The sequence below is a fragment of the Nocardia higoensis NBRC 100133 genome (genome assembly GCF_000308595.1).
Classification (GTDB): Bacteria; Actinomycetota; Actinomycetes; order Mycobacteriales; family Mycobacteriaceae; genus Nocardia; species Nocardia higoensis.
In genome coordinates, this window is record NZ_BAGA01000070.1 from 1 (window position 1) to 57061 (window position 57061).

The following is a 57061-nucleotide window of genomic DNA, read 5'->3' on the forward strand; positions in this document are numbered from 1 at the left end:
CCGCCCAGGGTGGATCCACCGCCGGGCGACCCAAGCCCGCCGGCCAGTTCAAGCCCGCTGCCGCAGCAGCCAAGCCCACCGGCAAGAAGGCGAAGAATCCCAAGCCGCAGCGCCAGACGGCCGCCGCCCCGCTGCTGAGCAATGCCAAACCGGCCCGTCGCCAGAACGTCGAGCCCGCCCACACCGAGGGCCCCGTCAAGCTGCCGTGGGGTGAGGGCGAGCGGCTGCAGAAGGTGCTGGCCAAGGCCGGTGTTGCCTCGCGGCGCGCGGCCGAGGAGATGATCGACCAGGGCCGGGTCGAGGTCGACGGCGTGATCGTGCGCGAGCAGGGCCTGCGGATCGACCCGCAGACCGCGGTGGTGCGTGTAGACGGCACCCGCGTGGTGGTGCGCGACGAACTGGTACACGTCGCGCTCAACAAGCCCAAGGGCTGGCAGTCGACCATGTCCGACGACCTGGGCCGCCCCTGCGTGGGTGACATCGTGGCCGAGCGGATCGCCGCCGGTCAGCGCCTGTTCCACGTCGGCCGCCTCGACGCCGACACCGAGGGTCTGCTGCTGCTCACCAACGACGGCGACCTCGCACACCGGCTCATGCACCCCTCCTACGAGGTCTCCAAGACCTACCTGGCGACCGTGCACGGCGAGGTGAACAACAAGCTCGTCGGCAAGCGCCTGCGCGAGGGCGTCGAACTCGACGACGGCCCGGCCAAGGTCGACCGCTTCCAGGTGCTCGAGGTCGGCGAGGGCCGTTCGCTGGTGAAGATCGTGCTGCACGAAGGCCGCAAGCACATCGTGCGCAGGCTGCTCGACGCGGTCGGCCATCCGGTGACCCGGCTGGTGCGCACCCATATCGGCCCGGTGGTGCTGGGCGATCAACGGCCCGGCACGTTGCGGGTGCTCGGCCGCGACGAAATCGGCAAACTCTACGAGGCGGTCCAGCTGTGAACGGTGTGCAGGTCCCGGCGGAACTCGACAACGCGGTGTCCGGCGACGGTCCGCTGACCGTCGCGATGGACGGTCCGTCGGGCACCGGCAAGTCCAGCGTCTCCCGCAAGCTCGCGCTGCGGCTCGGCGCCCGCTATCTGGACACCGGCGCCATGTACCGGGTGGCGACGCTGCGCGTGTTGCGCGCGGGCGCGGACCTCGATGATCCGGCGTCCATCATCGCCGCGGTGAAGGAACTGCCGCTGAGCATCGGCACCGACCCCACCCGCGAATTCGTCGAACTCGACGGCGAGGACGTCTCCGCGGAGATTCGCGGCGACGCCGTCACCAAGGCCGTCTCCGCCGTCTCGGCGGTGGGCGAGGTGCGTGAGGTGCTCGTCGCGACCCAGCGCGAGATCGCCGCGGAGGCGGGCCGCATCGTGGTCGAGGGCCGCGACATCGGCACCGTCGTGCTGCCCGGCGCGGACGCGAAGATCTACCTGACCGCCTCCGCGCAGGCCCGCGCGCAGCGGCGCAACGAACAGAACATCCGCGAGGGCCGTGGCGACGACTACGCGGCCGTGCTGGCCGACGTGCAGCGCCGTGACACCCTCGATTCCACCCGCGCGGTGTCCCCGCTGCGTCCCGCCGAGGACGCGGTGCTCGTGGACACCAGCGAGCTGACCATGGACGAGGTCATCGACGAGCTGTATCGCGTCGTGGCGCAGCGTATCGCGACAGGAAGTGCACAGTGAGCGAAGACGTACTGGCCGGAGACGGCATCTGGACCGACGAATCCGAATGGGAACTGGTCGATTTCGAGGGTGAGCACGAGGGCGAGGAACAACTCGCCATGCCGACGCTCGCCGTGGTCGGCCGGCCGAACGTCGGCAAGTCGACCCTGGTGAACCGGATTCTCGGCCGCCGCGAGGCGGTCGTCGAGGACATTCCCGGCGTCACCCGCGACCGCGTCTCCTACGAGGCGAACTGGGCCGGGCGGCGCTTCCTGGTACAGGACACCGGCGGCTGGGAGCCCGACGCCAAGGGCCTGCAGCAGGCCGTGGCCAGGCAGGCCGAGCTGGCGATGGCGACCGCGGACGCCATCCTGCTGGTGGTCGATGCCACCGTCGGCGCGACCGCGACCGACGAGGCGGCGGTGAAGAAGCTGCGCCGGTCGAAGATCCCGGTCGTCCTGGTCGCCAACAAGGTCGACGATCAGCGTGTGGAAGCCGAGGCCGCGGCACTGTGGTCGCTGGGGCTCGGTGAGCCGCGCATGGTCAGCGCCGCGCACGGCCGCGGCACCGGCGATCTCCTCGACGACGTGCTCTCGGTGCTGCCGGAGACCCCGCGCGAGGGCACCGGGGGCACCGGACCGCGCCGTGTCGCCCTGGTCGGCAAGCCGAACGTCGGCAAGTCGAGCCTGCTCAACAAGCTGGCCGGCGACGAGCGCTCGGTCGTCCACGATGTCGCGGGCACCACCGTCGATCCGGTGGACTCGCTGGTCGAACTCGGCGGCAAGATCTGGAAGTTCGTCGACACCGCGGGCCTGCGCCGCAAGGTCGGCAACGCCAGCGGCACCGAGTTCTACGCCTCGCTGCGCACCAAGTCGGCACTCGAGGCCTCGGAGGTCGCGATCATGCTGATCGACGCTTCCCAGCCGATCACCGAACAGGATCTGCGGGTGATCAGCCTGGTCGCCGATTCCGGCCGGGCGCTGGTGCTGGCGTTCAACAAGTGGGATCTCGTCGACGAGGACCGCAGGTTGCAGCTGGACAAGGAGGTCGACCGCGACCTGGTCCGGGTGCCGTGGGCGCAGCGGGTGAACATCTCCGCGCACACCGGCCGGGCCGTGCAGAAGCTGGTGCCGGCGATGGAGACCGCGCTCGAGTCCTGGGACAAGCGCATCTCCACCGGCCGGTTGAACAACTGGCTCAAGGAGGTCGTGGCCGCGACCCCGCCGCCGATGCGTGGCGGCAGGCTGCCGCGCGTGCTGTTCGCGACGCAGGCCTCGACCCGACCGCCGACGTTCGTGCTGTTCACCACCGGCTTCCTGGAGGCCGGTTACCGCCGGTTCCTGGAGCGGCGGCTGCGTGAAGAGTTCGGTTTCGACGGTTCGCCGGTGCGCATCTCGGTGCGCGTGCGCGAGAAGCGGGACCGCAACAAGAAGTGAGTTCGCCGCCGGGGTGCGCGGCAGCGCGCACCCCGGAGCGAATGTTATCGGGGATTCTTAGGTGGGCTAACGTATCGGGGGAGTTGTCCGCGTCACCCCCGAGAGGTCCACCGGTGGATCAGACCCGATCTTCGCGACTGCGTCAGCGCGTCGCCGAATTGCATGCCGCCGACACCGAGGTGCGCGGCGCCACCCCGGATCCCGCCGTCACCGAAGCGATCAACCAGCCTGGTCTGCGTCTGCGCGAGCTGATCGCCACGGTCTTCGAGGCCTACGCCGACCGGCCCGCCCTGGCCCGCCGCACGAGCGAACTCGTCGTCGACGAGGGGAGTGGCACACGGATCCGCCGCCTGCTGCCCTCCTTCGACAAGATCACCTATCGCGAACTCGGCGAGCGGATGCGCGCCGTGGCGAGCGCCTGGCGCCACGATGACCGCCTCGGGCTGCGTGCGGGCGATTTCGTCGCCACCCTGGGCTTCAACAGCGTCGACTACGCCGTCGTCGAGCTGGCCTGCGCCGAAGCCGGCGTGGTCACCGTGCCGCTGCAGGCGAGCGCCTCGGTGGAGCGGCTGTCGGCGATTCTGGCCGAGACCGAGCCGACGATCCTGGCCGTCGGCCTGGACTCGCTGCCGCACGCCGTGGACTGCGTCCGCACCGGCGTCGCGCCGCGCGCCGTCCACGTCTTCGACTACGACCCCGGCCTCGACGACCACCGCGCCGTCCTCGCCGCCGCCCGCGCCCGCCTCGCCGAGGCGGACAGCCCGATCCGGCTGGAGACCCTGTCCGAGATCGAGGAGCGCGGCCGCACCCTGCCGCCGGTGCCCGCCGACGACCGCACCGACGACGACCCGCTGGCGCTGCTCGTCTACACCTCCGGCAGTACCGGAACTCCCAAGGGCGCCATGTACACCGAGCGCCTGGTGAAGATCATGTGGCTGGGCCAGCTGCCGCTCGCCGCCGTGAACTTCAACTACATGCCGCTGAGCCACGTCGCCGGCCGGTTGAGCCTGTTCGGCCTGCTCGCCCGCGGTGGCGTCGCCTACTTCACCGCGAGCAGTGACATGTCCACCCTGTTCGAGGATCTCGCGCTGGCCCGCCCGACCGAGATGTTCGTGGTGCCGCGCGTCTGCGAGATGGTGTTCCAGCGCTTCCAGAGCGAGATGCAGCGTCGCACGGTCACCGAGGCCGACCGCGAGGACGTCGAGCGGGAAGTGAAAGCGCTGCTGCGCGAACAGCTCTTCGGCGACCGGCTGCTGTCGGTGGTGTGCGGCAGCGCACCGCTGGCACCGGAGCTCAAGGCGTTCATGGAATCGGTGCTCGACCTGGCCCTGCTCGACGGCTACGGTTCCACCGAAGCGGGCGCCAGCGTGGTCATCGAGTCGAAGGTGCGCCGCCCACCGGTGCTCGACTACCGCCTCGCCGACGTTCCCGAACTCGGCTACTTCCGCACGGACCAGCCGCATCCGCGCGGCGAACTGCTGCTGAAGACCGTCTCGATGATCCCGGGCTACTACAAGCGCCCCGAGCTCGATGCCCAGATCTTCGACGAGGACGGCTATTACCGCACCGGCGATATCGTCGCCGAGCTGGAGCCGGACCGCCTCGTCTACCTGGATCGCCGCAACAATGTGCTGAAGCTGGCCCAAGGCGAGTTCGTCACCATCGCGCGGCTCGAGGCCGTGTTCAACCACAGCCCGCTGGTGCACCAGATCCTGGTCTACGGCAACAGCGAACGCTCCTTCCTGCTGGCCGTCGTCGTCCCAGCCGACGAAGCGCGCGGCGGCGACCCGGCACAGGTGAAGGCCCGCATCATGGCCTCGCTGCGGGAGATCGCCAAGGACGCCGAGCTGGAGTCCTACGAGATCCCGCGCGACGTGATCGTCGAAACCGAGCCGTTCACGGTGGAATCCGGCTTGCTCTCCGGCATCGGCAAGATCCTGCGCCCCGCCGTGGAAGCGCGCTACCGCGATCGCCTCGAGCAGCTCTACAGCGATCTCGCCGCGGCCCGGAACGACGAACTGCTCGCCCTGCGCCGCGACGCCGCCGACCGCCCGGTTCTCGAGACCGTCACCCGTGCGGCCGCCGCGATCCTCGGCTCCGAGGAGAGCCTGCCCGCTGCCGCCCATTTCGGTGACCTCGGCGGCGACTCGCTGGCGGCCCTGTCGCTGTCGAACCTGCTGCGCGAGATCTTCGCCGTGGAGGTGCCCGTCGGCGTCATCACCGGCCCGGCCACCGACCTGCGCGCACTGGCCGAGCACATCCGCGCCGAACGCGAAACAGATTCCAGCCGAGCGGTTTTCGACCGCGTCCATGCCGACGAGGCACGGGTGACCGTCGCCGAACTCACCCTCGCCGCGTTCCTCGACGAGGCCACCCTCGCCGCGGCGCCCGGCCTGCCTCGGCCCGTGGAAACTCCGCGCACCGTGCTGCTCACCGGCGCCAACGGCTACCTGGGCCGGTTCCTGTGCCTGGAGTGGCTCGAGCGCCTGGACCGTATCGACGGACGGCTGATCTGCGTGGTCCGCGGCGCCGACCGCGCCGCCGCACTGGCCCGCCTCGAGGAGGCGTTCGACACCGGCGATGCCGAGCTGACCCGGCATTTCAAGGATCTGGCCGGCCGCAGGCTGGAAGTTCTCGCGGGCGATATCGGCGAACCCGGCCTCGGCCTCGACCCGGCGGTGTGGCAGCGTCTGGCCGCCGACATCGACCACATCGTGCACCCCGCCGCCCTGGTCAACCATGTGCTGCCGTACCGGCAGCTGTTCGGTCCCAATGTGGTCGGGACCGCCGAAATCCTGCGCCTGGCCCTGACCGAGCGGCTCAAGCCCGTCGACTTCCTGTCCACCGTCGCCGTCGCCGCACAGATCCCGCCCGGCCGCTTCACCGAGGACGGCGACATCCGGCTCATGAGCCCTGAGCGCGCCGTCGACCGCGGGTACGCCAACGGCTACGGCAACAGCAAGTGGGCGGGCGAGGTCCTGCTGCGCGAAGCCCACGACCTGTGCGGGCTGCCGGTCACCGTCTTCCGATCCGACATGATCCTGGCGCACAGCCGTTTCGCCGGGCAGCTCAACATCCCCGATGTCTTCACCCGGCTGCTGCTGAGCATCCTCGCCACCGGCGTCGCCCCCGTGTCCTTCTACGCGGACACCGTCGAAGGCCGGCGCCCCCGCGCCCACTACGACGGCCTGCCCGCCGACTTCACCGCCACCGCGATCACCGAACTCGGCGCCCGCACCGAAGGTTTCCGCACCTACAACGTGCTCAATCCGCACGACGACGGCATCAGCCTGGACACCTTCGTCGACTGGCTCGTCGACGCGGGCCATCCCATCGAACGCATCCCTGTCCACCGCGACTGGGTCACCCGCTTCGAAACCGCCCTGCACGCCCTGCCGGAACAGCAGCGCAAGCACTCCGTGCTGCCGCTCCTGCACGCCTACCGCCGCCCCTCCCCGGCGTCGGCGGGCTCGGCCCTGCCCGGCTCGGAGTTCCTGGCCGCCGTGCGTGCGGCGGGTCCGGCCACCGGCGGGGACGTGCCCCACCTGTCCGCCGAGCTGATCGGCAAATACGTCAGCGACCTGCGGTTGCACGGACTGATCTGACCGCGCGGCGTCGTCGCCCACCCGCGCGGGTGAGCGGTCGACGCGCCTGCGCAGTCCCGCTGTCGACGCCGGTCAGGTGCGGGCAGCGCACTCGCCGGAGATGTAATAGGCCTGGGCGTCGAGGATTTCCCCGGCCCGGTGGCGGAGGCGTTGCGCGAGCGGTCCCCGCTCGCGCAACCGACGGCAGGCCGGCGGATCCGCCCTGCTCATGCCGGGAGCAGTCCGCGCCGCTCCAGCAGCGGCTCGATATCGGGCCCCCGTCCGCGCACGGCGGCGAACGCCTCCATCGGATCGACCGACCCGCCGCGGGCGAGCAGTTCGCGGCGGAAGATCTCGCCCTTCTCGCGGATCGTGCCCGCGCCGTCGTCGAACCAGCGCACGGTGTCGGCGTCGAGCACCTCACTCCAGATGTAGGAGTAGTAGCCGGCCGAATATCCACCGGAGAAGATGTGGGCGAAGTAGCCGGTGCGGTAGCGCGGGGGGATGGCGTCGAGCGTCAGGCCCGCGGCGTGCAGGGCGCGATGCTCGAATTCCTCGGCATCGCCGGGATTCTCACCGGCTGGAAGCCGGTGCCAAGCCCAGTCCAGCCGGGTGGCGGCGAGGTATTCGACGGTGCGGAAGCCTTCGCCGAACCGGGAGGCCTCGCGCATGCGCTCGACGAGGTCGGCGGGCATCGGCTCGCCGGTGCCGACGTGGCGGGCGTAGCGGGACAGGATCTCCGGGCGATCCATCCACATCTCGTTGACCTGGGAGGGGAACTCCACGAAATCGCGGGGTACTTCGGTGCCGGAGAAGAAGGGATACCGCACGTCGGAGAACAAGCCGTGCAGGGCGTGGCCGAACTCGTGGAAGAGGGTGCGGACGTTGTCCCAGGTGAGCAGGACGGGCTCGCCCTCCGGAGGACGGGCGATATTGAGGTTGTTGACCACCACGGCGCGGGTGCCGAGCAGGTGCGACTGCGCGACGAGCTCGTTCATCCACGCCCCGCCGCGCTTGGACGGGCGGGCGAAGTAGTCGCCGAGGAACAGTCCCAGCGGTGAGCCGTCGGCGTCGAACACCTCGAAGACGCGGACATCCGGGTGGTAGCCGACGAGGTCGTCGCGTTCCCGCAGCGTGATGCCGTAGACCAGTTCGGCCGCGTGGAAGACGCCTTCCCGCAGCACCCGCTCCAGCTCCAGATAGGGGCGCAACGCCGAGCTGTCGAACGAGAAACGCTCGGCCCGAAGCTTTTCCGACCAGAACTGCCAGTCCCAGGGCTGTAGCTCGCCGTCGGCGCCCGCCGCGCGCATGGCCTCGGCGAGCTCGCCCGCCTCGCGTTCGGCATTGGCCACCGCGGGCGGCACGAGCCGGGCCAGCATCCGCTCCACCTCGTCGGCGGTCTTCGCGGTCTGATCGGCCACCGCGTAGCTCGCATGGTCCGGGTACCCGAGCAGGGCGGCGCGCTCGGCACGCAGTGCGGCGATGCGTGCGGCCAGGACGGCATTGACCGAATCGGCCGAGCGGTCGGCGTAGTCGGTCGTCGCGTCGTTCGCCGGGATGTCCGCGGCTGCGGCGCCTTCGAACCCGCGGGTCAGCGAGGCCTGCAGCACCCGCCGCCGCAGCTCCCGATCGGACAGTTCGGCCAGCACCGGTTGGTTCGACACGTTCTGCAGGCGCAGCGCCCACGCGTCGTCACGGCCGAGCGCGCGTGCGTTCTCGGCGGCGGTCGCGACCGCGCCCGGATCCAGCCCGGCCAGTTCCTGTTCGCGGGTCACCAGCACGGTCGCGGCATTGCTGGCGGCGAGCAGGTTCTGTCCGAATCGCGTTGCCGCCGTGGCCAGTTCGGTGTTCAGCTCGCGGAGGCGGCGCTGACCCGCCGCGTCGAGCCGGGCGCCCGCCCGCACGAACTTCAGGTGGTACTGCTCGAGCAGGCGCTCGTCCTGCGCGTCCAGCCCCAGTTCCCCGCGCCGCTCGTAGAGCGACTCGATTCGTGCGAACAGACCGGGATCCAACTGGATCGCGTCGCGGTGCGCGGCCAGGCGGGGCGACACCTCCGCCTCGATCGCGTCGATCCCCGGCGTGGTGTCCGAGGAGGATTCGTTGAAGAACACCGCGCTCACTCGCGTGAGCAATGATCCCGAACGCTCCAGCGCCACAATCGTGTTCTCGAAGGTGGGGGCCTCGCCGGACTCCGCGATGGCGGCGACCTCGGCCAGCTGCTCGGCCATGCCGCGCTCGAAGGCGGGCAGATAGTGCTCTTCCTCGATCTGCGCGAACGGCGGCAACTCGTAGGGCAGCGCACTGCGCTCGAAGAACGGATTGCTCGTCATGCCTCCGACCCTATGTCGACAACTGGTCAAACATTTTGTGAGCCATGTAACAGGCTGTCGGGGAGTCTCGATAGCGCTCTCGTCCGCCCGGATCCGGGCGACCAGTGCGCGGGCACGTTGCCGAACCGGCCGAGCCCGCATCGAAGCGAGCCGAATCGTCGAAGGGTGCACCACCGATGTCCACGATGCTTTCCAAGGGGCAGAACGTCCCGCTGCCCGACGATGTGGAACGTCTCGACGTCGTGCTCGCGTGGAGCGAGTCCGAGATCGAGGTCGACGCTTCGGCGCTGCTGCTCGGCGAGGACGGAAAGGTCGGCAGCGACGCCGATTTCGTGTTCTACAACCAGCCCGAGTCGGCCGACGGCGCGGTTCGGTTCCTCGGGGTGAGCACCACCGAGGAGGGTGCGCAGGCCCGCATCGCCGTCGACCTCACGGCCGTGCCCGAGCGCGTCCACAGCGTGGCCCTGGTGGGCAGCCTCGGTGCGGGCGCGTTCGGGGATCTGGGCAAGCTCTCGCTGCGGGTCGTCGACGCGGCCGGGCACTCGCTGGCGGAGTACCTGACCGCCGACGCCACCACCGAAACCGCCTTCGTCTTCGGAGAGATCTATCGCAGGGGCGGGGCATGGAAGGTCCGCGCCGTCGGCCAGGGCTGGGACTCCGGATTGGCCGGTGTCGCCACGAACTTCGGCGTCCAGATCGATGACGACGGCACAGATGACGACGGCGCCGATGACGGCGGTGCCGAGACCGAGGCGGGTCCGGCGGAAGCCGAGCCCGCGGCCGTTGCCGAGAGCGCGGGCAGTGCGCCGGCCGGGCGGGGGCGGATCGACGCCCAGCCCACCGAGCCGCGAACCGTCGCGGCGCCCGAGGCGGACCGCCCGGCCGGAACGGACCCCGCATCCGCCGCGCCCCGCAGGCGGGGCGTGCGCACCGTCAAGCGTGCCCCGAAGAAGGTGCAGCCGCTGCGATTCACCCTGGCCGAGCAGGACACCTGGCAACCCGCTCGCCTGTTCTCGGTGATCGGCGTCGGCGCGGGTGAGGAACAGGAGCGCCGCGCCACCGCCGCACTGATCGCCACCATGCAGTCCGTCCGCCCGTTCGCCCGCGCCATCTGCGCCCGTATCGGTGCACCCGCCGGCCTGTTCGAGGGCTTCATCGAAGTGCCCTACGAGCGAGGCGAATCCAAGGTGATTCCCGACGCCGTGCTCCGGGTCGCACGAGGCGGGCGCATATGGACGGCACTGCTCGAGGTGAAGACGGGCAACGGCAAACTCGACCGCACCCAGCTGGAGAACTATCTGGACGTGGCGCGCCGCAAGAAGTACGACGTGGTCGTCAGCCTCTCCAATGATGTGCCCGCGAGTCCGGGGGAACTGCCGGTCGAGGTGGATCGGCGCAAGCTCACCAAAGTCTCGCTGCGGCACCTGTCGTGGGCGGAGGTCGCGCACGAGGCCCGCATGCTCGTCGGCCACGGCGGCATCGACAACGAATTGCAGGCTTGGATTCTCACCGAATTCCTGCGCTATCTCGACCATCCGCGCTCGGGCGCCGCGGAGTTCACCGACATGGGCAGGCATTGGGTGGCCGTGCGCGACGCAGTGACCGCGGGCACGCTGCGGGCGGGTGACCGCAAGGCGCTGGCGGTGGCGGAGACCTGGTCGTCGCTGTCGCGTCATCTCGCCCTGCGGCTGACCGCCGAACTCGGCGTCACCGTCAAGCACGTGCTGCCGCGCAAGTTCCGCACCGATCCGGCCGCGCGCAGTGCCGCGGTCGCCGAGCGCCTGGCCGGCGACGGCACGTTCGAGGCGGTCCTGCGCATCCCCGACACGGCCGGGGACCTGGTGGTCGTCGCCGACGTCCGCACCAATCGAGTGCGCTGCCGCACCACCGTCGAGGCCCCGAACGAGGGCACCTCGGGCCGCCGGGTGAACTGGCTGCTGCGCCAGCTGGAGAAGGCGCCCGGCGACGTGCAGGTGGAGGCGGTGTTCTCCGAACGCGGCAACGAGGCATGCGAGCATCTGTCGACTGTGCGCGCGACACCGAAGGCGCTCACCGAGGGGCGATCGGGCTCGATCGTGTCGTTCACCGTCGAGCAGTCGTTCCCGCTGGGCAGCAGGCGCTCGGGAACATCGGCCAGTTTCGTCGCCTCGGTGACCGCGGCGACCGACGCTTTCTACGGGGCGGTGGTGCAATCTCTGCGCGAGTGGGTGCCCGCCGCCCCCAAGCAGGCCGAACCGGTGCTCGCCGAGGCAGCGCTCGCCGAGTCCTGATACGGGTGCGCCCGCCGCGTCCGCTGTCCAGCGCGGTCCCGCGGGTGCACTATCGAGTCATGGACGATGTGGTGATCTCGATCGAAGGTCTCGTCAAGACGTTCGGACCGGTCCGCGCCCTCGACGGCCTCGATCTCCACGTGAGCGCCGGCGAGGTCCACGGTTTCCTCGGCCCGAACGGCTCGGGCAAGACCACGGCGATCCGGGTGCTGCTCGGGCTCTACCGCGCCGACGCCGGTGACGTGCGCGTGCTGGATATGGATCCGTGGCGGGATGCCGTCTCTCTGCACGCCCGGCTCACCTATGTCCCCGGCGACGTGACGTTGTGGCCGGGCATCACCGGAGGGGAGGTCATCGACCTGATGGGGCGGCTGCGCGGCGGCCTGGATCCCCGGAAGCGGGCCGAACTGCTGGAGCGCTTCGATCTCGATCCCAGCCGCAAGGCGCGGACCTACTCCAAAGGCAACCGGCAGAAGGTCGCCCTGGTGGCGGCTCTGGCCTGCGAGACCGAGCTCTACCTGATGGACGAGCCCACCTCCGGCCTCGACCCGCTGATGGAAGCGCAATTCCAGCAGTACGTGCGCGAGTTGGTCGCGCAGGGGCGGACCATCCTGCTGTCCAGCCATATCCTCGCCGAGGTCGAAGCACTGTGCGACCGGGTGAGCATCATCCGCAACGGACGCATCGTAGAGAGCGGCACCCTCTCCGAGCTGCGCCACTTGACGCGCACCACGGTCACCGCCGAGACCCAGCGCCCGGTCGAAGGCCTGGACGCCCTGGCCGGCGTGCACGACCTGGTGCGCGAAGACGGAAGAGTCCGGTTCGAGGTGGACGGTCCAGGAATGGACGCGGCGCTGCGGGTGCTGACCGCCGCCGGCGTGCGCTCCCTGACCAGCGCCCCGCCCACGCTCGAGGAAGTCTTCCTGCGCCACTACGCCGCCGAGGGCGCGCCCGGTTCGCAGACCGCGGACTCCACATCCGAGGCGGCGACCTCATGACCGTGCGAACCGGCGCGGACGCCGCGGCCACCACGGCCGCGCAGGCGCAGGCAGGCGAGATCGCCCCGCAGGGCACGGCCGGCTGGAGCACGCTCCTGGTTTTCGCGCTGCGCCGTGAACGTGTCACCCTGCCGTGCTGGGTGGCGGGAATCGGTGCCCTGCTGGCATTCCAGTCGGTCAGTAGCCAGAACCTCTACGACACGGCGGAAAAACTCCGCCAGCTCCGCTCCACCATGGGCAGTAACGCGGCCGCGGTGGCGATGGGCGGCCCCACCGGGCTGCTCGACAGCATCGGCGGCGAAGTGCTGTTCGAGATCTTCGCCTACATCGCCGTGGTCACCGGCCTGATGAGCATGTTCCTGATCGGCAGGCACACCAGGGCCGACGAGGAGACCGGACGTGCGGAACTGCTGCGATCGGCCCGCGTCGGCCGCCGCGCCCCGGTCACAGCGGCATTGGCGCTGGCCGGGATAGGGAACGCCGCGGTCGGGGTGACGCTGTTCGCCGTCGGCGTGGCCACCGGCCTGCCCGTCTCGGGAGCACTGCTGACCGGGGTCGCCATCGCCGGGATCGGTATCACCTTCGCCTCGGCGACAGTGGTGGCCGCGCAGGTCGCCGACGCCTCCCGGGTCGTCTACGGCACCGCCACCTTCCTCATCGCCGCGGCCTACGTGCTGCGCGCGATCGGCGACGTGGGCGACGGGCGGGCGGCCTGGTTGTCCCCGATCGGCTGGGGTCAGCGCACCTATCCGTTCGTCGAGGACCGCTGGTGGCCGGTGGCCTTGTTCGCGATCGTCAGCGCCGTACTGATCGCGCTGGCGTTCGTCCTGCTGGAGCGCCGCGATTTCGGCGCGGGCCTGGTGCGATCCGGTCGCGGGCGCGCGGAGGCGAGCCGGTGGCTGTCCTCGCCGCTCGGCCTGGCCTGGCGTCTGCAGCGCGGCGCGTTCATCGCCTGGGCATGCGGAGTTTTCCTGCTCGGCGTCGCGTACGGTTCCTTCGCGCAGAACATCGAGGAATTCCTCGCCGACAATCCGGCCATCGCGGAGTACCTGCCCGGCGGCGTCGAGGACGCCGTGGATTCCTATCTCGCGCTGACCCTCGGTTTGACCACCCTGCTGGCGGCGGCCTTCGGAATCTCCTCCGCCCTGCGGGCTCGCTCGGAGGAGACCGCGGGCTCCGCCGAACCGCTCCTCGCGGGTCCGGTCGGTCGCACGAGGTGGCTGGGCAGCCACCTCATGGTGGCTTTCCTGGGCGGTGCGGTGGTCACGGCGGCGGGCGGCCTGGGAGAGGGGCTGGTGCACGGCATGACGACCGACGACGCGCGGCAGCTGTGGCGTCTCACCATCGCGGCCCTGGTGCACCTGCCCGCGGTGTGGATCGTGCTGGGGGTGGCGGTACTCGTCTTCGGGTGGCTGCCCCGGCTCGGCGCCGTGGTGACCTGGGCATTCTTCGCCTACTGCGTGGTGTCGGTCCTGTTCGCCGAAGCCTTCGACCTGCCGTCGTGGTTCGACGAGGCCAGCCCGTGGTCGCATACTCCGCAGGCCCCGCTGGAGAGCGCGTCGATCACCTCGGCGGCGGTCCTGCTGGCGATCGCGGCGGTGTCGGTCGTGGCAGGCATCGCGGGCTTCCGCCACCGGGACACCGGCTACTGAGCATCTGCTCGCCGATGTCGCCCGGTGCGACGAGCAGGCCTTCCCGCAGTGCTACCGCGCGACCAGCCCTGGGGGTTCGTGCGGGGCCTGCGCGGGCGCACCTGTCGGGAGGTGGCGGACCATCCGGACGTGCCGCTGCCCACGGGCAAGATCCGGATCCGCGCCGGGCCGCATCGGATGGGGGCGGCCCCGCGCATCGCTACGTGAGGCGGCGCGCAAGGCCGGGGGAGATCAAGGGCGCAGCTGGGCGGCGGAGTACCTCGGCAGGACCTGGGTGTCGTCGCTGTGGGTCAGCGAGTCGTTGATCGCCGCCTGTGCGGCCGGCGGCAACTTGTGCATGATCTCGCGCACCCGCGCCTGACGACGGCCCACGGCCTGACGTACCGGCATGCCCGGGGTAGCCCGCATCTGCGGGATGATGCCCTCGACCTCCTCGGCGCCGCCGTGATGATGACCGGCATCCACCATGGCCTGCTCGCGCGCCATCTGCGCCTCGTCCTTCTCCTCCGACATACCGATCGGACCGATCATCCGGCCGTTGAGGAACTGCTTCACCACCGGCTCATCGGAGGTCAGCAACACCTCACGCGGACCGAACATCACCAACTCGCGGCGGAACAACATGCCGATATTGTCCGGCACCGTCCGCGCCAGATTGATGTTGTGGGTCACGATCAGGATCGTCGCGTCGATCTGAGCGTTGATATCGATCAACAACTGCGACAGATACGAGGTACGCACCGGATCCAGACCCGAGTCCGGCTCGTCGACCAGAATGATCTGCGGATCCAACACCAACGCCCGCGCCAACCCCGCGCGCTTACGCATACCACCGGAGATCTCCCCCGGCAGCTTGCCCTCCGCACCCAGCAGACCCGTGAGCTCGAGCTTCTCCATCACGATCGCCCGGATCTCCGACTCCGACTTCTTGGTGTGCTCGCGCAGCGGGAAGGCGACATTGTCGAACAGGTTCATCGACCCGAACAACGCACCGTCCTGGAACAGCACCCCGAACAGCTTGCGGATCTCGTAGAGCTCGGAGTTCGAACACGTCGTGATGTCGGTGTCGCCGATGAAGATCGACCCCCGCTCCGGCCGCAACAGCCCGATCAGCGACTTCAGGAACACCGACTTACCCGTACCCGACGGACCGAGCAGGGCGCTGACCTCACCGGCGGGAATCGTGAGCGAGACATCCTGCCAAATACGCTGCGAACCGAAGGACTTCGTCACACCCTCTGTTCTGACCTCGACGCCCACGCAAACCTCCACAATTCTCGGCGAGCCTCCGCGATGCGATCCGGTGCTGCGCGTCAACGGCCCTCGCGGACAAGTTACTGCAAATTCTGGCCCGGGGGAATCGGGTGCTACCAACTTGCCGGAGCGCGACACGCCGTCGACGTGGTCGGTGTCGGTGCGGAATATGTGTTCACTTGTTCCGGTCGAGACGTCAGCTGGGCGGCCGTATGAGCGGCTCGTGTCCCGTGCGGTGACGATTCGGCACCCGACCGGTGGACCGCGTTGTCAGTGGACCGTTGTACCGGCTGTAATGCTGGCGTACCGTTGATATTCATTCTCGACGACGATTATGGACGGGGTGGGCGGATGACCACAGCCGCTAGGGGTCGTGGCGCTGATCCGGTGCCCGGCGACGAACGGACCCACGGCGTACGCGGGATCGGCGCGGTGTCCCGATCGGGAAGAATGGTTGGTCACTTTTCGGTCGGTGCGTCCGGTTCGGTTTCCGAACCGGCGACGGGCCGGGATACACCGCTGGCGCGCGCCTGCCATGATCTCGCCGCCGCAACGCTGGCCGATGCCGACCCGGCCGCCGCCACCGCGCGCCTGGTGGAAGCCGCCGCCGGGTGCGCGCGCGAAGGTGTGACGCTCGCAGTGGTGCACCGGGCCGTATTCGACAATGTCCGGCGCGAATTCGACCGGTTGCGCACGACCGATACCCGGGCCGGAGCCGACCGCAGACTGTGGGAGACGCTGGAGAACATCACCGTCGCCGTCTCGTCCGGCTATCTCGACGAGGCGCGCACCCTCGGCGTGCCGCACCACAGCGCGGTGGACACCGTCACCGCGTCGCTGCTCGGCGGAATCGCCGACCCGGCCGAGGCCGACGAGTGCGGCATCGAACTCGCCGCGTCGTATTCGGTACTCGCCGTCGCACTGCCCCCGTCCGCGGCCCGCGCCGATGTCCCTCCCGCACAGCCCATCCGGGCCGCAGCGGTACTGTCCGCCGCTCCCGACGGACCGCGCGAGCCCGGTGGCAGGCAGATGTTGCGCCGAGTGCGCGCTGCTCTCGCCGAGCGCGGCGGTCCGAACGTGCTGTCCCTGCTCGGCCGCGACGGCGGCACGATACTCGTGCCCACCGCGGTGTCGGGTCGTCCCGAGGTGGCGCGCCTGGTCGACGCTGTGACCGAGGCGACAGGCGCCCCGATCATCGCCACCGTGGTCACCGGAGCCGCCCGCGTCGAACTTCCGGCCTCCGCCGAGTGCGCGCACGAACTACTGGACATGGTGCGCCGACTGCGCATGGATCCCGGCCTCTACCGCATGGCCGATCTGGCACTCGAATACCAGATCACCCGCCCCGGTCCGGGTCTCGACCATCTCGGCACCGTCCTCGACCCTCTCGACGCGCAACCGAAACTGCTCGAAACCCTGCGCTGCCATATCGGCAACGGCCTCAATCGCCAGCGCACCGCCCGCATGCTCGATCTGCACACCAACGGCTTGGACTATCGCCTGCGCCGGATCGGCAGGTTGACCGGCCACGACCCCGGCGATGCCAGGGGAATCTGTTACCTGCGAGCGGCATTGGTGGCCCGCAGCTATCGCGAACAGGCGCGATAGGCGGCAGGCACGGCGGTGCGATTTCCCACAGCCGATCATGTGTCACCGGCGCGGGGTCCTGGGTACGCCTCCTGGAAGGACCGCTGAACGACACCGCCCGGCTGACGCGATGGTTGCCGTGGCCGGGCGACGACGGACAAGGAGCGCCGCCCGTTGGAGCAAGTACTACGTCCACTGATCGTCTTCGCCGCGACCATCGCGGTCACCGTATGCCTCGGCCTGTTGATGGGCAGAGTGCTGCGCTTCAGCGCGCGGAAACGACCCAGGTCGAGACTCCCGGTGCTGCTGCGCCGGGTGCAGGCGCCGTTGCAGATCTTTCTCGGCGCGGTCGCCTTGCACACCACCTACCCGCTGGCCGAGCTGAATCTGCGCCAGGACGGCATGATTCGCAATCTGCTCGCGACGACCGCCATCCTGGCCGCCATCTGGCTGGTCGTGCGCGGAGTCGACGTGGCCGCGGAGAACATGCTGCACTCCTATGCCGACCGCACCCGCGAAGTCGCGAAGGTGCGCCAGCTGCGCACCCAGCTCGGACTGGTGCGTCGGATCGTAACCGCGATCCTCGCGGTCAGCACTGCCGCCGTCGCCATCCTGCTGCTCGTGCCGAGCCTGCGTACGCTGGGCACGTCGTTGCTCGCGTCGGCGGGCGTCATCGGCATCATCGCGGGCGTGGCGGCGCAGTCGACACTGAGCAATCTGATCGCCGGTCTGCAGATCGCCTTCGGTGACTCGGTCAAGATCGGCGACACCGTGGTCGTCGAGGGGGAGTGGGGCACGGTGGAGGACATCAGCCTCGCCTTCCTCACCGTGCGGATCTGGGACGACCGCAGACTGACCATGCCGGTCTCCTACTTCAACAGCCAGCCCTACGAGAACTGGTCGCGCGGCGGCTCGCAGATCACCGGCACGGTGTTCCTGCACCTGGACCACAGCGCGCCGGTGGCGTTGCTGCGTGCACACCTCGGCGAGTTCCTCGAGGGTCGCAAGGACTGGGACGGCCGCGATTACGGTCTGGTGGTCACCGACAGCACCCCGACCGCGATCGTGGTCCGGGCGACCATGACCGCCGCGGACGCCGACGATGTGTGGACGCTGCGCTGCGCGGTGCGCGAGGAACTGCTCGGCTGGCTCTGGCGCGAGCATCCCTACGCGCTGCCGAAGATCCCCACCGAGATCACCACGGGCCCCGACATCGCGGGAGCGGGCACGGACCCCGTCGGGGATGCCGATCGCGCGGACACCGATCGTGACGCCGTCGATCGCGACACCGCCGGGCGTCGCCGTCTGATCTCCTCGAACGGACACGCTCGCGCCTGACACGACACGAACGGGGCCGCCTGTCCGGAGATCGGACAGGCGGCCCCGTTTGCCGCTGTGGACGAGTTCGCCGCCGGGAACGTGTGATTCAGCGGAACCCGAGCAGCGCGTCGGCCAGCGTGCTGACCTCGAGGGCCGCGAGCGCCTGCTGACGCACATCCGGGCAGGTCTTCGTGGTCACGTCGTCGACGATGCCCTTGTTGCGGATCACATCGTCGTTGAGGCCTTCGTTGCGCGCCGCCCAGTTCTGCACGGTGCCGTTGAAGGTCACCTTCGCCACGGTGGATCCCTGGTCCCGCCAGTTGTCGAGGTCGGACTCGATCATGTCGCAGAGCTGCTGCGAGGCTTCCGGCGAGATCACCGGCGTCTCGGAGCCGGTGGTGCGGGACCCGGTGGTCGGCTCGGATTCCGGCGTGGTCATCTTCACCGACAGCGACGGCGCGGTGGGGGTGTCGGTGGTGCCGTCGTTGTTGTCGGAACATCCGGTGAGCGCCGCGCCCGTCACCAGCGCGCCTGCCGCCAGCATCGTGACGTACTTGCGATGAGGTTTCATCAGTGCTTCTCCTCGGGTCGGGTAGGGCGGCAATACCCGATGCGTCCGAGTCGAATCGGCCGGCGCCGCGGGGCGAGAGCCCGTGTGCGGGAGCGGGTCCCGCGAGTGCTGGAAGTTTACTGTGACGTCCGGTTGTGGCCGAGGCCACAACCGGCGCCAACGCGGCAGCTCCCGCCCTTTATGGTCGCGCGTCCATGATCGCTGAGCCTTCAGTCGAGTTGACGGACTTGAGAAGTTCGGTCTTAATTTCTCTCAAGCTCTCAGGGGAGTAGCGAGCCATTTCATTCTTATCTGGAAAGTCTTATATGACAACGGAATTCGTGGTTCTCGAGCAGACCAGGCAGCATCTCGGCAAGGCCAAGGCGCAGCTGGGAAGCCTGCTCGGCGGGCTGGTGGAGCATCGCTCCGAGGGGGCGCGGCTGTGGACCACCGACGGCCGGGAGTTCCTCAACTGCGGCGGCTACGGCGTGTTCCTGCTCGGCGCGCGCCATCCCAAGGTGGTCGAGGCGGTCACCGCCCAACTCGGCCGTCATCCGATCGGCACCCGCGGACTGCTGGAGGCCTCCGCGGCGACCGCCGCCGCCGCGCTGGCCGAGATCGCGCCGCCCGGGCTGACCAAGGTGTATTTCGCCGGCGCGGGCACCGAAGCCGCCGAAGCGGCCCTGAAAATGGCTGCCATCCAGGGCCGTAACCGCCTGATCGGGGCGAACGGCGGCTATCACGGCAAGACGCTCGGCGCGCTGTCGCTCACCGCCAACGACACCTACCAGGATCCGTTCCGCGGTCTGTTGCACGGCGCGACCCGCGTCCCCTACGGCGATGCCGACGCCCTCGACGCGGCGCTCGGCCCGGACGGTTCGGACGCCTGCGTGGTGCTCGAGCCCATCCAGGGCGAGGGTGGTGTGCGGATCCCGCCCGCGGGCTATCTGAGCCGAGTTCAGCAACTGTGCCGCGAACGCGGCGCCATGCTGGTGCTCGACGAGATCATGACCGGCCTGGGCCGCACCGGGACCTGGTGGCGCGGTGAGGTCGAGCAGATCACCCCCGACGTCCTGCTGGTCGGCAAGAGCCTCGGCGGCGGCATCCTGCCGGTCTCGGCGGCGATCGCCACCGAGGAGGCCTATGCCGCCTTCGACGCCGACCTCTGCCTGCACACCTCCACCTTCTCCGGTGCGCCGCTGGGCATGGCGGCCGCCGCGGCCACGATCGATGTGCTGCGCGAGGAGAACCTGGTCGACGCCTCGGCCCGCCTCGGCGAACGCCTGCTCGCCCGGCTCACCGAGATCCGGGACCGGACCTGCCCGGAGCAGATCGTCGACATCCGCGGCGCCGGAGCGCTTTTCGGCCTCGAGTTCGCCGACGGAGGCCTGGCCGGTGAGTTCCTGATCGAGATGGTCGACGCGCGCGTGATCATCAACCATTCGCTCAACGCAGGCCCGGTGCTGCGCCTGACTCCACCGGCCAACCTGCAGCCGCACGACGAGGCATGGCTGCTGGAGGCCTTCGAGAAAGCCTGCGTGCGCCTCGCGGCCCACGCCGTCCGACTGCCGTGATCCAACTGCTAGGAGATTCGACGTGAAGATCTTCGTCACCGGTGGCGCCGGTGTTGTCGGGGTGCCGCTGATAGAGATGCTCGGCGCCCGGCACGAGGTCGTCGCCCTCACCCACACCCGTCCCGTCGCCGGCGCCGAAACGGTGCGCGGCGACATCACCGCCCCCGGCCTCGGCCTGGACACCGAAGACACCGCGCGGGTGCTCGACGGCCTCGACGTGGTGATCCACTGCGCCGCCAGTGTCGATTTCGCCGCGAGCTGGGAAACGCTGAAGAGCATCAACGTCACCGGCACTCAGCGCGTGCTCGACCTGGCCACGGCCGCGGGCGCCCGGCTGGTGCACGTGAGTACGGCCTTCGTCGACCTCGAACCCCCCGAGGACATCACCGGCGGCCATGCCACGCTGCTGCCCGGCCAGTACCTCGCCGCCAAGCGTCTCGGCGAGGCCGAGGTGCGCGCGAGCGGCCTGAACCACACCATCGTCCGGCCGTCGGCCATCGGCGGCCACTCGCGCACCGGGGCGATCACCGAATTTCAAGGTGTACACAGCATTTCGCGCGCGCTGCTGCGTGGTTCGGTGCCGCTGTTCCTGTGTTCGGCCTCCGCGCGCTACGACCTGGTGCCCTGCGATGTGGTGGCAGGCGTCGTCGCCGCCGTCGCCGAACTGCCCGACGCCCCCGAGACCGCGTGGGCCACCATCGGCCCGAACTCGATCACCGCGCAGCGGCTGCTCGAGATCCTCGACGAGGTCTTCGACGAGTACGGCATGCCCCGGCGCGGACCGCGGCGCGCCGACCCGGAGGTCTTCGAGCGGCTGCTCAAGCCGGCGTTCTTCGACGAGCTGACCCCCTCGGACAAGACCAAGATGGCCAACCTGATGACCACGCTGGCCTCGCTCTTCCAGCCCGATCCGATGCCCACCTCGCTGGGCACGATTCCCGGTGCGCCGCAAGCCTATTCGTCCGATGACGCGGAAGAGGTGATGCGTATCACCTACCGCACCGTGATCGCCCGCGAGGGCATGGCGCAGGCCCCGGCCGCGCCCGAACGCAACGAGGTGATGGTCTGATGGCCGAACGTTCCGTGACAATCCGCGCCCAGGTCGGCGACGTCGATCCCGACCTGGCCTTCGCCAAACTGCGCGACTTCCGTTCCTATGCCGAGCATGTCGACGTGGTGCGCGATATCAGCCTCGACGTCGATGCCGAGGGCAACCAGCTCAGCAGCTGGTCGGTGTGGTTCCGCAGCGGGCTGCTGGAGTGGACCGAGCGCGATGTGGTCGACGAGGCGGGCCGCACCCTGTCCTTCGAGCAGGTCACCGGCGACCTGGCCCGCTTCGACGGCGCCTGGCAGGTGAGTACCGGCGACACCGGCGTGACCATCGCTTTCGACGCCGTAGTCGACCTCGGCATCCCCTCGCTGGCCGACATGCTCGACCCGCTGGCCGAGCGCGCCCTGCGCACCAACACCGCCGACATCCTGCGCGGACTGTTCGGTCCCGACATCCGGTTCGTCCGGGACGACGCGAGCAGCGGCGGTCGGACGAACGGGATCGAAGTCGGCAGCGCGGCATCATGATTGCCCGACCGACCCGGCTCTACGAGGCGGTGACCGCCGCCATGGACGCCGCCCCCGAGGCCACGGTCGCCACTCTGCGCGAGACCCGGACCTTCGCCGGCCTGCGCGCCGACGCCGCGCGCCGCGCCGACCTGCTCGATGCCGTCGCCCCGCGCGGCGGCAGCCGGATCCTGGTGGCGCTGGCCAACCACCCCGACTACATCGCCACCCTGCTGGCGATCTGGTCGCGGGCGGACCTGCCGATCCTGGCCGATCCGAGTCTCGGCGCGGCCGAGATCGCCACCTTGGTCGAGGGTTGTGGGATCGACGCGATCGTTCGCGCTCCGCAGACCGGAGACGCCCCCGCCGTCGAAAGCGCGGTGAACGGCCACGCCGCAGCGGAATCCGTGGGGCCGGCATCCGTCGCGTTCGACGATCGTCAGCTGGCGGTGGCGACCGGGTTCGGCGGCGAACGCCCCGAGCTCGCACCCGACACCGAACTGGGCAGGCTCACTTCCGGCTCCACCCGGGCCCCCGCCTGCATCGAGTTCTCCGCCGAGGCGGTCGAGAACGCCGCCCGCACCTGGGCCCGGGCCGCCGACCTGACCGCGGCCGACCTGAGCCTGTGTTTCGCGGGTCTCTACAACGGGCTGGCGTTCAACACCACTCTCATGCCGAGCCTGTTCACCGGCGCGAGCCTGATCCTGCCCGGCGGCATGCCGAGCGGCGGGGCGATCATGCGCCATGTCACCACCTTCGCGCCCAGCATCCTGGTCGCCTTCCCCGCGGCCTACGAACGCCTCACCGACTACTCGCTCACCTCGCTCGGCGAGCCCACCCGGGAAGCGCTGCGCGGCATCCGGCTCCGGCTGTCCTCGGCGGCCCCGCTCTCCGCCGCGGTCGCCGAGCACGTCGCGCACCTGTCCGGCCCCATCTCCGACTATTACGGCATCGCCGAGACCGGTCCGGTCACCTTCGCCGACGGCACCCGGCGCGAGGGCAACGGCATGCTGTTGCCCGGCGTCGCCGTCGACATCCGCCCGCGTCCCGACGGAGCCGAGGTGCTGCACGTGCGCACCGCCTCCATGGGCACGCGCTACCTGAACTATCCCGGCGAATTCGAGTGCGCCATCGCCGAGGACGGCAGCTACATCACCTCCGACACCGGCTCCGTGCGCGACGGTGAGCTGTTCCTCGCCGGACGCGCCCAGCCGATCCTGAACATCGGCGGGCGCAAGTTCACCGTCGAATCCGTCGCCGACGCCATCACCGCGCACCCCGGGGTCACCGACTGCCGGGTCCTCGCCCTGACCACCCCCAGCGGTCGCGACTGCGTCGGCGCGGCCGTGCAGGCCAGCCCCGGCCTCGAGCCGGCGACGCTGCGCGCGTTCCTGCGCGAGCGGCTCGCCGACTACAAGGTCCCCGAAGTGATCGTCGTCGGCGATCTGCCGCGCGGCGCCACCGGCAAGGTCAAAGCCGAAGCCGTGCGCGCGCTCTTGACCAACTCGTTCCAGCAACCGGTCACAGGAGGCCGCTGATGTCCGATGTCCTGCAGGATTCGCTGACCAAGACCGTCGCCGCGATGGTCGTCAAGGCCACCGACGGCACCGTCGACGCCGAGACCGCTCAGCGCTCCGACCAGACCTTCGCCGACGCGGGCATGACCTCGCTGGCGTTCCTGCGCCTGATCGACGCGCTCGAGATCCGCTACGGCGTGGAGATCGACCTGGAGACCGAGCTCGACCACATGCGCACCGTCCCCGCCATCGTGGCCTACCTGAGGAATCAGGGTGTCGCCGACGCCTGACCGTCCCGTCGCCGTCGTCGGCGCCACCGGCCGTCTCGGCCGCGCGGTGACCGACGCCTGCGCGCGCCACGGCGTGCGGGTCGCCACCGTGGCCGACTCGACCGGGTGGACCATCGGCCGGGAACCCGCCGGCGTCGTCATCGATGCCAGCAGGCCGGCCGCCCTCGACGCTGTCGCCGAGCACTGCGCCGCCACCGGCGCCGCGCTGCTCTCCTGCGTCTCGGGCCGCCCGCCCGAGGCAGAGGCCACGCTCACTGCGCTGTCCCGGCAGATCCCGGTCCTGATCGCCGCCAATCTCAGCCCCCTGCACTGGTTGCAGGCCCGTGCCGCCGAACTCGCCGCGCGCCTGGCGCTCGCTCTGGTGCCGGACGCGGAATTCACCGTCATCGACCGGCATCCCACGACCAAGCTCGACGCCCCTTCGGCCACCGCGAAGAATCTCGCCGCGCTGCTGCCCGAGCAGACCGCGATCCTCGCCCAGCGGTACGGCGCCGCCGTCAGCGATCACCACGTCGTTCTCACCGCGGGCGCGGAGAGCTGGGAACTGAGCCACCGGGTGCGCGATCTGCGCGGCCCCGCCACCGCCGCCCTCACCCTGGCCGCCTGGCTCGAACAAGCCCGTCCCGGGCTGTATACCGCCGCCGACGTATTCGCCGAACTCGCGGGAGCCCCGGCATGACCGCCACCCTCACCACCGCCGACCGCCTGCGCGCGCTGCTCGCCGAGCACGCGGGCACGGTGACCGCCGACGAACAGGCAGGACGTTTCCCCGCCGAGTTGTTCACCGGCATCATGACCACCGGCGTGGCCGCCCCGGTCGTCGAAGGCGGTCCGGGCGCGGTGCGCGAGTTCTGCGCGAACATCGCCGTCATCGCGGAAAACTGGCTCGCGCTGGCCGAATCCGTGCACCTGCAGACTCTCGTGGCGCTGACCGTGGCCCGCCACGCCCGGGCCGCCCTGCGCGACGAGCTGGTCCCGGCCCTTGCCGAAGGCCGGATCCTGGGCGCCAACTGCGTCAGCGAACCCGCCGCGGGCTCGGACATGTCGGCCATCGAATTGCGGGCCGACCGCACCGACGCCGGTTTCACCCTGCACGGCACCAAGACCTGGGCCGGTCACGCCCCGATCGCGGGCCTCCTCGTCGTCTACGCCCGCACCAGTGCCGCCGGCCTCGGCGGCCTGACCTGTCTGGCGGTCGACCCCGCGACGCCCGGCGTCACCGTCGCCCCCGCCGCCCGCAAACACAGCGCCGCCGCCCTGCCCAGCGCGGACGTGCACTTCGACGGCGCCCACGTGCCCGCCGACCGGGTACTCGGCCGGGTACATCGCGGCGCCCGCGTGGCCGACGACATGTTCACCCAGGGCCGCGTCGGCCTGGCCGCCTGCGCGGTCGGCCTGAGCGAGGCGGCCGTGCGCCGCGCCACCGCGTATGCCAAGAGCCGAATCCAGTTCGGTGTCCCCATCATTCGCCACCAGGCGGTGGCCCACCTGCTGGCCGACATGACCACCCAGCTCGCCGCAGCGCGCCAGCTGCTCGCGCGGGCCTGCGACGAAATCGATGCGGGCGGTCCGAACGCCGATCTGCTCGCCGCCCAGGCCAAGCTCTTCGCCACCGACACCGCCATGCGGGTCACCACCGACGCGGTCCAGATCCTCGGCGCGAGCGCCTATCTGCCCGGGGAGTCGGCGGAACGGTGGATGCGCGAGGCCAAACTCCTGCAGATCATCCAGGGCACCAACCAGATTCAGCGCAACGCCATCGCGGCACGACTGTGAGGAAACCATGACATCCGCATTGGTGATCCAAGCGGCGATCGGTGCGCGCGCACTGTCGTCCGGCGGACACGACGATTTCAACCAAGGCCAGATCTCGGTCCGCAGGCCCGGCGACGGGCGTTTCGCCATCAAGGGCGCGCTCGTCGGATTCGACGAGGCCACGCCCGCCGATTTCGTCGATGCCGCCGTCGACGCCACCGAAACCCCGCACCCGCAGGCGCCGCCGGAACTTCCTCTACATCAGGCCGTTTACGCCGCCCGCCCCGATATCGCGGGCATCGTGCACAGCCACGCCCCCGCGAGTCTGGTCTTCGGCGCCCTCGACGCCGACCTGGTGCCGCTGAGCCACGAAGGCGCCCTGCTCGCCGGTGAAGTGCACCGCTTCCACGACACCAGCAACACCGTGCTCACCCTCGAGGTCGGGGAGGGCATCGCCAAGACCCTCGACCAGGGCGTCGGCGTGTTCCTGGTCAATCACGGCAGTGTCGTCGTCGGCCGCAGCGTCCGCCACGCCGTCGTCTTCGCGCTCATGCTCGAACGCGCCTGCCGCCTGCAACTCGATGCCCTGGCCTCCGGTCGTCCGTTCGCCACCTCCAACGCCCTCGACGTCGCCGCCAAACGCGACTACATCTTCGCCGACCTCTCGGTGCGCTCCTACTGGGAACACACCCGGCGCCGCGTGCATCGCCTGCACCCGGAGACCACCGAATGGAGTCGCTGACATGCGGGCCGGAGACAACCTCGCCTGGGGCGACGTCATCCACCCGCCGCTGCCCCAGACCGTCGGCATCGAGGCCCTCACCGGTGCGATCGCAGGCGCCGTCGGGCACGTCGATCGCCTGATCGGCCGCAAGCGCGGCGGGGAGAGCCGCTTCGTCCCCTCCGCGGGCGCCACCTATCCCTACGAAATACTGCTCGTCGCACCGGAATCCGGTGCGATCGCACTGCTCGACCCGGCGCGCAGGCAACTCGTGGTGCGCGCCGACTCCGACTTCGCCACCGACGCGGGCGATTATCTCTGTCTGCTCGTCGGCCGCCCGTGGCTGTCCATGCGCAAATACGGCACCCGCGGCTACCTCTACCACCTCATCGACGCCGGCCACGCTCTGTTCGCCCTGGCGCTGCTCGACCGTGCGGACAGCGCCGCCGACCGCTTCCCGGACGCCCTGCCCGCCGCGGACACCGTCGCCGGTGACATCCTCGCCGCCGGCCTCGTGCGCGCCTTCGAACCCCATGACGGCGAAGCCGACGGCTGGCGCCTGGTCACCACCGCGAAGCCGCGAGTCCAGATGGGCCGCAGCGAATTCGAGCAGTGGGCCGACCGCCTGCGCCCACCCGGTCCGCCCGAGCCGGTCTTCTTCGACCGCGCGGGCGCGCTGCCGGGCAACCTCGCCCGCTTCATCCCCATCCGCCGCTCGGCGCCCTCCTTCGGCACCACCACCCCGCCCGGCTACAACCTCGACACCGTTGTGGAGGACGCCCTCGAGATCGCGGGCGAAGCGGTCCGCCGCCTCGGTCTGCCCTGGCCCGACATCCATCTCGTCGGCGAGGTCACCGGCGGCATCGCCCTGCCCCCGGGAGACCTGCTCACCGGCCTGGCAGGCCAGGAACACCTGACCGCCGCCGAAGCCTACGTCGTGTTCTCGACCCCGGCAGGCGAGGACGATTCGGTCATCGACGCCGACCGTCAGGCGCTGTTGCTGGCCACCGGCGTCGTCGGCCAGGTGCTCTACCTCGTCGCCGCCCGCCACGGCGCGGGTGTCACCGGCATCGGCGGCCTGGCCCCCGAGTACTGGAACCAGGTCCTGCCCGCCGGGCACCAGACCCTGTACCTCACCGCGCTCGGCCGTCCGGTCGGCGGCGAGAAGTTCGATGCCCTCTACCAGGGCGCCCACGGGTGAATCCGTGATCAGAAAGGCTGAGATGACAACTGCGACAATGCCGTCCAATGTCGCCCGGGAACAGCGGAGCGCGGCAGCGCGCGTACTCGCCGACGCGTTCGCCGACGACGCGATCTGGCAGGACGTGAAACCGCGCAAGCCCGCCCGGGCCGATCGCGCCCTGTACTGGTTCTTCCGCGGGGAGGTCGAGATCTGCGCCCGCCTCGACGGTTACCTACAGGCCACCTACGACGCCGACCGGCAGCCCACCGGCGTGCTCATCGCCTACGAGCGCACCAGCCCGAAATTTCCGTGGTGGGTCTGGCTGTTCCGCCTGCCCGCGATCCTGGTGCTCGGCATCTCCCGCACGGTTCTCATGGCACGGATGCTGTCCAAGGTCGAAGCCGCCCATCCCACGCAGCCGCACTTCTACTTCTGGTACGTCGGCGCCCGCACCCTCGGCGGGGGAGCGGCGCTGATCAAGCGGGTGATGCGGGTCGCCCGAGCCAAGAATCTGCCCGGTTACGGCGAAGCCAAGTCCGCCGACGTCGCCGAGATGTGTGAAATCCTGGGCTGGCAATCGCATCCACCCATCGAGATCGGCGCAGGCCACAAGGTCACTCCCGTCTGGTGGCTGCCCACGGAGGCGAAATGACCACGACACCGGGCACCACGGAAACCACCGGGACCGAGGCGGCTTCCGGCCTGATCTCCCGGATCGCCGGAGCGTGCGCCCGCGCCCCGAAACTCGTGCTCGTCGTCGCGGGCGTCGCCTTCCTGATCTTCGGCGCGCTCGGTGGCCTGGTCAGCGAGCGCCTCAGCGCGGGCGGATTCCTCGACCCGGACGCCGAGTCCTCCCGAGTCGCCGATCTGCTCGCCGCCGAACACGGCGTGGCGAACATGCAGCTGATCTTCGCCGTCCGGGATCCCGGCGGCGTCACCGGCGAGCGTGCGCGCGGCACCGCCCGCGAGATAGCCGCCACCCTCGATGCCGACCAGCGCGTCAGCACCGTCACCTCGTGGACCGACCCGATCGGCGCGACCCTGGTCAGCCGGGACGGCACCACCGGACTCGTCGTCGCGGGCCTGGTCGCCGACGACAACGAGGTGCAGAAGATCGCGCGCGAACTCGCCGATCAGCTCACCGGCGAACGTGACGGCGTCACCGTGCTGGCGGGCGGTCAGGCGATGGCCTTCGAGGAGATCAACTCCACCGCCGAGGCCGATCTGCTGCTCGCCGAGGGAATCGCCGTGCCGATCACCTTCCTGCTGCTCGTGCTGTTCCTGCGCAGTGTCGTGGCCGCCGCGGTGCCTGTCATCGCGGGCGTGCTCGCCATCGTCGGGACCACCGGCGTGCTGTTCGTGATCACCTTCCTCACCGAACTGTCGGTCTTCGCACTCAATGTCACCACCGCCCTGGGCCTGGCGCTGGCGATCGATTACTCACTGCTGCTGATCGGCCGCTACCGCGAGGAGATCAGCCGCGGCTTGCCACACGAGAAGGCATTGTCGGCGGCCATGCACCACGGCGGCCGTGCTGTCGTGTTCTCCGGTGTCATCGTCGCCACCGCCCTGATCGGCCTGTGGCTGTTCCCGATCACCTTCCTGCGCTCGATCGGCTACGCGGGCGTCGCCGTCGTCGCGCTGTCGGTGCTGCTCGCCCTGACCTGCGTGCCCGCGCTGCTCGCCCTGCTCGGCCCGCGCATGAACCGCAAACCCCAGCGCGAAGCCCTCCCCGTCGAACAGACCCGCCTCTACCGCATCGCCCGGGCCGTGCAGAAGCGCCCGTTGCTGACGGCCCTGCCCGTGCTCGCCGTCCTGCTGCTCGCCGGTTCGCCCGTGCTCGACCTGCGTCTGGGCCTGCCCGATGATCGCGTGCTGTCCACCGAGGCCCAGTCCCGCCAGGTCGGCGACCTCATCCGCGAGGGCTTCGACCAGAACATGACCGGCACCATCGACATCGTCCTCACCGATGCCCCAGCCGACCGGCTCGGCGACTACGCCGCCAGGCTGTCCGCGGTCGCCGACGTCACCGCTGTCGCGGGCCCCACCGGCACCTTCGTCGACGGCGCCCCGGCCGGCCCGCCGGTCGGCAGCGTCGGCGCGAGCGGGTCCGCGCACCTGGCCGTCGCGACCGATATCGATCCGTACTCCGACGAGGGCGCCGCCCTGGTCGAGACCCTGCGCGCCGTCGACGCCCCCGGCGTGGTCCGCGTCGGCGGCCTCGCCCAGCAGAGCGCCGACACCGCCGCGGGCATCTCCGGCGGCCTGGTCGCCGCCATCCTGTGGATCGCCGTCACCAGCGCGCTGCTGCTGTTCCTGCTCACCGGCAGCCTGCTGCTCCCGCTCAAGGCCCTGGTCCTGAACACCCTGTCGCTGGCCGCCACCTTCGGCGCCCTCGTCTGGATCTTCCAGGAGGGGCACGTGGACGGATTGGGTACCACCGCAACGGGATTCACCGTCGCCACGGTCCCGGTCCTGCTGTTCTGCGTGGCCTTCGGCCTGTCGATGGACTACGAGGTCTTCCTGCTCGCCCGCTTCACCGAGGAGTGGGAGCGATCCGAGCACACCCGCGCCGATGTCGACACCGCCGTGGCCGTCGGCCTGGCCCGCTCCGGTCGCGTGGTCACCGCCGCCGCGCTGCTCATGGCCGTCGTCTTCCTCGGCATAGCCACCAGCGAGGTGGCCCTCATGCGCGCTCTGGGCGTCGGTCTGGCACTCGCCGTCATCGTCGATGCCACGCTGGTTCGCACCGTCCTCGTTCCGGCGGCCATGCGCATAGCAGGCAAGGCCAACTGGTGGACGCCGCGCTGGATGGCGCCCGTGGTCGAGCGCGTCAGGATCCGGGAATGAGGCCCTGCGGTAGAGGCCTTTCGTCAGTTGACGTAATGAGAAGATAAGTCCTAATGTTTCTCATACCCTCATCGACGAGGGGCTTCGACCAGAGAAGGATTCGAGAATGAAGACCCCCGGCCTGGATCGCGACACCCTCCTCGGCCGCTATCTCGGGGACCGGCGCTTCGTTCTCACCCTGCCCCGCGCCGTAGGGCTGCAGATCCTGCAGCCCTCGGTCGCGGCGGCCATCGTCGAGCACAGTCCCGTCTATCTGTGGGAACACAAGAAGCGCGTCGTCTCCCGCATCATCCACCTGGCCTACGCGTCCGTCGATCCGCACCCGACCATGCTCTACGGCCACGAACTCGTCCGCGGCGTGGACAGCACCGGCAGGCGCTACAACGGACTGGCCCCCGATCTGTTCTTCTTCCAGCACGCCACCTACGTCGACACTCTCGTCACCGCCATCGAGACCTTCGATCGGCCCCTGTCGCTCGTCGAGAAGAAGACCCTCTACGCCCAGTGCTGCCAGTGGTACCGCCGCTACGGCATCTCCGCCCGGCACATGCCCGAGACCTGGGCCGACTTCAACGACTACATGGACGAGGTGTGCGCCGAGAAGTTGGCCGTCACGCCCGACGCGGAGAAGCTCCTGCCGGAGCTGCTGCGCCCGAACGCCTGGCTGCTGCGCGGCATGCCCGACTTCGCGGTGCGATCGCTCCTGCATCCGCGCACCCGGGAACTGCTCGACATCCCGCTGCAGTCCGGCGACCGGACGGCGATGAAGGCCTATGCCAGGGTGGTCAAGACGGGTGCCAAGATGGTCTCGCCCCGCACGCGCCTGGTGTCCTCCGCCCGCGACTGACCGGCACGCCACCGGAGGTGATGACGATCGGCCGCGCTTGTCCTCTCGCTCGGTGCCCGCCGCTTACACTGCCGCGATGAGTCCATCCGGCATCGGTATCACCACGGCAGTGGTCCTGGGATCGCTCATCACCGCGGCGAGTCCCGCCGCCGCGACCCCCGCCACGGATCTCACCGCCGAGACCCTGGACGAGGCGCATCTCCCCGTCGGCCTGCCGCCCACGGTCACGGGCACCGACCTGATCGCCCGGCGCATCATCATCGCTCCCGGCGGCTCCACCGGCTGGCACTACCACGACGGTCCGGTCCTCGGCTTCGTCGCCGCGGGCACGCTCACCCACCCCGGTCCCGACTGCGTGCCGGTGATCTACCGGGCGGGGGAGTTCCTCAGCGAACCGGCGGGCGCCTGGAACGTCCATATCGGCCGGAACCTCGGCCTCGAACCGGTCGTCCTCTACGTCGTGTACGCGACGCCGGCCGGAGATCCGCTCTTCCGCGACGCCCCTGCGCCGGACTGTGCGTGAACTCTCGATCGTCACGGTGACACGGGGTCGAAGGCCGCCTCTGCCCGAAACGGGACCAAGGTCACCGAAATCCCCGCAACGCGCCCGGGTCACCGGGATGGTCGAGCACCTTCCCCCATGGCCGAACCGGCCTCCCACGTGGGCGCGCCGCCCGCGGCACGCCACGGCCCTCGCGATAGTTCTACCTGGAAAAACCGCCCGTCGTGACCGCGCCGAAGGTGGTACGTCTCGGTGAACGTGCTACTGGATGGAAGGATCCACGTACAGTGCAGGCATGACCTCCACCCCGGCCGCCCGTGACCTCGCCGATCCTGCAGGCAGGATAATCGGTCGAGTGAGCGACAGCGGGACCCCAACGGCCGAGTACGCGGACGCCTGGCGGCCGGCCGGCAGCTACCGATTCTGGTCGCGTGATCAGCGTTGGGAGTGGTCGGACGAGGTAGCCGAGCTGCACGGATACGAACCCGGCTCCGTGGTCCCCACCATGGAACTGGTCCTGTCGCACAAACATCCCGACGACCGCGACGCCGTCGTCGACATCCTGTCCGCCGCCGTGACCACCGGCCAGCCGTTCTGTAGCCGCCACCGCATCAGAGACACCCACGGAAGAGTCAAGCACGTCCTGGTCGTCGGCGATCAGATGCGCGACGACAGCGGCGAGATCGTCGGCTCCACCGGCTACTACATCGACCTCACCGAGAGCCTCGACGAAACCCGCCAAGAGGTCCTCGACGAGACCCTCCCGGACCTCGTCGCCGCCCGCTCCGCCATCGACCAGGCCAAGGGCGCGCTGATGGTCATGTACGGCATCAGCGCCGAACAGGCCTTCCGAGTGCTCTCCTGGCGCTCCCAGGAAACCAACACCAAGCTCCGCGACCTCGCCTACCGCCTGGTGGACGCGATCGCGGAATTCCGCGGCTGCGGCGTGACCGACCGCACTCGCTTCGACCACCTCCTGCTCACCCTCCACGAGCGCCCCGCCCCCTCATAGTCCGCAACACCGCCTCTGACCAGGCGATTCGCTCCAGGCGTACCCCTTGTTGTAATCTCTTGAAGCGCCCGGACGACGGGCGCAACGGGCTGTGGCGCAGCTTGGTAGCGCACTTGACTGGGGGTCAAGTGGTCGCAGGTTCAAATCCTGTCAGCCCGACAGACGAGAAAGCCCCTCCGAACAGCAACGGAGGGGCTTTCCTCATTCTCCGACCACTCGGAGTTGGGGACCATTTGGGGACCGTAGGTGCTTCGAGAGCCGGTTTCCGTCCTCGATCAGCGTCTTCATATCGGGATGCAGGTAGCGCTGGGTGATCCGAGGATCGGTGTGGCCGGCTATCCGCTGGAGCCGGTGCACCGGAACGCCGGCATCGGCGAACCACGTCAGTCCGGTGTGCCTGAGTCCGTGGCGCCGAAGGTGCTCGAACCCGAGCCGGGTGACCACGTCTTCCCAGTGGGTGGCCCGGTGCAGAACACCGGTGGAGATGCGACCGCCGCGGGGACCGACGAACAGCCGAGCATCGGGCCGACCGTTCGCCGCCTCGATCCGCCGCGCCACGATCGGCCGCAAATCCTCGATGATCGGAATCGGTCGGGACCGCCTGCCCTTCGTGCCCTTGTCCGCCATGCCACCGGGACCAGGAGTGGTCTGCCGTCGCAGTCGCCAGACCCATTCGTCCGTGTCGATGTCACGGACCCGGCAGCCCGACACTTCGCCGATCCGGGTCGCGGTGCACGCCGCGAAGATCACCACATCGCCCCAGCCCCGATACTCACCCGCCGAGGCGTCGACCAGAGCATCCGCCAACCGAACCAACGTGGCCCAGTCGGGCAGCGCCAGAGCCCGCGGATTGTCCAGCTCGTCTTGCACCTGGGCGAACATGCGCTGCCAGCCCGACACCTGCACCGGATTGCGTTCGATCAGCTCGTCCCGCACCGCCTGATCCATCACGCGGCCCCACGCGGCAAGAGTGTTCTTCACCGTCGACTTGCTGCACCCGTCAGCGATCCAGTTTCCGACCGCACGATCGGCCACGCCCGCGGTGATCATCGCAATCGGGAGATGCCCGACCGTAGGGAGGACTCGTCGGCGCCATCCCGCCAGATACGGGTCACGGGTCTTCGGCTCGATCCCGCGAAAAGCCAGCTCCAGACTCGCCGCGCCGTACTCGGCCAGCGTGGCCGTCGCCATCTTCGGATCCACGCCACGCGCCGCAGCTTGCCGAACACGGCCGATCCACTCGTCGGCCTGGTCCCGCGTCTCGAAGGACTCCGAGATCGAAGCCCGCTTCTTCGTCGCCGGGTCGACCCAGCGGAGCCGAGCGCGATACGGCTTGGCGCGGTCCCGGAACTCGACATCGGAGCGCAGCTGCACGCCGATAGGGGAGATGTCGACTCTTTCGGCCATCACGCAGCCGCCGGGTCGATCCGCCGAGAGCTCATGTACGCCTCCACATCCGCGCGGCTGTACCGGACCACGCGATCCGACACTTGCACAAAAGGCGGTCCCTGCGGAGGGCGAGCAGTCCGCCACCGGCGCAGGCTCGAAGCATCAACGCTCAGCATGCGCGCGACTTCCTCTGTCGTGAACCACTGTCCGCCGAACGAATCCATCTGACCGCCTCCTACGCCGCTTCCCGAACTTCCGAATGTTGTTGCGCTGCTACAGGTCCCGCCGCAAGTAGGGCGCGGGTGTATTCCGCTCGCCAGGTCGTGCGCTGGGCGATGGCGGCGAGGATCACGTGGTCGCGCGGCGGTGCCGAATGGTCGCCGGGCTCGACCGGTTTGATCACCCAATGCGAGGTATCCGGCTTGACGATCCCCGCCTGCGCGAGCAGTTGCCGAACAAAATCCGTCCGATCGGCCTTGTGATCCGGAAGCGTCTTGCCCGACCAGCGACGCGAGACCAACACCCGGCGACCGGGCAAGCCCAACGTGTCCCGGCGATGTGCCTTGCCCTTGCACCGGCCCGGAATAGTCTTATCGCTGGCGCCCTTCGGCACGATCCCGTAGCGCAGCCACACCGGGCACTTCGGCGAGCACGGAGTGTGCTGCAACTCCGCGTGCAGCCGGTCGTAGTGCGCGGCCGTGCGAGCCGAGTCGGTCTCCAAGACTTCACTGATCGACTTGGTGAGGTACTTGGTGACGTACCCGATCGCCCGGTCGGCCTTCTCGCCGGAGATGTAGCCCTTCATGTCGCCGGGGTCCATCCGTTCCCCGAACCGCACGGTGTAGGCCGGTTCGAGGTCGTCCACCGAGTCGAGGACATCGAGGGCTTCGTCCCACGTGGTCAACGGCTTGCCGGTGTCCGGGTCCACGAACGTCAAAGCCTTGTAGTCCCAGACCGGCATCTTCTCGCCCGAGTAGCGTTCGTCCTGTGGGTCGAAGTACGGCCACCACACCTGGTGGTAGGTCGCCGCGGTCACCATCCGCAGAATCTCGCGCGAGATGGCACCGCGCAGCAGCAGATGCAGGTGCGGGGCACCACGACGCTGCGGTTCGACGGTGGCGAAGTACTGCACGTCATAGCCGACGACGCGGCGCAGGTTCTGAATCCATCGATCGACCAGCTTGGAGAAGAACACGATGTCGCGGGCAGCGCTGGCGTAGTCATACGACTCGGGGTCCCGTGGGGAGCCATCGCCGCAGACCTTGCCGTCTTTGTCGGTGGCGCCGTCGCGGTTCATCGGCCCGTAGGAGGGCATGGTCAGGGTGACCATCATCGAGGACCGGTAGCCGCCGATCACCTTGCCGACCGTGGTCTTGGCGACCTTCTTACGCGGCAGGTTGGGCACGTCCTGGCGGCGTTTGGTCGATCGCACCCGCCGAGCTCGCGGCGTCGGGTCCAGGGCAGGGAGCGGGCCACGGAACCCGGACTCGCGGAGTTTGGTATCGGTGTCGGCGACGAGCTGGGCGAGTTCAGCGGCCAACTCGTCGTCGGAGTCCTCCCGGGCAGCCCTGTAATCAGCCACCAGATCGGCGCGATAGGCGAGCAGCTCGGTCTGCTTCTCGGACGGTTCGCGGGTCTCGTCCACCGGTTCGGTCTCGGCGTGCCAGCCCTCGCGGCATTGGGTCATCCGCAGCCAGCGGGCTTTGTCCGCGCACGGTTTGCACACGCTGGCGACGGTGGATTTGCAGGGCGAGCCGACGTAGGAGACTTTGCCGGTGTCGGGGTCGAAGGCGCGCATGGTGATCGGCCGGGTGCAGACGCCGAACTTCTCGGCGGTGGCCTGGGCGACGTCGGTGAAGTCCGGGAGTGCGCGACGCTGGGCGGCGGTCTGCCGGGCCGGTACCGCAGCCGGTTCGGGCGCGGTGGGTTCGGTGGCTTCGGTGGTCATGCGGCGTCCTTCATCCAGTTCGTCCCGTCCACGATCTGGGGCAGGTCGACGGGTTCGGCGAGGGCATCGTGGTAGCGAAAGTTCAGTTCGAGCAGACCAGGACCGGTGACGCAGACCCGGCACTCTTCGGCGCCGAAGGCGTGGGCGAGCTGCTCGGCGCGGCGGGTGTAGTCGTCGGGGCCGTGGCCGGCCACCATCCGAAGCCGAACGATGTCGTCGGCCTCGCCGATCCGCACGTCCAGCAGCCGCGGGACCCGCACCTGGTCACCGTCGACGACCACCAGTTGGCAGGCGGTGAGCAGACGCGCCCAACGACGTCGGTAGCGGAACAGGGCCAGCCAGCGGGCACGGGCACGAGCGGTCACCCAGCGGTCGAAGGTCTGCGGACTCCGCAGCCGCCACAGAGCCAGACCCGCCACAGCGAGACCCACCACCCCGAGCCCGGCCGACGGATGCACCAGCATCCCGGCGAGCACGGCCAGGACGAGCGGGACCGAGATCATCGGGAACAGCACCGCCCACCACGCTGCCATCCAGAGAGCGACCAGGATGCCGCCGCCGAGGTGGAGCACGGCCAGGCCGAGCACGTCGAGCGGGTCACGCCCCGTCGTGGTGATGGTCGTGGTTGTGGTGGTCATGCCGCGTACCCGCCATCACCGTCGCCGAACTCGTCGTAGCCGTTACCGGCGGGCCAGGCCATTACAGTGCCGGTCTCGGCCAGGACGTGGACCGCGACGGTGATCGGGTCCAGGCCGCGGGCTTCGAGCTGGCAGCGGCGTCGGGCGGCCAGGTCGATCACGTTGGAGTCGTAGCTGTTGCTCATGGGCTTCTCCTCGAGGAGGGGGCGAACAGGTTCAGGGGTGGTCGAGGACGTGGCGGCCGCAGTTGGCGCAGTCACCATCCGCGGCAGGGTCGTGGCCGCGGATCTCGCATTCGGCGAACAGGCGGCAGTCGATGCACTCGACGCCTTCGCTGGTGTGGTGCCAACCGGTGATGTCAGCGACCTCGGTCAGGTAGCGGCGGGCCTGGTCGATGCTGTCGAAGCAGATCGACTCCCCATCGCGATCGGTGCAGCAGTCCCCGCAGGTCTGGCAGTAGATGACCACATGGGTTTCGGTGACGAATCCGCGCTTCATGCCGCCGCCCCCGCATTACCGAACGAGTCGCCGTCGCCGAGGTCGTCGGGGTCGAAATCGCTGTAGTCCTCGGCCGGACCGACGATTTCGGGGGCAGGGGAGTAGGCGGTCACGATGGCGTCGGCTGCGGCGTCGGAGACCCAGAACGCCCGCACCCGCACGAAGTCGGTGGTGCCGTCCTCACCGACATAGCCGACACCGGGGGTGTGTTCGCTGATCCGGTCGCAGCGGGCACCACGGTCACGGGCGCCTTGGCCGTGGACCATCGCCACCTGAGTCGGTTCATCGAGGCGCAGGCCGATGCGGATGGGAAACAGTTGCCGGTTCGGCATCGTCTCCTTGGACGGGTCCTGCAACGCCGCGAGCATCGACACCCCGGCCGCCCGGCCCTGCGACAGGATCACACCGGTGAGGCGCCGGAACTCCTGTTGCTCGTCGCGTTCGGCGTAGGCCGACAGGGACGCGGCTTCGTCCACGACGATCAGCACCAGCGGCTCATCCGGGGTGGGGACGTGCTTGCGGATGCCGTGGGCGCGCATGAACGCCAGCCGTTCCCGCAGCACCTCGACGGCTTCCCGCAGCATGGCCAGGATCGAATCGGTGTCGGTGGCGAAGCGGACGAACAACCGGCCTTCCCCGCGCCCGAACTCGACCCCGCCTTTCGGGTCGGCCATCCACACATCCACCAGACCGTCACGGATCGCGGGGCCGAGCCCGCCCAGGATCGACCAGATGACCGAGCCTTTGCCGGAACCGGTGGCCCCGGCGAGCAGGATGTGCCCGTAGAGGACGCGCAGCCGCCACAGGTCGTGTGCTTCGGTGATCCCGACCGGCACCGCCTCCAGATCCACCCGATGACCGCCACCGAAGGGAGCCGGGGCGGGAGCGGCGAGGGTGTCGACGGTGCGGACGTGCAGGCGCACCCAGCTCGGTTCCGGAGACGAGGCGGTGACCTCCGGAACGGCGAAGTAGGTGGCGAACTGGGCCAAGGTTTCGTCCTTGGACCAGTCGGCGAAGGACTGCCCGCCCAACATCATGAGTTCGACGTCCAGGCCGTGATCGGTGAAGTCGTAGCGCTCCACGTAGGGGAAGCCACCGTCGAGAGAGCCGAGGCCGAGGGCGGCGAACATCAGGTTCGTCTGTGCCGGGTCGGCCAGGATGTAGACCGCGGTCCGCAACCCGGCCGGGGCGGCATCGGCGAGGGATTCAGCGGTCACCTGGCGGGGCCGGTCGTCTCCGGCCCAACGCATCCACGCCATGCCACCAGTCGCGGCGACAGCGGTGGCGGCGGTGAAAAGGGTTGTCAGCGTGGACATCACAACCCCAACCGCGACAGATCCACCGGCGGGGTGTCCGGGCCGTAGTCGGCCAACGCCGCCCCGAGGACGGAGACCAGTTGCACGGCCTGGGCGTAGTCCATGCCGAGGCTCAGGTTCTCGCCCCAGTTCACCGCGACCAGCGTCGCTGAAAGCTTCTGCCGTCCCTCCGCGCTGTAGTGGACGCCCGGACTGATCCGGACCTGGGGTTCGTGGTCGGCGAGGGTGAACGAACTGATGTGAATCGACATCTCAACCTCCAACAGGCAAAGCGATCGGCAGCATGTCTTGGGCCGGTCGCGAGGAACGAACAGGCTTGACCGGCACCACCCGCGAAGCAACAGCCACCGGGATCGGCTCGGTCACCGACTCCGGCGCCGACTGCTGTTCGGGCGCAGGCTCGGGTTCGGGTTCTCTGGTCGGCACTGGCACCGGCTCCGGCGCGGGCAGATCGGCCGGCACTTCGGGCACCGACTCCACCGGCACAGAGACCGGGACGGGTTCGGGCACCGGCTCCGGGGGTGGCTTGTGGTTGGCGACCCGGAACAGCACCGCCAACCCGTGGGTATCGGCGAGCAGGGATATCGGGGCGATCGCCGCCACGATGGCCGAGGCCCACGCCGGGAGCGGTTGGCCGTTGGCCACCGCGTGAAGGCTGTTCCCGGCGACCGAAACCGCAGAGCCGACGACCAAGACAGCGAGGAAGAACCGCCGTTCCCGGCCGGGGCACACCAGCACGCCGAAGGTGGCGAGCAGGATCGTGCCGTCCACGATCAGCGGGAACAACCACGCGTCCTGGGCCGGGATGTGGGCGAGGACGGCGAGGTCTTTGAGGGTGGAGTACGACAGCCGGAACGCTGCCGCACCCACCCCGACGATGATGGCTGCGGCGGACCAACGCGCGTAACGCATCGCCGCCGCCTGGCCCGCCGCACCCATATCAGGCCACCACGTACAGGAAGGAGAACAGGTCCGCAGCGACACCGAGCTGATGTGACGCCAGGCCGTGAGCCTCGGTGGCGATCCTCAGCCGCCCGGCGGCCAGATGGGCCGTGGACTGCACCAGATCCCAGGTGCCATCCGGTGCGCGATGAGCGAATCGTGTGCTGTAGGTCGACTGGTCGCCCAGGTTCACGGCGTAGAACGACAACCTCCCCAGCACATCGACAGACGTCTCGCCCGCTTTGGCGAGGGCTGCGAACAGGTGGCCAGCGGCGGCCGGGTCGTCCAGGACCGACCTGGTGCCTGCGGTGCCCTGGGCCAGGTACTGCCACAGGTAGGCGATGGCCTGTCCAGCGGCGACCATTGCGGCATCGTCACCGGACTCGACGGTGTCGGCGGGAAACAGATCCCGCACAGCGGCTACGCGATCGACCGACATGATCACGCCGCCTTACCGGTCGCAGCAGTGCCCTTGGCGCCGGAGTTGTCGCCCTTGATCCCGGTCGCCCGCACCGTCCAGCCGATCGACTTGAACTCACCCGAACCGGCGATCTTCGGCTTGACCATCAAGCCCTCCAGCTCGATCGGGGTCATGCCCGGCACGATCTCCGGGGCCGCGGGCACCGGCTGGTACTCGGCCACGAAGATCACGTCGAAGCTGGCGTTCTTCGCGTTCGCCGCGGTCGGATCGGTGACGGTGCCCTTCCACAGCCGCTTGCCCGTGCCGTTGCCCTCGAAGTCGATGTCCAGCTTCTGCACCTTCGGTGCGTTGCGGTCCCGGCTGAACTCGGTCACCGGCTCGATGTCACCCAGCAGGAACAGGCCCTTCGGGAACGCCTCGTGGAAGTCCGGGCGGAACCATGCATCCTTCAACGCCATCTCAATCACTCCTTGAAGTAGGCCGAATCACTTGATGGCCAGTACTTTCCGGGAATTCCGGCGACACCAGGACTACATAGATGGACATCTAGGGACGTCCTACGTACTCTAGAGACGTCCCTAGTGGTCACTGTGATCGGAGATGAGATGGCGAACGAGCGACTGCGCGAAGCGCTGCTGAGGAACGGGCTCGACCTCGGTCACGTTGCCGAAGTGACCGGCGTCGATCAGAAGACCGTCGAACGCTGGATCACGAAGGGGCGAGTCCCGTACCCGCGCCACCGGCATGCAGTCGCCGCGATGGTGAAAGAGACCGAGCGCTACCTGTGGCCCGATGCTGTCGCGCCTGAGCGGCGTGAGGCGATTGCCGAATCGGAAGTCGTCAAGGTCTACCCGCACCGGCATTCCGTGCCGGGTGACTTGTGGCTTCGCTTGCTGTCCAACGCGAACGACCGGATCGAGGTCTTGGTTTTGGCCGGCCTCTTCCTCGCGGAAGACCCGTCATTCGCCAAGCTGATCCGTCAGAAGGCGGCAGCCGGAACCTCGATCCGGTTCCTGTTCGGGAACCCGGCTGCCGACGAAGTCGCCAAGCGCAGCAGCGAAGAGCGCCTGGCCGAGGGCACCGTTTCGGCGCGGATCAGGAACGCGCTGGCGCTGGTCGAACCGTTGGCCGGTATCGACGGCGTCGAGCTGCGCTACCACGACACGACCCTGTACAACTCGGTATTCCGGTTCGATGACGAGATGATCGTGAACATGCACGTCTACGGCCAGCCCGGCGCTTACGCCCCCGCGATGCACTTGCGGCGATTGGCGGGCGGGGATCTGTTCGACACCTACCTGACCAGCTTCGAACAGGTCTGGTCGCAGGCGGTACCGAAGGCTGTGATCGAGGGCGGCGCAGCATGAGGACCGACTACCTCAACGATCCCGACGCACCACCCGCGAACAGTCTCAAGGTCGCGGTCAGCGCCTTCGTCCAGGACGAGGCCGGTCGAATCCTAATGATCCACCGCACCGACAACGACCTGTTCTCGCTGCCGGGCGGCGGTATGGAGGTGGGCGAAACGGTGGCCGAAGCCGTCGTCCGCGAAGTTGCCGAAGAAACTGGCATCGACGTACGTCCCACCGAAGTGATCGGCATCTTCTCCGATCCCGGCCACGTCATCGCCTACACCGATGGTGAAGTTCGCCAAGAGTTCTCGATCTGCTTCGCAGCAGAACCGATCGGCGGGGCACCGCGGACGAGCTCGGAGTCGAAAGCCGTTCAATGGGTCGCCCCCGACGAACTGGGCGATCTGCATATCCACCCGTCTATGCGTCAGAGGATCGACCGCGGCCTCCAAGCGCCTGGCCGGACCTACTTCACCTGAGCGCGGAGCCGGTCGTCGGTGCGTTGCGCCACCGCGCGGATGATCGGTTCGGCCTCGCGGATCGACCGAGCCACAACATGTTCGGGGCCGTACCGGCGATAGATGTCGGCCAGCCGATCGTCCACGGTGGTAGTCACCCCGTCTGCTGTGGTTGTCATATCCGCCCACCACAGCGCATCCCTCAACGGAGTCTGCTCGTCCTCCCAGTCGATCGCCAGCTCGCGATTGCGTGCCTCGATACAAGCGCACGAATGGTTCGCCACCAGCGCGCACAGCCGCTCAGACGCGCCGATCGACTCGAGGAAGACGGCACCATCGATGGGATGAAAACCGGTTCGCACCAGACCGGGGGAGTATCCGATGTCATGCAACCACCCGGCCGCCACCAGTAGCTCCGCGTCATCCACTACCGGCCCCGCTAGGGCTGCACGACCCGCTACGCCCTCCACATGCCGCAGGCGACGCGGCAACACGGTCAGGTGCGCACGAGCAGTCTCCGCTGCCCAGCTAACGAGGTCCACAGCCATGACACAACCGTATCGACCGCATCCGACGAGTGCTTCAACTGCCGAATTCCGCCATACAGGATCAAGGCGCACCGACGGCGCTGCGCGCCGCCGCCGCGCTACGACGCGCAGCGCGACTCCCAAACAGCACGGTCGCCGCGGCGCGTCGGTCGCGTCGGCGGCGCGCTGCACCGACCACCGCCTCTGCAAAGCCGGTCCGCCAGTCAAGCCCTGTACTTGCGCCCCGGGCTCCATAGGCTGCCGCACGAGCTTCGCTCGCTTGCCTCCGAGCTACTCGGCGCGGGGCAAACTCGCATCTCCGAGGTCGTTGGGCTGGGCAAACATGTAATCGGTATCCGCAGGCTCACCAGGCAACGCTGCCGCGTAAGCGCGAACGCCCTCGAAGATCGGCCAGTTCTGCCAAGAGTCGACGTTCAACTCCTCCGATGCCAGCAATTCGGTTGCCAGGTCATGAGCTTCCTCATTCGCGTCAAGCAGGGCCAGCTTTACGAGGCGGGAAAGATCGTCTTCGACTTCCCAGCTTTCTACTTCCGCTCTTACGCTTTCGCCATCGTTGAGCTTCTTGCGGGCGATCCAGTAATTTACTTGAACCGGGATGCGCCAACTTTCATCGATAGGAAACTTCAAATGCCACTCGTTCACATTCTTGACAACTTCATACTCGCCTCTAATTAGAAGGCTGAACTCAACGTCAAGCAGATCTGAATCTATGACATATTTGTCGTCTACGGATGCGAGCTTTCGGGCCGTTGCTCCGCAAAGTTTGACGCCTGCGGCCGTGAGGGTGTCGATTGTCTCGCGGAGGTAGTCAGCGCTTACATGTAGCTGCACCCCCTTTGAGGGCGGATTTTCAATTCCTGACACTTTATCCAAGTAGGCATCATTTACAATGCCTCCTGCGTGCACGAGGAGGTGGCGTCTTTGAAAAATCTCCACAAGCTGCAGCGGAAGATCTGTGACACCTGGAACGCTTACCCCGATCTCGGTGAACCATTTCATCCACTTTTGCAGACCGCCCCTCAATAGTTCATCAGCCTTGTCCTCCGCGCACCAGGCGCGAAATTCGTCCAACGACTCGAATGGGTCGATCTGCTGCATGGTGTACTGCCTTCCTCCACGACGCAAGATCTCTGGCTTCACCCGCAGCGCCCCCTTGATGGTAGACGCTACCAAGATCTCAAACTCGCTGACTGCGCTCATAAGCAGCGAATCACGCAGGATGCGACTTCCTCTCCGTCGCATAGATACGGCATTCCATACAGTTCCATAGTATGAGAAATACTTCGGACGGCCGGTCAGCTCAAATAATTGCTTGCGCAAGTCTTTCATATTTCGAGCCCGAACATCCCTTATAGCCTCTTCGCTTGCTCCTTCATCGAGCAGACGCGCCCTTTCGGCAATGAGAGTTCTCATGCTTTTTCGTGCAATGCTTGCCGCCTTGCGATGCTGCTCTTCAGGGTCGCTGGGATACCGCCGCATCGCCTCGATTGTGAACCGCTCTTCGAAACTGGTGAGTCGAGACGAATTCATAGCAATAAACTCGTCCAACTCTCGTGTTGCATGCATGGACTCCACAAATATGCGCACAGGAACGACAAAGAGATCGTTTAGCTGAGCTTGAGTATCCGTCACGACTCACAACAGTACCCGATTCAACCCCACTGCGGGCAGCTTAAGAATCTGGGGCTGCAACTCGGTTGCCTCATGGGCATCCCATCAATCCTTGTAGATCATTCAGATGATAGAACTCAGGGTTGATCAGTGCTTTAATGTAAGTTTCTCGATATAGTCAGTAGACCTGCGCTCCCCCGAAGAGTTCGCACTCGAATCGAGCTACTGAGAGCAAGCTGTTCGTACCATTTTGCGCGGCCTTCGGCCACGTGGCCCTACTGCGTGGTGGCCTGCATTTTGTTCCCGCGCCCCTCCAACCTCAAGAGCGCCGAGGGCGTCCCTACGGGATGGGCTTCGCCCACTCTTGACCCCGGAGCCTCTACGCGAGAAGGGCAGGCCATAAGGGGCAGGCGCAGCAGCCCGCCATTGGGCGCAGGCCACCACCCAGCAGGGCCAACCGTGGTCCAGTCGTCCGGGCTGGTGACACCGGAGTGACACAACAACCCCGGACAGACCCGGATCGAGGCAGACCGAATCGCCAAGTCGCCACAGCTCACCGACCGACCCGGTACAGCCCCGACAGGGCCTTACCTGCCTCCGGAGCAGAAGTTCGGAACCGTAGTTTTGGGGACCAGTTGGGGACCGCACGTTGTGCTCAGGCATGAACGCCCGGAGGTCTGACGGTCGCAGATGCGAAGAAGCAACGCGCGTGACGTGCACGGATGATTCGTCACCCTTCCTGGGGGTCAAGTGGTCGCAGGTTCAAATCCTGTCAGCCCGACAGCGAAAACCCCTTCCGACCTTGGTCGGAAGGGGTTTTCTGTTTCCGCGACACGCCGGGAGATTCGACCCGAGCCAGTCAAAATCTCATACTTTCGGCCCTTCGCCACGCGCCCAGGCCTCCAGAACCGCCCGGTTGTCGGGCACCGTCTCGGGGACATCGATGTAGTGGGTCTTGGCGACCTCACGGGTGTTGCCCAGCTGGCGGGCGGCGCGCTCGGGATCCCCGGAGGCGTGGTCGACGGCGGTGGCCACGCCTTTGCGGAAGGTGCGTGGGGTGACCCAGGCGAAGTTCTCCCCGCGGGCCGCGCGCCAAGTGCGCCCGAAGTTGTTCGGGTTGCGCACCGACCCGTTACGCGCCGGGAACAACAGACCCATCGGGTTGGGCTGCCCGAACACCTCGAGATCCTTGATCGCCTCCCGCAGCGAGACCACCGTGTAGTCCGGGAGCAGGATGCGCCGCCACCCGTTGTCGGTCTTCGGTGCGGGCTTGCGCACCCACCCGCCGGCCCCGGCGCCCTTGACTTCGATCAGGGTGCCGGTGACATCGAGATAGGGATCGGTGGCGTCCAGGTCGATGTCGTCGAGCAGGACGGCGAACACCTCGTGCGGGCGCATGCCGGTGCCGGTGATCAGATCGACCACCCACACCACCGTCCAGTCCCGTGCCGGTCCGCTGGTGTAGGCCGGGGTGCCGGGGACGGCCTCGCCCCGCGCCCAGGCGCGCACCTGAGCCCGGAACTCCGGCAACGCACTCATGTCCGTGACTGGATCCCTGTAGGCAGGTCCACCGGTTGTGAGAGTTCTGATGCACCAGAATGGGTGCAGAAGGAGACGATCACACGATGGCACGACGTCGGCATACGCCCGAGCAGATCATCCGCAAGCTGCGTGAGGGTGAAAAACTGTTGGGGCAGCAGTTCTCGGTCGAGGAGGTGTGCAAGCACCTCGAGGTGTCCGAGGGGACCTGGCATCGCTGGCAGAGCCAGTACGGCGGGATGAAAGCCGATGACGCCAAACGGCTCAAAGAGCTCGAGCGGGAGAATGCCCGGTTGAAGAAAATGGTCGCCGAGCAGGCCCTGGACATCGACATGCTCAAGGAGATTTCCCGGGGAAACTACTGAGCCCGGATCGGCGCCGCAAGGCCGTTGTGGTGTTGCGGGAACGGTTCGGGGTCTCCGAACGACGTGCTTGCCGGGTGGTGGGGCAGTCACGTTCGGTGCAGCGCCGCCCGGTCACGGTCACCGAGACCGAGCGGGTGTTGCGGGAGCGGTTGCGGTCGATCTTGCGCAGCCATCGGCGGTGGGGGTGGCGCAAGGCGCACGCGATATGCCGTGGTGAGGGTTTGGTAGTCAATCGCGAACGTACGCAGCGGCTTTGGCGTGAGGCAGGGTTGAAACGCCCCGCCAGGACACGTAAGAAGCGCCGAATCGGGGCCGGTCGCCACCAGCGGCTGCGGGCGTCGTTTCCCGATCAGATGTGGGCGTTGGATTTCCAGGTCGATGTCACCACCGACGGCCGGCAGATCCGGTTCCTCAACATCATCGACGAGTTCACCCGCGAAGCACTCGCGGTCAAGGCATTCCGATCATGCACCGCTGATGCGCTGACCAGGGTGCTCGACGAGGTCATCGCGACCACCGGCCGCAGACCGGTCTATATCCGGATGGACAACGGCACCGAGATGACTGCCCACGCCATGACCGACTGGTGCCGGTTCACCGGTGTCGATCCCGCATTCATCGACCCCGGATCGCCCTGGCAGAACGGACTTGCGAGTCGTTCAACGGCCGATTCCGCGACGAATTCCTCACCTGCGAGACCTTCAGCTGCTTGACCGAAGCCCAAGTCCTTGCCGAGGACTGGCGTATCGAGTACAACACATATCGGCCACACGGATCGCTGGACTTCCTCACCCCCACGGCGTTCCGTCAGCAATGGTCACCGACCGAGTTCAACCAACCACTGAAACTCGCATGATCGGTGGACCCGCCAACGGGGCCCAGTCAGTTGACACAGTGCGAGCAGAGCTCGAATCTGATGCGGGGTGTCGTGCGGCTGACCTCAGCGGCGAGGTGGAAGTCGGCGCCCGCTGAGTACGAGTGCGACCGCGGGCAGCATCCGCTGAAGAAGACCTGCGGATCCCCACTCGCTCTGGTGTTTGCTGAGTGGGGCTATCGACGGCTGAGCGCGTGTCGCTCGAGTGCAACCGTCGCGCAGGTTCTCGATGGTCCGATCCCGCGACTGTCTCGGGATCAATCGCGCGCTGCAGTAGCTGCCGCCGCGGGCTGCGTCGGGTTCACCGTCGCCGACTGCTCGGCCGCCTCACGCGGGTCCGGACCCAGCGACCATCCGGCGTTCTCGGTCGCAGTGGGACGTGTCGACCGGAATCCGTCGATGAGGCGGTGCCGGCGCAGGGAGATTTCCTGCGGGATCTCCCGCGCTGCCTCCACCAGAATGCTCCATTTGTCGGCGTTCGGCCCGCGGAGCGCGTCGACCAGACCACGCGCCATCCGGGAGGGGCCCAGAGTTTTCTCGATCGGTCGCGCTCGGTTGAACGTATCCGAGATGCCGGGCTCTTCACTGCCCTCGAATGTGGCGAGTACAGAGCGAACCAGGGGAGTCGTTGCAACGGGCCGTGTCTCCCGGTTACCCCAGTGATACGTCGACACCGTGTCCTTGTCGCGATTGTGTTCCCATCGGCGCAGGGCGAGATCGAGCTTCTCCGGGTCGTCGATCGTGTCGGCGGCAGCCTCGCCGAGCAGGCGCCCGTGCCGGAGTGCATCACGTATTCCGTTGCCCGTCACGGGATCCTTGAAATGTCCGGCGTCGCCGACGAGCGCCCAACCCGGACCGCTCGACCGCCGGTAGAACGATGCCAGATCGTCGGTCGTCCGGAGCTTGCTCATGTTGGTGGCGTCGCCGATCCGCGCCCGCAGGTTGGGATCCTGCTCGATCTTCGCCGACCACATGCCTTCCGGATCCTGACGAAACGCCGGAATCTCTCGCGCATCGCACATGTGCACGACCACCGACCGGCCGGCCGGGCACGAGGGAAGAACGAGGGCCATGTTGTTGTGTGCCCGATAGATTTCGAACGCGGTCTGTCCTGCTGCGCCGACGGGGTCGTCGACATACCGGAAGGCGAAACCCCGACCGTTCTTCGAGCCTCGGTACGGGGTCCACTCGCCCACTTCCGCCGCCACCCGGGACCTGCGTCCGTCGGCGCCGATCACCAGCTTGGCGTGGATCTCGTGTTCGCTTTTCCCGGAGCGGTAACGAACGCCGATCACGCGATCACCGCGCCGCACCAGCCTGTCGACCATGCACCGCTCCCGGACGTCGGCTCCGGCCTCGCGAGCCGATTCGACGAGGATCACGTCGAGTTGGTCTCGGGGAACGCACAGTCCGTAGTCGATGCCACCGAAGGTCCGGTAACGCTCACGGATCGCGAGGTCGCCGTCGTACACCGCGAAGTAGCGTGGCTGCGCCGGTCCGAGGGCGAGAATCTTCGGCAACGCTCCCATGCGCTGGAATTCCCGGACTCCGTTGGGCACAACAGCATGGGTCGACATCGTGTCGGAGGGAAAGCGCGCCTTGTCCAGCACGACGACCCGCATGCCTGCACGGGCGAGCGCCACCGCGGTCGCCGTGCCGGCACACCGGGCGCCGACTATCACGACATCGACCTCTTCGACGGCAGCAGCCGGTTCAACTCTTGAGCTCACAATTCCATTCCTGACCTCGATCAGTACGCATTCCGGTCACGGACGGGTTCTGTTCCGGTGGAATACGTTGTCTCACTGGAAAACTGCCGGACGGTAGTACACGGCAGCATTGACGGAAACGCGCTGCTTCAGCCGACCAGCGCCCGAACCGACCGACGAAGGTCCTCGACAAAGATCTCGGGCCGTTCGAACGCCAGGAAATGTCCGCCTCGCTCGGCCACGCTGTAGCGTCGGAGATCGCTGAAGCGGGTGCGGGCTTCACGTTCCGAGATCTGGAAGATGTCCAGGGCGCGGGTGTAGGTGACCGGGCAGTCGATCGGCGGGATGTCGGTGAACAGCGCCGCGAACGCCTCGTAGTACATCCGGGCCGACGAGGTGCCGGTTCGCGTGGTCCAGTAGACCATGATGTTGTCGAGCAGTCGATCACGGCCGACCACGTCCTCGAAACTGCCGTCGGAGTCCACCCAGGACGCGAACTTGTCCACGATCCACGCGGCCTGCCCGACCGGTGAATCGTCGAGCGAGTACCCGATGGTCTGCGGTCGGGTCGACTGGATCACCGCGTAACCGTTGTCGCCCTGGAAGTACGCGCCTTGCCGGGCGTGGAACTCCGACTCTTCCGCATTCGGCTCGAAGTCGTAGTTCTCGGGGTTGGCGAAGGCGAGGTTGAGGCACAGACCGAGCAGCCGGTCGGTCGTCTCGATCTGCCCGAGCGACATGGCGATGGCGGCGCCCCAGTCGGTGCCGTTGACGACGTACCGGTCGTAACCCAGTCGACGGACGAGTTCCGAGATGGCCCCGGCCATGCGGGGCACATTCCACTCCGATTCCTTCGGGGCGCCACTGAAGCCGAAGCCGGGTAGCGAGGGCACGATCACGTGCATGGCGTCGTCTGCGCTCCCGCCGAATGCCGTGGGATTGCGCAGCGGTTCGATCACGTCGAGGAACTCGACGAACGATCCCGGCCATCCGTGAGTCAGGACGATCGGTGTCGCGTCGGGGTGCACCGACGGAGCGTGGATGAAGTGGATGTCGAGGCCGTCGATCTCGGTGAGGTAGTGGTCGAATTCGTTGAGGCGGGCCTCCCGCGCCTTCCAGTCGTACGTGGTCGCCCAGTACTCGCACAGGGACTTCATGTACGCGAGGGGCGGTCCCTGCTGCCATCCATCGACGAGTTCCCGGTCCGGCCAGCGGGTGGCCGTCAGCCGCCGCCGGAGTTCGGTCAACTCGTCGGTGTCCACGTCGATGCGGAACGGCCGGACGGCCTGCGCGGTGTCGATGGTGACCTCTGTCATGTCATCTCCTCGGATTGTGTGTCTCGGAATCTCGGCGACAAGATCTGCGGCCGATGGGCTGTCGTGCTCTACTCGGCACGTCGGGCGCGCGAACGCGACGGCCTTGGGGGATCGGGCGTCGTCCTGTCGCGGCGATGTGCACAGCCTGGCAGCTGTGACCCGTGTCGCACATCCCCCACGTAACGGAAAAGCGTGCCCGTTGGGGGGACTGCCTATCCCCGGGGGCCTGCATCGGTGGCGTACAGGACTGTCGCGAACTCGATCGGACTTTGTGTGCTCGTGAGCCGGTTCGGCTTTCTCCGAGCAGATGCGTTCTCTCGCAACGAGACAGAACGAGTTCGGGGCCGCCGGCAGATGCCGACGACCCCGAACGTGTGCTGGTGAGACCGAGCTGCGTCTCAGGTCACCGCGCTCCGTACTCCGTCACATAACTGTGTGCGAAGTCGAAGTAGTTCTTGTTCCAACAGAATTCCGCCCATCCGGTGCCGGCATCGCCGTCCACGGTGACCTGCAGCGCAGCCTCGTTGAGATAGACGTTCGGGTCCCACGCGCCGAGCTGGATACTGGCGAACGTCTCGGACTCCATGATCGTCTTGCGACCCTCGGAGTCGACGATATCTGCCCGGATGCTCTGCTGCATCATCGTCGGGTCGAAGGCGACGCTGTACTCCACCGACTGAACATGAGCGAGGGTCTCGTCTCGGTAGACGTAGCCGTGCTGATGGACTCGGCCGAAGGACTGCATCTGGAAAAGGTGTACCGAACAGTTCGAGGTGACCGCATGAATCCACTTGTGGTGCTGGTTCAGCCCCCAGACCCTCGGTCCCCACGAATGGTCTCGGATGAGGAAGCCTTCATGACTCAGCTGTCGGCCGTCGACGGTCAGATCGGCAGTGAAGCGACCGTGCTGCTCGGTACGATCATCGCCGTAGTACGGCGGGTTTCCCGCCGGATGCATGCTGAACGCATAGGGCGGATGCAACGCCTCGTAACGGCCTTGCAGGCGAATCCGGTCGCCTTTCCAGTTCAGGTCGACGCTCTGGTGCGGCTGGCGCACCGCCATCTCGAGCGGGCCGACTCGCCAGTCCGAAAAGTCCATGTCGGCGACGAGCGGTTCTTCGATTTCTTCGGTGACGGGCTCGGGAAGCGAGGGGCCGAACAGATAGGCACGCCCCTTCGCGTCTCCGTGTGCGCGCATTGTCGGGTAGACGAATCCGGCAATGCCGTGCTCGGGCATCAACAACATGTGAGCGAGAGACTCACGTCCGTCGTCGCGGAGCTTGTGTCGATACGCGTGCTCCGTGGGGAAGTTGTGGGCCAGTTTTGTCAGTTCGTTCATTCTGTTCCAATCCTCATTCCTGGTCCGGCGAGGCGTCCGATGCGCCAGAGATTTCTTCGCGGACCGGTAGAGATGCCAGGGTTATCGGGGTTCGGTCAGCAACGTCGAGAGCGGAGGTAACGTCGCCGGTCCTTCGAAGCCGTGGCCCTGATAAGCCGAGCGCAGCAGTGGCGTTTCTCGGGCGACCGCATCGAGCACGGACCTGCTGACGGCCCGCTGTTCCTCCGCGCTGCCGCTCTCGTACACGCTGTCGACGTGTGCCGCCAGTGCGGTGCGTAGCTCTCGCACGCCGGCCACGAGGTCGCGTGGGTCCGCGCCTGCGCGAGCCAGGATGTCCTTCGCGGTTCGGATCGCGTTGTCGACTACCGGTGAGGTCGAGGTCTCGGCAGCTTCGGACGCCGCGTCGACGAGGCTCGACAGCTCGGCCCGATCGAACGCGAACTCCCACGGAAGCCATTCGAGGGCGTTCGACAGCATGCCGACAACCAGTTGGGCCTGCTCATTCGCCAGTTGGTCGTCCGCGGGCAGCGCGGGAATGACGACTCGGGTCATCGCTTCGATCGCGGTGCGGAGACGGAGCTCGGAACGGAGTTGCATCAGATCACTTCCTCGAGATTCGAACGGAGTTCTTCCAGGAGGACGCCTTCGGTGCCGATGATCCAGGCGACCAGGACGTCCTGGTGGGTCTTACGGTTCGCGCTGATCCGATACGCGGTGCCGAGACTGATGATGACGGTCTTGAGGCAGTTGAAGATCTTCCAGAACTGCAGTGACTTCGGGATCACGGGTAATCCCGACGCCTCCGAGTACTCGCGGAGGAACTGTTCCTCGGGCATCAGTCCGCTCACCAGGAAATTCCCGTTTTCGTCGTCGCTGCCGAACATCCGATTGACGGTGTAGGCGAGGTCCTCGTGCCGGTCGCCGATGTGACCGCCCTCCCAGTCGAGGATCGCGGTCATCGTCGTGTCGGCCTCGGTGAACAGATAGTTCCCGGTCCGATAGTCGGCGTGCACGACACTGAGCCGATCGATCTCGGGAAGATTCCGCCGTAGCCACGCAAAAGCCAGACGGACCAGCGGAACCTCGTAGTCCGAGTCTTCCTGCCATACCCGATCCCACGCGTTGATCTGGGCGGAGAGGACGTCGACGGGATCGGTCGGCCGCTCGAAGCTCCGCAGGCAGGGATCATCGACGTCGTGATTGTGGATGGTCGCGAGATGCCGGATGAACTGCTCTCCCAGCGTCTTCCGCAGTGTCGGGCCGAGCGTGGCCTTGAGGCCGGAGACGCTTTTCGCCCCATCGGTGGGTTTCGTCACGCCGGGCACGAAGCCGGACACGAGTGCAGGATATGGCAAGTGTTCGGCCGCGTCGTCGAGCCAGTAGACCTCGGGCACCGGGACGACGCCTCGGAAGGCCTTCAGCAGTTCGAACTCGCGACGCCGGCTGGTTTCCTGGATGGATGCCGCAGGATCCATTCGGAGCACCATAGGAGTGCGCGTCTTCACCCCGTCGTCGTCGGTCCAGGACAGTTCGAAGTAGACCTGCACTTTCGAGGCGCCGCCCGCGAGCCATCGCGGGTTGTCCACGCCGTGGAATCGGTTTCCCAGTTCGGCCGAAAGCAGGGAATGCAGGCCGGCTTCGAGATCCGCGAACGTCGGCCAGTTGAACGGGCCGTCGGCGCGCCGCTCGAGTTTCCGTGTCAGTACCCGCTCGATCTCCGGCTCGGTGGGGAGTCGGCGCGACAGATCGCTCATCCATTCGCGAGTCGGGAAATTTTTATCCACAACCTCCGGGGGAGCGGTCAGCGGTGGTTGCATCTCGATATTCCTTTCGTCGAGCCGGGTTCAGCGTGACGCCGGCCTCGCCGGCACATTCTCGCGACAACCCAGTTCGACGAACAGAGGCGTCGTATCGTCCCGCGGTCGTGATCGACCCTGTCGAAAAGTGTTGTCGCTCAGACGATCATCACATGATGAGACCACAGTCACATCCCTCGTCGGGACTGTAGAGATTGCTCCTACAGGGGGAATTCTCCTACTGCGCCCGCTGGTGCGGTTCGCTCGATTGAGCGTGACATGCCCGCACGGCCATAGCGGCCGATCAGTTCCGCGCGGTTCGCGGCATCGCATTTTCGCAGGATCTGCTTCACATGCGATTTGACCGTTTCTATGGAAACGACGAGCTGCTCGGCGATAGCCGCATTCGAGGAGCCGGTGAGCATCATTCTGAAGATCTCGGCTTCTCGGCGGGTGAGCGCTTCGGGCACCGTGAGGGAAACCGCGCTCGAAGTTTCCGGCCGCAAGACAATCCCGGCGTGACGACGCCATCCGGATATGGAGGCATACAGCTCCCGGTGCCGATTCCGGCGCTCTCGCATATCTGTCAATGCGATCGCGGCACCGACGGAGGTGACGAAAGCTCTCACCGCGCGAACTGTGTCGCTGTCGAGGGATCCGGCGACAGCGACCAGTCCACGGGGGCCGCCGTCGACGTCGAGGCGGAAGACTGTCATTCCCTTGCATCCGAATACGAGGGGAAGCCGACCGTCTTCGGCGACAGCGTCCTGGGCGCTGAACGGCCGTGGCACTCGATCACGTGCCGACGTGGCGACCGGCGTTGCCAACATGCCATCCAACTCGTGAAGCACCACGTCATCGGTGCGGGCGATAGAGGCGACGGCCGGACAGACGGCATCGATGATGTCGACCAGGCCGCGCGCCGATCGGATCCGGTCGTGTGCCCGCCGCAGCGCCGACATCGTGGACTCGGCTCTGTGGAGTCGGTCGGAGTCCAAGGCGGCTCGCCGGGAAACGAGCTCGGCGAGCCGTGAACCGATCTTCGCGGGGTCGTGTGATGTGTCCGCCGCAAGCATTGCCATCATCCGATCGATCTGCTCCGATACCAGTTCGGTGGCGTCGTCTGCGGGGTCGTTCGACATCAGATCTGATCTCCGTCGTCCTCGGTGTCGCGCAGCGCGAGACAGCGATACGCGGCAGCGGCCTCCGCCTTGGTGGAGATCCCCAGTTTGCGATAGATGCGACCTATATGGGATTTCACTGTTGTTTGCGAAACGAACAGGCGCCGAGCTATCTCGGCGTTCGGCCGGCCGCGCGCAACGAGTTCGAAGACTTCGTACTCGCGCGTCGTCAAGGCGACTGGTGTGCGGGTATCGCTGGTAGCGGCCGGGTCGCCCCCGGCCGCCTCCGCGAAACTGACACGCGACTTCTCGAGATCGGCCAGAGCGCTCTGCATGGCGATCAGTTCGTCCTGGATCCGACGATGCTGAGATTCGCACCGTGAGCGCAGCAGTGCCGTCTCCTCCGCCGACGAGCAGATGTCGCCGACGGTCCGGAGCACCTCGAGGTCGGGTGCGTCGATCGGGAGGTGGTTGTGGTCGGCGTGGATGATCCCGCAGACCTGTCCACCGGCGACGACGGGCACGACCACATAGCCGCGTGGTCTCGACAGCTCGATCAGAGGTTTGTACGTGTCACGGAGGGTATCCGCGTACTCGACCGCCATCCCCCGGGGGCGGCGCATTATTCCCTCCTCACGTGGCGCTGCCCCTTTCGGGACGACTTCACCGTTCACAGCTCTCCGGAGGTCGTCGAACCCTCCGAGCTCGTTGTGGATCGCGATCGTGATCGGTGCCCAAACCTGTCCACGGACGGAGGAATACATCGACTTCGCGAACCCGAGGTCGTGGCAGACCTTGGTGGTGACCTCGAAGGGCAGTCGTGACCGCGGTGTCCTGGCCAGCGATGTGTACATCCGTTCGATACCCTCGAACTCTCGTCGGTACGCAGTGATCCGGGCGCGAATGGTCCGTCGACGTACTTTCTCGATGCCGGTCAGGAGTTCTGCGGCACGGCGCACCTGGCCATTGGTCAATGTGCGCGACAGGAGCTGAGCGAGCAGAGTTCCCCGCACGTACTCGAGTGCCGCCGTATCCTCCTCGACGATCACTGTGAGTTCGTGCTGAACCAGACCGTCACCACGACCTATGGCATCGGCGAACAATCTGTCCAGTTGAGAAGTCCGCATCCGGTCCTTCATTGCACTCTCCTGCGGCATACGGACACCGATATGGTGCCTCCCGAGGCGGCGCGACCCCTGCTGGTGGTCCCTCGCATACAGGTAGGACGGAATCCGCCTGGTTACATCATGAAATGGTTGGACCATATCTTAGGTCGGATGTGAGGTCAACCACACGAACACTCGATTGCTGAATGGTGGCGGTGCGCGTCAGGAGCCGGATACGTAGAGCGTGATCGCTTCGGCCCGGTTGATCGCGCCGGTCTTGCGCAGGATGCTCTTGACGTGCGACTTCACCGTCTCGGTTCCCACGACGAGTTCGCGGGCGATCTCGGCGTTCGAAGCGCCGGTGACCATCAGTTCGAGTACTTCCCGTTCGCGCGCGGTCAGCATTCGGTCGAAGTGAGAGGCGCGTGATGTCGTCGGCGCCGGGAGGTGCTCGGTCGGGTCATCGATATCGAGGACGATGCCGGTGTTGGTGAGTTTCTCGGCCTCCTCGGCCAGCCGCCGTGCCGCAGCCGCCATCGCCAGGCGTTGTCTGTTCATCCGGTCGATCAGCAGGTTGCGCTCGGAGATCCAGGTGAATGCCCGTGCGTGTGTTTCCAGTAGTTCGACCGCGTCGGGCTCGAAGGATGTGGAGTGTCGCTGGGCGGCGTGGATCATGCCGACGGTTTGCGACTCGACCGTGAGTGGAGTGACGGTATAGCGGGAGGTACCCAGAAGCTGGGCAAACCTGTCGGTTGCGCCCTCGTCGTGGTCGTCGGCGGCCGTGGTGCGCCTGGAGCGGACAGCCGCGCGTTCGATCGAGCAGGCCGCCAGCGGAAGACGTGCTGGCCTGTTGGTGACCGTCGCTCCGGCGCACGCGGTCGAGGTCAGGGTGCCGCCATCGATCCGGGAGATCGCGGCGGCATCGAATCCGAAGGACTCGACGAGTCCGATGCAGATCGTCTGCTCGAGGAGGCCGGGGGCGGTGATGCTCTTCAGGCGCCGGATTGCGTCGGTGAGGAGGTCCAGCGTGCCGGCGGGGGTATGTCGGCTCATCGCGCCGGGGAGGTCGCGGTGCGGCTCATCCGGAGGAAGGTCGCGACCGCTGCGGCGCGGCTTGTCGTGTTCAGTTTTCTGCTGATCTGCCGCAGGTGGGATTTGACTGTGCCTTCGGAGAGGGCCAGGGAACGGGCGATTTGGGCGTTCGTCGCTCCGGTGGCCGTGTACTCGAGGATCTCGCGCTCCCGGGGACTGAGGATCGAGAGGTTCGCCGTGAGTGCTCGGGCGTTCATCTGGCCGGCGGTGCCGGGGACATCTTCGTCGGTAGGTTGTCTGATCGCCTCGATGATGTCGCCGAGTTGCTCGACCTGAACTGTCGTGCGGCTGCGCAGTACTGCCACTTCGAAAGCGATCGAGAGGAACTCGGAGAACAGTTCGAGCCGCTGGAGGTGCTCGCCGGTGACGCCGTCGTGCTCCCGCGGACGGTCGGCGTGCAGCAACCCGATTGTCCGCCCGTGCAGCGTGATCGGCGCGGCGACATAGCCGGCGCACCCCGAGGCGTCGACGATCTCCTTGAAGGTTCTCTTGTCGGCGGCCGGCTTGTCGACGACCGCGCCCATCCGCTTGCGGACGAGTTCGGTCTCGAGCGGGGCGATGGCCAGGGGGAACCGAGCATCGTCTATGAACTGCTCGAGTCGGTGCGCTGTGCTGTCGAATCCATCGACATGCAGGCATCGCGGTATCCACATCGAGCCTCGGACCGTCGAGATCATCGCGCGGCCGAAACCGAGGTGCCGACAGATCGTCGACGGAGTGTCGGCGATTATGCAGTGGGGATCCTTGTCTCTGAGGGATTCCGCGGCGTCGAGGACTGCGTACGCCGACTGCGAAGCGGGGTGCCTGTGGCGTCGGCGGACATCTCTGGGCATCCGAACCTCGAGATCGGTGCCGAGCCCCGCGTATTCGGGCCCTGGAGCCGGTGTCCAATCGTCGCGCACATCACCCTCCTGGCCTGCCGTGGTCATCGATGACTGTGACACAGCTTACGTCAATAGTAAGACCATTTCGCTGAAGGTGATCGAGTGTGAGGTCCTCGCTCGGTGTCGGACGCTCCGGTTCTGTTGCGCAGGAGTTCGCCGCGAATCCGAAGTGGGTTTTCGGTTTCATTCGGACCTTCCGTGCGAACCGGCACCTGTGTTGCGGGTTCGACCCGTGTCGGCCCGGTGACGGTCGTTGACGACCATCTGCAAATGGTCGTACCATTAATAATCTGAACCGAAGGAAGGTGGAGGATTTGGCCGGCGTGTGGTTCGACGAGTTGACAGTGGGG

53 protein-coding genes, 1 tRNA gene and 1 pseudogene (1 of these 55 cut by a window edge) are annotated in these 57061 nt (G+C 67.7%); 28 read left to right on the forward strand and 27 right to left on the reverse strand.

The genetic code is table 11. The features are described from left to right. From ON26_RS09580 to car, 4 genes are all read left to right on the forward strand, one after another. Window positions 1–947: pseudouridine synthase (locus ON26_RS09580; RefSeq protein WP_245545790.1), on the forward strand; the 947-nt coding region annotated here is incomplete at its 5' end. 65 nt (window positions 948–1012) lie between these two features. After that, on the forward strand, window positions 1013–1681 hold the full coding sequence (cmk, locus tag ON26_RS09585; protein ID WP_040795821.1) for a (d)CMP kinase: 669 nt from the start codon (window positions 1013–1015) through the stop codon (window positions 1679–1681). After that, entirely contained in the window at window positions 1678–3096 is a 1419-nt protein-coding gene (gene der / locus ON26_RS09590; protein WP_040795688.1) for a ribosome biogenesis GTPase Der, read from the forward strand. The genes cmk and der overlap by 4 nt, the downstream gene beginning before the upstream one ends. Before the next feature lie 41 nt (window positions 3097–3137). Beyond that, window positions 3138–6701: a carboxylic acid reductase gene (gene car / locus ON26_RS09595; RefSeq protein WP_083883975.1), complete on the forward strand. Its 3564-nt coding sequence runs from the start codon at window positions 3138–3140 to the stop codon at window positions 6699–6701. Window positions 6702–6773: 72 nt separating this feature from the next. Here the strand turns inward: car and ON26_RS33240 are convergent, their stop codons facing one another. Beyond that, window positions 6774–6911, reverse strand: coding sequence for a hypothetical protein (locus tag ON26_RS33240; RefSeq protein WP_157171840.1), 138 nt, complete (start codon window positions 6909–6911; stop codon window positions 6774–6776). Next, complete coding sequence (locus ON26_RS09600) at window positions 6908–9010, reverse strand: M3 family metallopeptidase (protein ID WP_040795689.1); 2103 nt, start codon at window positions 9008–9010, stop codon at window positions 6908–6910. The genes ON26_RS33240 and ON26_RS09600 overlap by 4 nt, the downstream gene beginning before the upstream one ends. A 176-nt stretch (window positions 9011–9186) precedes the next feature. Here ON26_RS09600 and ON26_RS34175 point away from each other — a divergent pair, with 176 nt between their 5' ends. The 3 genes from ON26_RS34175 to ON26_RS09615 are packed head-to-tail and all read left to right on the forward strand — an operon-like array spanning window position 9187 to window position 13930. After that, window positions 9187–11280 carry a TerD family protein gene (locus tag ON26_RS34175; RefSeq protein ID WP_040795690.1) on the forward strand — a complete coding sequence of 698 codons (2094 nt, stop codon included), beginning with the start codon at window positions 9187–9189 and terminating at the stop codon, window positions 11278–11280. 59 nt (window positions 11281–11339) lie between these two features. Further along, window positions 11340–12278 (forward strand): ABC transporter ATP-binding protein, encoded by a 939-nt coding sequence (locus ON26_RS09610; RefSeq protein WP_040795691.1) that lies wholly within the window; start codon window positions 11340–11342, stop codon window positions 12276–12278. Next, the gene (locus ON26_RS09615) at window positions 12275–13930 is read left to right on the forward strand and encodes an ABC transporter permease (RefSeq protein WP_245545791.1); all 1656 of its coding nucleotides are present in this window, start codon (window positions 12275–12277) and stop codon (window positions 13928–13930) included. The genes ON26_RS09610 and ON26_RS09615 overlap by 4 nt, the downstream gene beginning before the upstream one ends. Before the next feature lie 231 nt (window positions 13931–14161). Here the strand turns inward: ON26_RS09615 and ON26_RS09620 are convergent, their stop codons facing one another. After that, window positions 14162–15190, reverse strand: coding sequence for an ABC transporter ATP-binding protein (locus ON26_RS09620; protein ID WP_174375390.1), 1029 nt, complete (start codon window positions 15188–15190; stop codon window positions 14162–14164). A 444-nt stretch (window positions 15191–15634) separates the two neighbouring features. Between ON26_RS09620 and ON26_RS09625 the strand changes: the two genes are divergently transcribed. Further along, window positions 15635–16792, forward strand: a complete 1158-nt coding sequence (locus tag ON26_RS09625) for a PucR family transcriptional regulator (protein WP_051026877.1) — start codon at window positions 15635–15637, stop codon at window positions 16790–16792. Window positions 16793–16945: 153 nt separating this feature from the next. Then, window positions 16946–18109, forward strand: coding sequence for a mechanosensitive ion channel family protein (locus ON26_RS09630; RefSeq protein WP_083883976.1), 1164 nt, complete (start codon window positions 16946–16948; stop codon window positions 18107–18109). 88 nt (window positions 18110–18197) lie between these two features. Here ON26_RS09630 and ON26_RS09635 read toward each other — a convergent pair whose 3' ends face one another. Continuing rightward, window positions 18198–18662: a hypothetical protein gene (locus ON26_RS09635; RefSeq protein WP_040795694.1), complete on the reverse strand. Its 465-nt coding sequence runs from the start codon at window positions 18660–18662 to the stop codon at window positions 18198–18200. Between the two features lie 305 nt (window positions 18663–18967). On the opposite strand from ON26_RS09635, the gene ON26_RS09640 reads away from it, so the two are divergent. The 15 genes from ON26_RS09640 to ON26_RS09710 all read left to right on the forward strand — a co-directional run bounded on the left by ON26_RS09640 (window position 18968) and on the right by ON26_RS09710 (window position 32608). Further along, a complete protein-coding gene (locus ON26_RS09640) occupies window positions 18968–20215 on the forward strand; it encodes an aspartate aminotransferase family protein (protein ID WP_040795695.1) in 1248 nt (415 codons plus the stop codon). A 22-nt stretch (window positions 20216–20237) separates the two neighbouring features. After that, window positions 20238–21284: an SDR family oxidoreductase gene (locus ON26_RS09645; protein ID WP_040795696.1), complete on the forward strand. Its 1047-nt coding sequence runs from the start codon at window positions 20238–20240 to the stop codon at window positions 21282–21284. Further along, a complete protein-coding gene (locus ON26_RS09650; protein ID WP_051026878.1) occupies window positions 21284–21793 on the forward strand; it encodes an SRPBCC family protein in 510 nt (169 codons plus the stop codon). Before ON26_RS09645 ends, ON26_RS09650 begins: the two co-directional genes overlap by 1 nt. Further along, window positions 21790–23310 (forward strand): class I adenylate-forming enzyme family protein, encoded by a 1521-nt coding sequence (locus ON26_RS09655; protein WP_040795697.1) that lies wholly within the window; start codon window positions 21790–21792, stop codon window positions 23308–23310. Before ON26_RS09650 ends, ON26_RS09655 begins: the two co-directional genes overlap by 4 nt. After that, complete coding sequence (locus ON26_RS09660) at window positions 23310–23579, forward strand: acyl carrier protein (protein ID WP_040795698.1); 270 nt, start codon at window positions 23310–23312, stop codon at window positions 23577–23579. Before ON26_RS09655 ends, ON26_RS09660 begins: the two co-directional genes overlap by 1 nt. Then, window positions 23563–24258, forward strand: coding sequence for a dihydrodipicolinate reductase C-terminal domain-containing protein (locus ON26_RS09665; protein WP_040795699.1), 696 nt, complete (start codon window positions 23563–23565; stop codon window positions 24256–24258). Before ON26_RS09660 ends, ON26_RS09665 begins: the two co-directional genes overlap by 17 nt. Further along, window positions 24255–25355: an acyl-CoA dehydrogenase family protein gene (locus ON26_RS09670; RefSeq protein WP_051026879.1), complete on the forward strand. Its 1101-nt coding sequence runs from the start codon at window positions 24255–24257 to the stop codon at window positions 25353–25355. Before ON26_RS09665 ends, ON26_RS09670 begins: the two co-directional genes overlap by 4 nt. A 7-nt stretch (window positions 25356–25362) precedes the next feature. Beyond that, window positions 25363–26076, forward strand: a complete 714-nt coding sequence (locus ON26_RS09675; protein WP_040795700.1) for a class II aldolase/adducin family protein — start codon at window positions 25363–25365, stop codon at window positions 26074–26076. A 1-nt stretch (window position 26077) separates the two neighbouring features. Next, window positions 26078–27256, forward strand: coding sequence for a nitroreductase family protein (locus ON26_RS09680; RefSeq protein ID WP_040795701.1), 1179 nt, complete (start codon window positions 26078–26080; stop codon window positions 27254–27256). 22 nt (window positions 27257–27278) lie between these two features. Beyond that, complete coding sequence (locus ON26_RS09685; RefSeq protein ID WP_157171841.1) at window positions 27279–27890, forward strand: hypothetical protein; 612 nt, start codon at window positions 27279–27281, stop codon at window positions 27888–27890. Further along, window positions 27887–30088: an MMPL family transporter gene (locus ON26_RS09690; RefSeq protein ID WP_157171842.1), complete on the forward strand. Its 2202-nt coding sequence runs from the start codon at window positions 27887–27889 to the stop codon at window positions 30086–30088. The genes ON26_RS09685 and ON26_RS09690 overlap by 4 nt, the downstream gene beginning before the upstream one ends. A gap of 106 nt (window positions 30089–30194) precedes the next feature. Then, on the forward strand, window positions 30195–30935 hold the full coding sequence (locus ON26_RS09695; protein WP_040795703.1) for an oxygenase MpaB family protein: 741 nt from the start codon (window positions 30195–30197) through the stop codon (window positions 30933–30935). Window positions 30936–31011: 76 nt separating this feature from the next. After that, window positions 31012–31458, forward strand: a complete 447-nt coding sequence (locus tag ON26_RS09700; protein ID WP_051026880.1) for a cupin domain-containing protein — start codon at window positions 31012–31014, stop codon at window positions 31456–31458. Window positions 31459–31792: 334 nt separating this feature from the next. After that, window positions 31793–32449, forward strand: a complete 657-nt coding sequence (locus ON26_RS09705; protein ID WP_040795704.1) for a PAS and ANTAR domain-containing protein — start codon at window positions 31793–31795, stop codon at window positions 32447–32449. A gap of 85 nt (window positions 32450–32534) precedes the next feature. Beyond that, window positions 32535–32608: transfer RNA gene (locus tag ON26_RS09710), tRNA-Pro, on the forward strand. A gap of 42 nt (window positions 32609–32650) precedes the next feature. On the opposite strand, the gene ON26_RS09715 is transcribed toward ON26_RS09710, so the two are convergent. The 11 genes from ON26_RS09715 to ON26_RS09765 are packed head-to-tail and all read right to left on the reverse strand — an operon-like array spanning window position 32651 to window position 40059. Further along, window positions 32651–33856, reverse strand: coding sequence for a tyrosine-type recombinase/integrase (locus tag ON26_RS09715; RefSeq protein WP_040795705.1), 1206 nt, complete (start codon window positions 33854–33856; stop codon window positions 32651–32653). Next, window positions 33856–34062, reverse strand: coding sequence for a helix-turn-helix transcriptional regulator (locus ON26_RS09720; protein ID WP_040795706.1), 207 nt, complete (start codon window positions 34060–34062; stop codon window positions 33856–33858). Before ON26_RS09720 ends, ON26_RS09715 begins: the two co-directional genes overlap by 1 nt. A gap of 11 nt (window positions 34063–34073) precedes the next feature. Further along, entirely contained in the window at window positions 34074–35786 is a 1713-nt protein-coding gene (locus ON26_RS09725; RefSeq protein ID WP_040795707.1) for a replication initiator, read from the reverse strand. Then, entirely contained in the window at window positions 35783–36424 is a 642-nt protein-coding gene (locus ON26_RS09730) for a hypothetical protein (protein ID WP_051026881.1), read from the reverse strand. Before ON26_RS09730 ends, ON26_RS09725 begins: the two co-directional genes overlap by 4 nt. Beyond that, complete coding sequence (locus ON26_RS09735; protein WP_040795708.1) at window positions 36421–36609, reverse strand: hypothetical protein; 189 nt, start codon at window positions 36607–36609, stop codon at window positions 36421–36423. The genes ON26_RS09730 and ON26_RS09735 overlap by 4 nt, the downstream gene beginning before the upstream one ends. A 31-nt stretch (window positions 36610–36640) precedes the next feature. Continuing rightward, window positions 36641–36922: a hypothetical protein gene (locus ON26_RS09740; protein WP_040795709.1), complete on the reverse strand. Its 282-nt coding sequence runs from the start codon at window positions 36920–36922 to the stop codon at window positions 36641–36643. Continuing rightward, window positions 36919–38238 carry an FtsK/SpoIIIE domain-containing protein gene (locus ON26_RS09745; protein ID WP_051026882.1) on the reverse strand — a complete coding sequence of 440 codons (1320 nt, stop codon included), beginning with the start codon at window positions 38236–38238 and terminating at the stop codon, window positions 36919–36921. Before ON26_RS09745 ends, ON26_RS09740 begins: the two co-directional genes overlap by 4 nt. Then, complete coding sequence (locus ON26_RS09750; protein ID WP_040795710.1) at window positions 38238–38489, reverse strand: hypothetical protein; 252 nt, start codon at window positions 38487–38489, stop codon at window positions 38238–38240. The genes ON26_RS09745 and ON26_RS09750 overlap by 1 nt, the downstream gene beginning before the upstream one ends. A gap of 1 nt (window position 38490) precedes the next feature. Beyond that, complete coding sequence (locus ON26_RS31550; protein WP_083883996.1) at window positions 38491–39150, reverse strand: DUF2637 domain-containing protein; 660 nt, start codon at window positions 39148–39150, stop codon at window positions 38491–38493. 28 nt (window positions 39151–39178) lie between these two features. After that, window positions 39179–39619, reverse strand: a complete 441-nt coding sequence (locus tag ON26_RS09760) for a hypothetical protein (RefSeq protein ID WP_040795711.1) — start codon at window positions 39617–39619, stop codon at window positions 39179–39181. Between the two features lie 2 nt (window positions 39620–39621). Next, window positions 39622–40059 (reverse strand): hypothetical protein, encoded by a 438-nt coding sequence (locus tag ON26_RS09765; RefSeq protein ID WP_040795712.1) that lies wholly within the window; start codon window positions 40057–40059, stop codon window positions 39622–39624. A gap of 147 nt (window positions 40060–40206) precedes the next feature. Here ON26_RS09765 and ON26_RS09770 point away from each other — a divergent pair, with 147 nt between their 5' ends. Continuing rightward, window positions 40207–40968, forward strand: coding sequence for a DUF5919 domain-containing protein (locus ON26_RS09770; protein WP_040795713.1), 762 nt, complete (start codon window positions 40207–40209; stop codon window positions 40966–40968). Beyond that, window positions 40965–41432 (forward strand): NUDIX hydrolase, encoded by a 468-nt coding sequence (locus ON26_RS09775; protein ID WP_040795714.1) that lies wholly within the window; start codon window positions 40965–40967, stop codon window positions 41430–41432. Before ON26_RS09770 ends, ON26_RS09775 begins: the two co-directional genes overlap by 4 nt. On the opposite strand, the gene ON26_RS09780 is transcribed toward ON26_RS09775, so the two are convergent. From ON26_RS09780 to ON26_RS09790, 3 genes are all read right to left on the reverse strand, one after another. Further along, window positions 41420–41959, reverse strand: a complete 540-nt coding sequence (locus tag ON26_RS09780) for an HD domain-containing protein (protein WP_083883978.1) — start codon at window positions 41957–41959, stop codon at window positions 41420–41422. The two genes, ON26_RS09775 and ON26_RS09780, sit on opposite strands and share 13 nt — an antisense overlap. Before the next feature lie 270 nt (window positions 41960–42229). Further along, entirely contained in the window at window positions 42230–43591 is a 1362-nt protein-coding gene (locus tag ON26_RS33245) for a hypothetical protein (RefSeq protein ID WP_157171843.1), read from the reverse strand. Between the two features lie 846 nt (window positions 43592–44437). Then, entirely contained in the window at window positions 44438–45109 is a 672-nt protein-coding gene (locus ON26_RS09790) for a site-specific integrase (protein ID WP_051026884.1), read from the reverse strand. Between the two features lie 86 nt (window positions 45110–45195). On the opposite strand from ON26_RS09790, the pseudogene ON26_RS32210 reads away from it, so the two are divergent. Then, a pseudogene (locus ON26_RS32210) lies at window positions 45196–46330 on the forward strand (IS3 family transposase). A 275-nt stretch (window positions 46331–46605) separates the two neighbouring features. Here ON26_RS32210 and ON26_RS09805 read toward each other — a convergent pair. From ON26_RS09805 to ON26_RS09845, 9 genes are all read right to left on the reverse strand, one after another. After that, entirely contained in the window at window positions 46606–48078 is a 1473-nt protein-coding gene (locus ON26_RS09805) for an NAD(P)/FAD-dependent oxidoreductase (protein WP_040795717.1), read from the reverse strand. 128 nt (window positions 48079–48206) lie between these two features. Next, a complete protein-coding gene (locus tag ON26_RS09810; protein WP_040795718.1) occupies window positions 48207–49373 on the reverse strand; it encodes an epoxide hydrolase family protein in 1167 nt (388 codons plus the stop codon). Between the two features lie 403 nt (window positions 49374–49776). Continuing rightward, a complete protein-coding gene (locus ON26_RS09815) occupies window positions 49777–50712 on the reverse strand; it encodes a DUF7064 domain-containing protein (protein ID WP_040795719.1) in 936 nt (311 codons plus the stop codon). Window positions 50713–50793: 81 nt separating this feature from the next. Further along, window positions 50794–51309, reverse strand: coding sequence for a hypothetical protein (locus tag ON26_RS09820; protein WP_040795720.1), 516 nt, complete (start codon window positions 51307–51309; stop codon window positions 50794–50796). Continuing rightward, the gene (locus ON26_RS09825; protein ID WP_040795721.1) at window positions 51309–52529 is read right to left on the reverse strand and encodes a phosphotransferase family protein; all 1221 of its coding nucleotides are present in this window, start codon (window positions 52527–52529) and stop codon (window positions 51309–51311) included. The genes ON26_RS09820 and ON26_RS09825 overlap by 1 nt, the downstream gene beginning before the upstream one ends. 200 nt (window positions 52530–52729) lie before the next feature. Continuing rightward, entirely contained in the window at window positions 52730–53650 is a 921-nt protein-coding gene (locus ON26_RS09830) for a helix-turn-helix transcriptional regulator (RefSeq protein ID WP_040795722.1), read from the reverse strand. After that, complete coding sequence (locus ON26_RS09835; protein ID WP_040795723.1) at window positions 53650–54768, reverse strand: helix-turn-helix domain-containing protein; 1119 nt, start codon at window positions 54766–54768, stop codon at window positions 53650–53652. Before ON26_RS09835 ends, ON26_RS09830 begins: the two co-directional genes overlap by 1 nt. Before the next feature lie 189 nt (window positions 54769–54957). Continuing rightward, window positions 54958–55788 carry a LuxR C-terminal-related transcriptional regulator gene (locus tag ON26_RS33850; RefSeq protein ID WP_040795724.1) on the reverse strand — a complete coding sequence of 277 codons (831 nt, stop codon included), beginning with the start codon at window positions 55786–55788 and terminating at the stop codon, window positions 54958–54960. Then, entirely contained in the window at window positions 55785–56756 is a 972-nt protein-coding gene (locus ON26_RS09845) for a LuxR C-terminal-related transcriptional regulator (protein WP_083883981.1), read from the reverse strand. Before ON26_RS09845 ends, ON26_RS33850 begins: the two co-directional genes overlap by 4 nt. Before the next feature lie 260 nt (window positions 56757–57016). Between ON26_RS09845 and ON26_RS09850 the strand changes: the two genes are divergently transcribed. Then, window positions 57017–57061, forward strand: partial view of a MaoC family dehydratase gene (locus ON26_RS09850; protein ID WP_373280932.1) — the 5' end (the start) only. The gene runs 417 nt beyond the window's last position; the window shows 45 of its 462 coding nt (coding positions 1–45); it begins with the start codon at window positions 57017–57019; its stop codon lies off the right edge, out of view.

Coding starts and splice junctions, on each gene's coding strand:
- ON26_RS09825 (WP_040795721.1), bottom strand. CDS start 52,529: ATGCAACCACCGCTGACCGCTCCCCCGGAGGTTGTGGATAAAAATTTC.
- ON26_RS09615 (WP_245545791.1), top strand. CDS start 12,275: ATGACCGTGCGAACCGGCGCGGACGCCGCGGCCACCACGGCCGCGCAG.
- ON26_RS09675 (WP_040795700.1), top strand. CDS start 25,363: ATGACATCCGCATTGGTGATCCAAGCGGCGATCGGTGCGCGCGCACTG.
- ON26_RS33850 (WP_040795724.1), bottom strand. CDS start 55,788: ATGAGCCGACATACCCCCGCCGGCACGCTGGACCTCCTCACCGACGCA.
- ON26_RS09820 (WP_040795720.1), bottom strand. CDS start 51,309: ATGCAACTCCGTTCCGAGCTCCGTCTCCGCACCGCGATCGAAGCGATG.
- ON26_RS09730 (WP_051026881.1), bottom strand. CDS start 36,424: ATGACCACCACAACCACGACCATCACCACGACGGGGCGTGACCCGCTC.
- ON26_RS09695 (WP_040795703.1), top strand. CDS start 30,195: ATGAAGACCCCCGGCCTGGATCGCGACACCCTCCTCGGCCGCTATCTC.
- ON26_RS09810 (WP_040795718.1), bottom strand. CDS start 49,373: ATGACAGAGGTCACCATCGACACCGCGCAGGCCGTCCGGCCGTTCCGC.
- cmk (WP_040795821.1), top strand. CDS start 1,013: ATGGACGGTCCGTCGGGCACCGGCAAGTCCAGCGTCTCCCGCAAGCTC.
- ON26_RS09760 (WP_040795711.1), bottom strand. CDS start 39,619: ATGTCGGTCGATCGCGTAGCCGCTGTGCGGGATCTGTTTCCCGCCGAC.
- ON26_RS09830 (WP_040795722.1), bottom strand. CDS start 53,650: ATGTCGAACGACCCCGCAGACGACGCCACCGAACTGGTATCGGAGCAG.
- ON26_RS09715 (WP_040795705.1), bottom strand. CDS start 33,856: ATGGCCGAAAGAGTCGACATCTCCCCTATCGGCGTGCAGCTGCGCTCC.
- ON26_RS09655 (WP_040795697.1), top strand. CDS start 21,790: ATGATTGCCCGACCGACCCGGCTCTACGAGGCGGTGACCGCCGCCATG.
- ON26_RS09750 (WP_040795710.1), bottom strand. CDS start 38,489: ATGTCGATTCACATCAGTTCGTTCACCCTCGCCGACCACGAACCCCAG.
- ON26_RS09780 (WP_083883978.1), bottom strand. CDS start 41,959: ATGGCTGTGGACCTCGTTAGCTGGGCAGCGGAGACTGCTCGTGCGCAC.
- ON26_RS09610 (WP_040795691.1), top strand. CDS start 11,340: ATGGACGATGTGGTGATCTCGATCGAAGGTCTCGTCAAGACGTTCGGA.
- ON26_RS09700 (WP_051026880.1), top strand. CDS start 31,012: ATGAGTCCATCCGGCATCGGTATCACCACGGCAGTGGTCCTGGGATCG.
- ON26_RS09650 (WP_051026878.1), top strand. CDS start 21,284: ATGGCCGAACGTTCCGTGACAATCCGCGCCCAGGTCGGCGACGTCGAT.
- ON26_RS09720 (WP_040795706.1), bottom strand. CDS start 34,062: ATGGATTCGTTCGGCGGACAGTGGTTCACGACAGAGGAAGTCGCGCGC.
- ON26_RS09790 (WP_051026884.1), bottom strand. CDS start 45,109: ATGAGTGCGTTGCCGGAGTTCCGGGCTCAGGTGCGCGCCTGGGCGCGG.
- ON26_RS09835 (WP_040795723.1), bottom strand. CDS start 54,768: ATGAAGGACCGGATGCGGACTTCTCAACTGGACAGATTGTTCGCCGAT.
- ON26_RS34175 (WP_040795690.1), top strand. CDS start 9,187: ATGTCCACGATGCTTTCCAAGGGGCAGAACGTCCCGCTGCCCGACGAT.
- ON26_RS09640 (WP_040795695.1), top strand. CDS start 18,968: ATGACAACGGAATTCGTGGTTCTCGAGCAGACCAGGCAGCATCTCGGC.
- car (WP_083883975.1), top strand. CDS start 3,138: ATGTTATCGGGGATTCTTAGGTGGGCTAACGTATCGGGGGAGTTGTCC.
- ON26_RS09685 (WP_157171841.1), top strand. CDS start 27,279: ATGACAACTGCGACAATGCCGTCCAATGTCGCCCGGGAACAGCGGAGC.
- ON26_RS09770 (WP_040795713.1), top strand. CDS start 40,207: ATGGCGAACGAGCGACTGCGCGAAGCGCTGCTGAGGAACGGGCTCGAC.
- ON26_RS09690 (WP_157171842.1), top strand. CDS start 27,887: ATGACCACGACACCGGGCACCACGGAAACCACCGGGACCGAGGCGGCT.
- ON26_RS09735 (WP_040795708.1), bottom strand. CDS start 36,609: ATGAGCAACAGCTACGACTCCAACGTGATCGACCTGGCCGCCCGACGC.
- ON26_RS33240 (WP_157171840.1), bottom strand. CDS start 6,911: ATGAGCAGGGCGGATCCGCCGGCCTGCCGTCGGTTGCGCGAGCGGGGA.
- ON26_RS31550 (WP_083883996.1), bottom strand. CDS start 39,150: ATGCGTTACGCGCGTTGGTCCGCCGCAGCCATCATCGTCGGGGTGGGT.
- ON26_RS09625 (WP_051026877.1), top strand. CDS start 15,635: ATGGTTGGTCACTTTTCGGTCGGTGCGTCCGGTTCGGTTTCCGAACCG.
- ON26_RS09740 (WP_040795709.1), bottom strand. CDS start 36,922: ATGAAGCGCGGATTCGTCACCGAAACCCATGTGGTCATCTACTGCCAG.
- ON26_RS09660 (WP_040795698.1), top strand. CDS start 23,310: ATGTCCGATGTCCTGCAGGATTCGCTGACCAAGACCGTCGCCGCGATG.
- ON26_RS09845 (WP_083883981.1), bottom strand. CDS start 56,756: ATGACCACGGCAGGCCAGGAGGGTGATGTGCGCGACGATTGGACACCG.
- ON26_RS09725 (WP_040795707.1), bottom strand. CDS start 35,786: ATGACCACCGAAGCCACCGAACCCACCGCGCCCGAACCGGCTGCGGTA.
- ON26_RS09680 (WP_040795701.1), top strand. CDS start 26,078: ATGCGGGCCGGAGACAACCTCGCCTGGGGCGACGTCATCCACCCGCCG.
- ON26_RS09600 (WP_040795689.1), bottom strand. CDS start 9,010: ATGACGAGCAATCCGTTCTTCGAGCGCAGTGCGCTGCCCTACGAGTTG.
- ON26_RS09635 (WP_040795694.1), bottom strand. CDS start 18,662: ATGAAACCTCATCGCAAGTACGTCACGATGCTGGCGGCAGGCGCGCTG.
- ON26_RS09765 (WP_040795712.1), bottom strand. CDS start 40,059: ATGGCGTTGAAGGATGCATGGTTCCGCCCGGACTTCCACGAGGCGTTC.
- ON26_RS09815 (WP_040795719.1), bottom strand. CDS start 50,712: ATGAACGAACTGACAAAACTGGCCCACAACTTCCCCACGGAGCACGCG.
- ON26_RS09745 (WP_051026882.1), bottom strand. CDS start 38,238: ATGTCCACGCTGACAACCCTTTTCACCGCCGCCACCGCTGTCGCCGCG.
- ON26_RS09670 (WP_051026879.1), top strand. CDS start 24,255: ATGACCGCCACCCTCACCACCGCCGACCGCCTGCGCGCGCTGCTCGCC.
- ON26_RS09775 (WP_040795714.1), top strand. CDS start 40,965: ATGAGGACCGACTACCTCAACGATCCCGACGCACCACCCGCGAACAGT.